Annotated in this window: 53 protein-coding genes and 3 pseudogenes (1 of these 56 only partly in view); 23 read left to right on the top strand and 33 right to left on the bottom strand. The window is 71.0% G+C overall.

Annotated elements, in window-relative coordinates; translation table 11 throughout:
• On the top strand, positions 1-1450 hold the 3' portion of the coding sequence (locus ACH0BZ_RS14050) for a PH domain-containing protein (protein WP_406899199.1). 257 nt of this gene lie to the left of the window's left edge; 1450 of the gene's 1707 nt are visible here — the last part of the coding sequence; its start codon lies beyond the left edge, outside the window; the stop codon is at positions 1448-1450.
• Here ACH0BZ_RS14050 and ACH0BZ_RS14045 read toward each other — a convergent pair.
• Genes ACH0BZ_RS14045 through typA form a run of 4 tightly spaced genes read right to left on the bottom strand, consistent with a single transcriptional unit; the run spans position 1355 to position 6424 of the window.
• The gene (locus tag ACH0BZ_RS14045; RefSeq protein WP_406899198.1) at positions 1355-1753 is read right to left on the bottom strand and encodes a hypothetical protein; all 399 of its coding nucleotides are present in this window, start codon (positions 1751-1753) and stop codon (positions 1355-1357) included. The genes ACH0BZ_RS14050 and ACH0BZ_RS14045 overlap by 96 nt on opposite strands.
• Entirely contained in the window at positions 1750-2643 is an 894-nt protein-coding gene (gene mshB / locus ACH0BZ_RS14040; RefSeq protein ID WP_406899197.1) for an N-acetyl-1-D-myo-inositol-2-amino-2-deoxy-alpha-D-glucopyranoside deacetylase, read from the bottom strand. Before mshB ends, ACH0BZ_RS14045 begins: the two co-directional genes overlap by 4 nt.
• Complete coding sequence (locus ACH0BZ_RS14035; RefSeq protein WP_406899195.1) at positions 2640-4490, bottom strand: ABC transporter substrate-binding protein; 1851 nt, start codon at positions 4488-4490, stop codon at positions 2640-2642. Before ACH0BZ_RS14035 ends, mshB begins: the two co-directional genes overlap by 4 nt.
• A gap of 11 nt (positions 4491-4501) precedes the next feature.
• Positions 4502-6424: a translational GTPase TypA gene (gene typA / locus ACH0BZ_RS14030; RefSeq protein ID WP_406899194.1), complete on the bottom strand. Its 1923-nt coding sequence runs from the start codon at positions 6422-6424 to the stop codon at positions 4502-4504.
• A gap of 343 nt (positions 6425-6767) precedes the next feature.
• On the opposite strand from typA, the gene ACH0BZ_RS14025 reads away from it, so the two are divergent.
• From ACH0BZ_RS14025 to aqpZ, 3 genes are all read left to right on the top strand, one after another.
• Positions 6768-7460 carry a hypothetical protein gene (locus ACH0BZ_RS14025; RefSeq protein ID WP_406899193.1) on the top strand — a complete coding sequence of 231 codons (693 nt, stop codon included), beginning with the start codon at positions 6768-6770 and terminating at the stop codon, positions 7458-7460.
• Positions 7457-8194, top strand: a complete 738-nt coding sequence (locus tag ACH0BZ_RS14020) for an SIR2 family NAD-dependent protein deacylase (protein ID WP_406899192.1) — start codon at positions 7457-7459, stop codon at positions 8192-8194. Before ACH0BZ_RS14025 ends, ACH0BZ_RS14020 begins: the two co-directional genes overlap by 4 nt.
• 140 nt (positions 8195-8334) lie before the next feature.
• A complete protein-coding gene (gene aqpZ / locus ACH0BZ_RS14015; protein WP_406899191.1) occupies positions 8335-9105 on the top strand; it encodes an aquaporin Z in 771 nt (256 codons plus the stop codon).
• Between the two features lie 144 nt (positions 9106-9249).
• Here the strand turns inward: aqpZ and ACH0BZ_RS14010 are convergent, their stop codons facing one another.
• The 10 genes from ACH0BZ_RS14010 to ACH0BZ_RS13965 all read right to left on the bottom strand — a co-directional run bounded on the left by ACH0BZ_RS14010 (position 9250) and on the right by ACH0BZ_RS13965 (position 18756).
• Positions 9250-10185 (bottom strand): hypothetical protein, encoded by a 936-nt coding sequence (locus ACH0BZ_RS14010; protein WP_406899190.1) that lies wholly within the window; start codon positions 10183-10185, stop codon positions 9250-9252.
• Between the two features lie 48 nt (positions 10186-10233).
• Positions 10234-10857: a DUF4126 domain-containing protein gene (locus ACH0BZ_RS14005; RefSeq protein ID WP_406899189.1), complete on the bottom strand. Its 624-nt coding sequence runs from the start codon at positions 10855-10857 to the stop codon at positions 10234-10236.
• A 28-nt stretch (positions 10858-10885) separates the two neighbouring features.
• Entirely contained in the window at positions 10886-12184 is a 1299-nt protein-coding gene (locus ACH0BZ_RS14000) for an acetyl-CoA hydrolase/transferase family protein (protein ID WP_406899187.1), read from the bottom strand.
• Between the two features lie 51 nt (positions 12185-12235).
• Positions 12236-13222: an LLM class F420-dependent oxidoreductase gene (locus ACH0BZ_RS13995; protein ID WP_406899186.1), complete on the bottom strand. Its 987-nt coding sequence runs from the start codon at positions 13220-13222 to the stop codon at positions 12236-12238.
• Between the two features lie 53 nt (positions 13223-13275).
• Positions 13276-14511, bottom strand: coding sequence for a glucose-1-phosphate adenylyltransferase family protein (locus ACH0BZ_RS13990; RefSeq protein ID WP_406899185.1), 1236 nt, complete (start codon positions 14509-14511; stop codon positions 13276-13278).
• A gap of 98 nt (positions 14512-14609) precedes the next feature.
• A complete protein-coding gene (locus tag ACH0BZ_RS13985; RefSeq protein ID WP_406899183.1) occupies positions 14610-15488 on the bottom strand; it encodes an ABC transporter ATP-binding protein in 879 nt (292 codons plus the stop codon).
• A gap of 14 nt (positions 15489-15502) precedes the next feature.
• On the bottom strand, positions 15503-16546 hold the full coding sequence (locus ACH0BZ_RS13980; protein ID WP_406899182.1) for an iron chelate uptake ABC transporter family permease subunit: 1044 nt from the start codon (positions 16544-16546) through the stop codon (positions 15503-15505).
• Positions 16539-17561 carry an iron chelate uptake ABC transporter family permease subunit gene (locus tag ACH0BZ_RS13975; protein ID WP_406899180.1) on the bottom strand — a complete coding sequence of 341 codons (1023 nt, stop codon included), beginning with the start codon at positions 17559-17561 and terminating at the stop codon, positions 16539-16541. Before ACH0BZ_RS13975 ends, ACH0BZ_RS13980 begins: the two co-directional genes overlap by 8 nt.
• A gap of 13 nt (positions 17562-17574) precedes the next feature.
• Positions 17575-18486, bottom strand: coding sequence for a siderophore ABC transporter substrate-binding protein (locus ACH0BZ_RS13970; RefSeq protein WP_406899178.1), 912 nt, complete (start codon positions 18484-18486; stop codon positions 17575-17577).
• A 123-nt stretch (positions 18487-18609) separates the two neighbouring features.
• Positions 18610-18756, bottom strand: a complete 147-nt coding sequence (locus tag ACH0BZ_RS13965) for a hypothetical protein (protein ID WP_406899177.1) — start codon at positions 18754-18756, stop codon at positions 18610-18612.
• Positions 18757-18813: 57 nt separating this feature from the next.
• Here ACH0BZ_RS13965 and ACH0BZ_RS13960 point away from each other — a divergent pair, with 57 nt between their 5' ends.
• The 3 genes from ACH0BZ_RS13960 to ACH0BZ_RS13950 all read left to right on the top strand — a co-directional run bounded on the left by ACH0BZ_RS13960 (position 18814) and on the right by ACH0BZ_RS13950 (position 22500).
• Positions 18814-20511 (top strand): fumarate hydratase, encoded by a 1698-nt coding sequence (locus ACH0BZ_RS13960; protein ID WP_406899175.1) that lies wholly within the window; start codon positions 18814-18816, stop codon positions 20509-20511.
• Between the two features lie 190 nt (positions 20512-20701).
• On the top strand, positions 20702-21229 hold the full coding sequence (locus tag ACH0BZ_RS13955) for an LGFP repeat-containing protein (protein ID WP_406899174.1): 528 nt from the start codon (positions 20702-20704) through the stop codon (positions 21227-21229).
• Positions 21230-21321: 92 nt separating this feature from the next.
• Complete coding sequence (locus tag ACH0BZ_RS13950) at positions 21322-22500, top strand: multidrug effflux MFS transporter (RefSeq protein WP_406899173.1); 1179 nt, start codon at positions 21322-21324, stop codon at positions 22498-22500.
• On the opposite strand, the gene ACH0BZ_RS13945 is transcribed toward ACH0BZ_RS13950, so the two are convergent.
• Positions 22475-23179, bottom strand: a complete 705-nt coding sequence (locus ACH0BZ_RS13945) for a lysostaphin resistance A-like protein (RefSeq protein WP_406899172.1) — start codon at positions 23177-23179, stop codon at positions 22475-22477. The two genes, ACH0BZ_RS13950 and ACH0BZ_RS13945, sit on opposite strands and share 26 nt — an antisense overlap.
• A gap of 173 nt (positions 23180-23352) precedes the next feature.
• Here ACH0BZ_RS13945 and ACH0BZ_RS13940 point away from each other — a divergent pair, with 173 nt between their 5' ends.
• Entirely contained in the window at positions 23353-24408 is a 1056-nt protein-coding gene (locus tag ACH0BZ_RS13940) for a DUF808 domain-containing protein (RefSeq protein WP_406899171.1), read from the top strand.
• On the top strand, positions 24408-24971 hold the full coding sequence (locus tag ACH0BZ_RS13935; RefSeq protein ID WP_406899169.1) for a DUF488 family protein: 564 nt from the start codon (positions 24408-24410) through the stop codon (positions 24969-24971). Before ACH0BZ_RS13940 ends, ACH0BZ_RS13935 begins: the two co-directional genes overlap by 1 nt.
• On the opposite strand, the gene ACH0BZ_RS13930 is transcribed toward ACH0BZ_RS13935, so the two are convergent.
• Positions 24914-25501 (bottom strand): hypothetical protein, encoded by a 588-nt coding sequence (locus tag ACH0BZ_RS13930; protein WP_406899168.1) that lies wholly within the window; start codon positions 25499-25501, stop codon positions 24914-24916. The two genes, ACH0BZ_RS13935 and ACH0BZ_RS13930, sit on opposite strands and share 58 nt — an antisense overlap.
• A gap of 73 nt (positions 25502-25574) precedes the next feature.
• Between ACH0BZ_RS13930 and ACH0BZ_RS13925 the strand changes: the two genes are divergently transcribed.
• The 5 genes from ACH0BZ_RS13925 (at position 25575) to ACH0BZ_RS13905 (ending at position 29021) form a co-directional block, all read left to right on the top strand.
• Complete coding sequence (locus ACH0BZ_RS13925) at positions 25575-26273, top strand: CDP-alcohol phosphatidyltransferase family protein (protein WP_406899167.1); 699 nt, start codon at positions 25575-25577, stop codon at positions 26271-26273.
• Complete coding sequence (locus tag ACH0BZ_RS13920; RefSeq protein ID WP_406899166.1) at positions 26270-26974, top strand: lysophospholipid acyltransferase family protein; 705 nt, start codon at positions 26270-26272, stop codon at positions 26972-26974. Before ACH0BZ_RS13925 ends, ACH0BZ_RS13920 begins: the two co-directional genes overlap by 4 nt.
• Positions 26971-27960 (top strand): phosphatidate cytidylyltransferase, encoded by a 990-nt coding sequence (locus ACH0BZ_RS13915; RefSeq protein WP_406899165.1) that lies wholly within the window; start codon positions 26971-26973, stop codon positions 27958-27960. The genes ACH0BZ_RS13920 and ACH0BZ_RS13915 overlap by 4 nt, the downstream gene beginning before the upstream one ends.
• A gap of 35 nt (positions 27961-27995) precedes the next feature.
• The gene (locus tag ACH0BZ_RS13910) at positions 27996-28487 is read left to right on the top strand and encodes an FABP family protein (RefSeq protein ID WP_406899164.1); all 492 of its coding nucleotides are present in this window, start codon (positions 27996-27998) and stop codon (positions 28485-28487) included.
• A 255-nt stretch (positions 28488-28742) separates the two neighbouring features.
• On the top strand, positions 28743-29021 hold the full coding sequence (locus tag ACH0BZ_RS13905) for a Rho termination factor N-terminal domain-containing protein (protein WP_406899163.1): 279 nt from the start codon (positions 28743-28745) through the stop codon (positions 29019-29021).
• A gap of 15 nt (positions 29022-29036) precedes the next feature.
• Here ACH0BZ_RS13905 and ACH0BZ_RS13900 read toward each other — a convergent pair whose 3' ends face one another.
• From ACH0BZ_RS13900 to ACH0BZ_RS13880, 5 genes are read right to left on the bottom strand one after another with little or no spacing between them, the layout of a single operon-like run.
• Positions 29037-29915, bottom strand: coding sequence for an ABC transporter permease (locus ACH0BZ_RS13900; RefSeq protein ID WP_406899162.1), 879 nt, complete (start codon positions 29913-29915; stop codon positions 29037-29039).
• Complete coding sequence (locus ACH0BZ_RS13895; RefSeq protein ID WP_406899160.1) at positions 29916-31103, bottom strand: ABC transporter substrate-binding protein; 1188 nt, start codon at positions 31101-31103, stop codon at positions 29916-29918.
• Between the two features lie 11 nt (positions 31104-31114).
• Positions 31115-31852 (bottom strand): ABC transporter ATP-binding protein, encoded by a 738-nt coding sequence (locus ACH0BZ_RS13890; protein ID WP_406899223.1) that lies wholly within the window; start codon positions 31850-31852, stop codon positions 31115-31117.
• 5 nt (positions 31853-31857) lie between these two features.
• Positions 31858-32976, bottom strand: coding sequence for an acyl-CoA dehydrogenase (locus tag ACH0BZ_RS13885; RefSeq protein ID WP_406899158.1), 1119 nt, complete (start codon positions 32974-32976; stop codon positions 31858-31860).
• Entirely contained in the window at positions 32973-33515 is a 543-nt protein-coding gene (locus ACH0BZ_RS13880; protein ID WP_406899157.1) for a DUF4242 domain-containing protein, read from the bottom strand. The genes ACH0BZ_RS13885 and ACH0BZ_RS13880 overlap by 4 nt, the downstream gene beginning before the upstream one ends.
• Before the next feature lie 198 nt (positions 33516-33713).
• Here ACH0BZ_RS13880 and ACH0BZ_RS13875 point away from each other — a divergent pair, with 198 nt between their 5' ends.
• Together ACH0BZ_RS13875 and ACH0BZ_RS13870 are read left to right on the top strand one after the other, a co-directional pair.
• Positions 33714-34400: a phosphate signaling complex PhoU family protein gene (locus ACH0BZ_RS13875; protein WP_406899156.1), complete on the top strand. Its 687-nt coding sequence runs from the start codon at positions 33714-33716 to the stop codon at positions 34398-34400.
• Positions 34401-34436: 36 nt separating this feature from the next.
• Positions 34437-34637 (top strand): hypothetical protein, encoded by a 201-nt coding sequence (locus ACH0BZ_RS13870; protein ID WP_406899155.1) that lies wholly within the window; start codon positions 34437-34439, stop codon positions 34635-34637.
• Here ACH0BZ_RS13870 and ACH0BZ_RS13865 read toward each other — a convergent pair.
• The 3 genes from ACH0BZ_RS13865 to ACH0BZ_RS13855 all read right to left on the bottom strand — a co-directional run bounded on the left by ACH0BZ_RS13865 (position 34634) and on the right by ACH0BZ_RS13855 (position 38252).
• The gene (locus ACH0BZ_RS13865; RefSeq protein ID WP_406899153.1) at positions 34634-35416 is read right to left on the bottom strand and encodes a siderophore-interacting protein; all 783 of its coding nucleotides are present in this window, start codon (positions 35414-35416) and stop codon (positions 34634-34636) included. The genes ACH0BZ_RS13870 and ACH0BZ_RS13865 overlap by 4 nt on opposite strands.
• A gap of 62 nt (positions 35417-35478) precedes the next feature.
• Positions 35479-37206, bottom strand: coding sequence for a dihydroxy-acid dehydratase (gene ilvD, locus ACH0BZ_RS13860; protein WP_406899151.1), 1728 nt, complete (start codon positions 37204-37206; stop codon positions 35479-35481).
• A gap of 56 nt (positions 37207-37262) precedes the next feature.
• A complete protein-coding gene (locus tag ACH0BZ_RS13855; protein WP_406899150.1) occupies positions 37263-38252 on the bottom strand; it encodes an LLM class oxidoreductase in 990 nt (329 codons plus the stop codon).
• A 231-nt stretch (positions 38253-38483) separates the two neighbouring features.
• On the opposite strand from ACH0BZ_RS13855, the gene ACH0BZ_RS13850 reads away from it, so the two are divergent.
• From ACH0BZ_RS13850 to ACH0BZ_RS13830, 5 genes are all read left to right on the top strand, one after another.
• Complete coding sequence (locus ACH0BZ_RS13850; RefSeq protein WP_406899149.1) at positions 38484-38912, top strand: hypothetical protein; 429 nt, start codon at positions 38484-38486, stop codon at positions 38910-38912.
• 55 nt (positions 38913-38967) lie between these two features.
• On the top strand, positions 38968-39663 hold the full coding sequence (locus ACH0BZ_RS13845) for a DNA methyltransferase (RefSeq protein WP_406899148.1): 696 nt from the start codon (positions 38968-38970) through the stop codon (positions 39661-39663).
• A 33-nt stretch (positions 39664-39696) separates the two neighbouring features.
• On the top strand, positions 39697-41289 hold the full coding sequence (locus ACH0BZ_RS13840; RefSeq protein ID WP_406899147.1) for an ABC transporter transmembrane domain-containing protein: 1593 nt from the start codon (positions 39697-39699) through the stop codon (positions 41287-41289).
• 65 nt (positions 41290-41354) lie between these two features.
• Entirely contained in the window at positions 41355-43112 is a 1758-nt protein-coding gene (locus ACH0BZ_RS13835; RefSeq protein ID WP_406899222.1) for an ABC transporter ATP-binding protein, read from the top strand.
• Between the two features lie 351 nt (positions 43113-43463).
• Positions 43464-45698: an NADP-dependent isocitrate dehydrogenase gene (locus ACH0BZ_RS13830; RefSeq protein WP_406899146.1), complete on the top strand. Its 2235-nt coding sequence runs from the start codon at positions 43464-43466 to the stop codon at positions 45696-45698.
• Between the two features lie 65 nt (positions 45699-45763).
• Here ACH0BZ_RS13830 and ACH0BZ_RS13825 read toward each other — a convergent pair whose 3' ends face one another.
• On the bottom strand, positions 45764-46135 hold the full coding sequence (locus ACH0BZ_RS13825; RefSeq protein WP_406899144.1) for a carboxymuconolactone decarboxylase family protein: 372 nt from the start codon (positions 46133-46135) through the stop codon (positions 45764-45766).
• A gap of 189 nt (positions 46136-46324) precedes the next feature.
• Between ACH0BZ_RS13825 and ACH0BZ_RS13820 the strand changes: the two genes are divergently transcribed.
• Both ACH0BZ_RS13820 and ACH0BZ_RS13815 read left to right on the top strand, forming a co-directional pair.
• Positions 46325-46582: a hypothetical protein gene (locus tag ACH0BZ_RS13820; RefSeq protein WP_406899143.1), complete on the top strand. Its 258-nt coding sequence runs from the start codon at positions 46325-46327 to the stop codon at positions 46580-46582.
• A gap of 58 nt (positions 46583-46640) precedes the next feature.
• A pseudogene (locus tag ACH0BZ_RS13815) lies at positions 46641-46853 on the top strand (aminoacyl-tRNA hydrolase); the annotation flags it as partial.
• Between the two features lie 15 nt (positions 46854-46868).
• Here the strand turns inward: ACH0BZ_RS13815 and ACH0BZ_RS13810 are convergent.
• The 8 genes and pseudogenes from ACH0BZ_RS13810 to ACH0BZ_RS13775 form a co-directional block, all read right to left on the bottom strand.
• A pseudogene (locus ACH0BZ_RS13810) lies at positions 46869-47266 on the bottom strand (YtoQ family protein).
• 314 nt (positions 47267-47580) lie between these two features.
• A pseudogene (locus ACH0BZ_RS13805) lies at positions 47581-47895 on the bottom strand (transposase); the annotation flags it as partial.
• Between the two features lie 61 nt (positions 47896-47956).
• A protein-coding gene (locus ACH0BZ_RS13800; RefSeq protein ID WP_406899142.1) for an IS3 family transposase occupies positions 47957-49122 on the bottom strand; the annotation gives its coding sequence in 2 pieces (ribosomal slippage) (positions 47957-48847 and positions 48850-49122; 1164 coding nt in all).
• Between the two features lie 111 nt (positions 49123-49233).
• Positions 49234-50145, bottom strand: coding sequence for an HIT family protein (locus ACH0BZ_RS13795; RefSeq protein ID WP_406899141.1), 912 nt, complete (start codon positions 50143-50145; stop codon positions 49234-49236).
• Positions 50126-50614, bottom strand: coding sequence for a TIR domain-containing protein (locus ACH0BZ_RS13790; protein ID WP_406899139.1), 489 nt, complete (start codon positions 50612-50614; stop codon positions 50126-50128). The genes ACH0BZ_RS13795 and ACH0BZ_RS13790 overlap by 20 nt, the downstream gene beginning before the upstream one ends.
• A gap of 66 nt (positions 50615-50680) precedes the next feature.
• Positions 50681-53269, bottom strand: a complete 2589-nt coding sequence (locus ACH0BZ_RS13785; RefSeq protein ID WP_406899138.1) for a DEAD/DEAH box helicase — start codon at positions 53267-53269, stop codon at positions 50681-50683.
• Positions 53270-54940: a site-specific DNA-methyltransferase gene (locus ACH0BZ_RS13780; protein WP_406899220.1), complete on the bottom strand. Its 1671-nt coding sequence runs from the start codon at positions 54938-54940 to the stop codon at positions 53270-53272. It abuts the gene before it with no gap.
• Between the two features lie 488 nt (positions 54941-55428).
• A partial coding sequence (locus ACH0BZ_RS13775) for an integrase core domain-containing protein (protein ID WP_406899219.1) occupies positions 55429-55566 on the bottom strand: 138 nt, incomplete at its 5' end.

Genomic DNA, 55566 nt, shown 5'->3' with positions numbered 1-55566 from the left:
CGTGCTGGCGGGTTTCCTGAGGTGGATCTCGACGAGCTACCAGATCGGCCGCACGCACATCGTGCTCCGGACCGGGTTCTTCAACCGCAAGGTCATCACGGTCAACCGCCGCCGCATCCGTAGCGTCGACACCGAGTCCGACCTCTTCCACCGGGTCATGCGGGTGTCCATCGTCGAGGTGGGCACGGGGCAGGCCGACGCGGGCAAGTCCGGTGCGGAGCGGTTCCGACTCAACGCCATCGACACCCGCGAGGTGGAGCCGCTGCGCGACGAGCTGCTCGCCCACCTCAAGGCGCTCGACCCGTCGCTGCGCGACGCCGACGAGGAGCAGTGGGGGTCGCGGTTCGGTGAGGACATCGCCCGCTGGCGGATCACGTGGGCCCGCTTCGCCCCCTTCTCCTTTATCGGTTTCGGTGTGCTGTTCTCCCTGTGGCTGCTCACGTGGCAGATGGGCGACATGCACGACCGGATCATGCACCTGCGGCTGGTCACCTCGACCCGGTCGTGGCTGGACTCGCTGGGCCAGCCGTGGACGTTCGCCGGCGAGGTCGTGGCCGTGTGGCTCGTGGCCGGCGTCCTCGCCGTCATCACCTACGCGATCCGGTACGGCAAATACGCGCTCACCGAACGCGGCAACGTCCTCTACGTGCAGAACGGCATCCTGCGCCGCAAACACCAGGCCCTCGACAAGGCCCGCCTGCGCGGCGTGGAGATCCGGCTGCCCGTCTACCTGCGGCTGTTCGGCGGTGGCCGGCTCGAGCCGATCATGACGGGCACCAAGAAGGGCGCCACGGCGTCCACGCTGCTGCCCCAGGCCCCGCTGAAGGACGTCCGCCGCGTCGCTGTGCGGATCCTCGGCGACGAGACCCCGGTGACGGTCCGCCTCCGCAGGCACCCGTGGAAGGCGGCCCGACGCCGCATCACGCGGGGGCTGCTGCCGTTCTGGATCGTGGCCACCCTGTTCGTGCTCATCCGGATCGACTCGGGCCCCGCGGGCGACGTCTGGGTGCGCTGGGGTATCCCGGCCGCCCTCGTGTTCTTCCTCGCGCTGTCCGTGGACCGCATCCGGATGCTGGGCCACGCCCTGCTCCCCGGGCTGCTCGTCACCCGGCACGGCTCGTGGACGGCCAAGCGGACGGTGCTCGAGGCGGACGGGATCATCGGCTGGACGGTCCGGCAGTCGGTGTTCCAGCGAACGGCGCGGGTGGCCTCCGTCACGGCCGCCACCCCCGCCGGGGCGCGCGGCTACTCGGTGATGGATATGGCGGCAGACGAGGCCTGGGCGCTCGCCGAGGCCCTGACGCCGGGCATCACGGACGTCTGGCACACCGAGGCCGCGCCCGACCGGCACGTCTCACCGGCGATGGGCGTCCGGCGCGAGTCGCGGGGCGAAGGTGGCCACCCACAGCGGGATGAGGCCGCCAAGGATGAGCAGGCCGAGGCCCCGTAGCCCGATCGGCACCGGCATGTCACCGCCGGGCCCCATGTCGATCGCGACCAGCGTGAGGATCCACACCAGTGCGGGGAACGCCGCCACCGCGGGCCGGTCCGACCACATCCGCGCGACGCGGACGAGCAGCAGCGACCACACGCCCGCGGTGAGGATCGTCAACGGTGCCGGCACGGGTCCGAGGTACATCGTGAGCCAGGCGGCGGCGAGCACGCAGCTCACCACCGAGCCCACGGCGAGCAACACCAGGGCCACCGCGAGCTCGAGCGTCTCGAGTGGCCTGCGGGGCGCGGTGGTGATCATGACCGGTCCGTCCCCAGCCCGTCGAGCAGGTGGGCCGCGCCGGAGGCGCAGCGCAGGTAGCCGGCCCGGTCCGGGCGCAGGTCGTGCGCCACGTACCACTCGACGTCGACCACCGGCTGCAGGACGCCGTTGGTCAGGGCGAGGAAGTCGCTGGTGCCGTCGCCCGAGCAGGTGAGCTCGAGCTGGGTGGCGTGGGCGCCGAGTGCCTGGAGCTTGGCCGCCGACGCCGCCTCGTCGAGGGGGACGCGGTGGGTGAGCCGGGTGTCGGGAACCGAGGGCAGCTCCCCCTCCTCCGGGTGGCGCAGGTGCGCGGGTGGGTCGCTGTGACGCGCCGCGAGGTGCGAGCGGGCGGTGACGGTCCACGCCAGGCGCCGCGGGAGGTGCGCGGCCTCCTCGACCGCCTCGTGAACCACCTCGTGCGCGCGGATGTGGTCGGGGTGGCCGTAGCCGCCGTCGGGGTCGTAGGTGACGACGAGGTGGGGCCGGAACTCCTCGAGGACGGACACGAGCTCGTCCACCGCGGCGGCCCCCGACCGGACGAAGGCCCGCGGGTGGTCGGCCGACGGGGTGCTCGCCATCCCCGAGTCCCGCCACCGGCCGGCGCCGCCGAGGAAGCGGGGCCGGTCCACGCCCAGGGAGCGGAGCGCCTGCCGCAGCTCGCCGATCCGGTAGCCGCCGAGCTGGTCGGCCCGGTCGGCCACGAGGCCCGCGAGCTCCGCGCCCAGGACCTCGCCCTCTTCGCCGAGGGTGCACGTGAGGACGCGGACCTCGACACCCGCGTTGACCAGGGCGGCGATCGTGCCGCCGGTGGTGATCGACTCGTCGTCGGGGTGGGCGTGCACGAACAGGGCGCGGAGACCGGCGGCGGGTGCCGGCGTGTGGGGGGTCATCCGTTCCTCCTCCATGTGGGGGCGGTGTCGAAGACGTCGGGGACGGTGCGTTCGGGCCCCGCCCCGCGGTCGGTCTGCGGCATCCGACCGGCGGCGGCGGTGACCCCGCTGCCCGCGAAGAGGTAGTCGGGCCGGACGAGCGGGACCCGCAGGGCGAGCCGGGTGACGATCCCGCCCGCCTCGTCGAGGTCCGGCGGGCGTGCGGGATCGGGAGACCCCGTCGGCGCACCGGCACCGAGGGCGGCGTCGAGGTCCGGGTCGCACACCCCGGACACGCCGCTCCCCCGCGCGGGGGCGGCCGGGGCGAGCGACCTCGACGGCGTCGTCGTGGTGGCCGGCGTCGACGTCTCCGTGCCCGTGGTGGGGCCGAGGTCGGGCGGCGGGGGGACCAGGCTCGTGACGGTGGTCGGCGGCCGGACCGGCGTCCCGGGCGCTCCCGCGTCCTCCGGCCCGGCGACGGGCGCGGGCGCGGCGCACGCGAAGCGGGAGAGCGCGGCGGTGTCTGCGTTGCCGTCGACGCGCTGCCAGCCCACGACGGCGTCCACGAGGCCGTGCGGGAGGGCGTCGGCGTGGAGGGCCACCGGGTCCAGCTCCCAGACGCGGGCCCCGATCCCCGCCGTCCGGAGCTGGTCGACGACGGTGTACGCGGCGGTTCGGGCGACGTCGTCGTCCCGTACCACGCCGAGTGTCACGCTCAGTGGGTCGCCGTCGCGCTGCCAGCGCTCCCCGCGCCGGACGAAGCCCGCGTCCGCGAGCCCGGCGCGCACCGCCTCCGGATCGCCCGTCCGCGGCGTCGGCGCGCCCGCGGGGAACGGGAACGAGGTGACCGTGGGCGCGGACTGCCCGGTGACGATGCGGCCGACGACGTCGGGATCGACCGCCGAGGTGAGGGCTCGGCGGACGGCCGGGTCCGAGGCCGCCGGGGCGACGGTGTTGAACGCCATCTCGAGCTGGACGGGGGCCCGGAGGGTCTCGGTGCCCACTCCCGGCACGGTCGCGGTGACGTCCTCGGCGACCGGGGTGCCCGCGACCACGGCGAGTGACCCCGACCCGGTGCGCAGGGCCGCACCGAGTTCGCCGGCGCCGCTGGCACGCCAGACGAGGAGCTGGTCGATCGCCGGGGCGTCCGCCCAGTACCGGTCGTTGCGGACGAACTCGATCTCGCCGCGGCCCACGTCGGACGTCCGGATCATGTACGGGCCGGCGCTCGTCACGGGCGGCCGGCGCAGGGCGCCCTGGAAGCCGTCGGGCGCCTCCCGGAGGATGTGGCCGGGCAGGAGGTGCCGGAAGAGCGAGCGCCAGTCGCGCGGCACGGTGTCGAACACCACGTCCACGACCTTGCCGCCGGCGCCGGGCCGCACGTCCACGATGCGCTCGTAGCCTGCGGGGTCCACCACGCCGGACCGGGTGGTCATCTGCAGCCAGAGGTAGCTGAAGTCCTCCGCGGCCACCGGGACGCCGTCGGACCACTGCGCCTTCTGCCGGATCGTGTAGCGCACGGTGCGCGGGTCGTCGGGCAGCGGCCCCGCGGACTCGAGGAGGTCGTCGTTGAGCTCGAGCTCACCGTCCGCGCCGGGGACGAAGGCGCTCGGCAGGACGAGCGAGGCCACCAGGTCGGTGTCGATCCCCTGGTCGGCCAGCAGGTGCGGGTTGAAGCCCTCGTCCACACGGTCCAGGGAGAGCAGGACCCCGCCCGCGGTGCGGCGCACACCCTCGCCGTCGGGCTGTTCGTCCCCCACCACGGTGGGGGGCGGCGGGTCGGCGACACAGCCGGCGAGGACGGCGAGGGAGAGCACGGCGCCGAGCGCGGCCGCACCACGCCGCCGGCACACCCCACCCGTCCGCATGGTCTCTCCCGTCAGTGGCCCGACTGCTGGTCGCGCGACTTGGAGCGACTCCGGGCCTTGGCCCGCTCGGTCGCCGTGAGCAGCACCTTACGCACCCGGATGGCCTCCGGCGCCACCTCCACGCACTCGTCGGCGGCGCAGAACTCCATGGCCTCCTCGAGGCTCAGGCTGCGGGCCTTGGACAGCGTCTCCGTGGCGTCGGCCGTGGCCGACCGCATGTTGGTGAGCTTCTTCTCCTTGGTGATGTTGACGTCCATGTCCTCGGCGCGCGGGTTCTCCCCCACCACGACGCCCTCGTACACCTCGGCGCCGGGTTCGATGAAGAAGTCGCCGCGGTCGGCGAGACCCAGCAGGGCGAACGTCGTGGCCTTGCCCGCGCGGTCCGCGACGAGCGAGCCGGTGTGACGCGCGCGGATCTCGCCGGCCCACGGTTCGTAGCCCGCGGAGACGGAGTTGGCGATGCCGGAGCCGCGGGTCTCGGTCATGAAGGTCGTGCGGAAGCCGATGAGGCCGCGCGCGGGGACGGTGAACTCCATGCGGACCCAGCCGGTGCCGTGGTTGCTCATCTGCTCCATGCGGCCCTTACGCGCGGCCATGAGTTGGGTGATGGCGCCGAGGTGCTCCTCGGGCACGTCGATCGTCATGTGCTCCATCGGCTCGTGGAGCTTGCCGTCGATGGTGCGGGTGACCACCTGCGGCTTGCCCACGGTGAGCTCGAAGCCCTCACGGCGCATGGTCTCGACGAGCACGGACAGCGCCATCTCGCCGCGGCCCTGGACCTCCCAGTCGTCGGGCCGCTCGGTGTCGAGCACCTTGAGGGAGACGTTGCCCACGAGTTCCTGGTCGAGGCGGGCCTTGACCATGCGGGCGGTGAGCTTGGTGCCGCCGTTGCGACCGGCGAGCGGAGAGGTGTTGACGCCGATGGTCATGGAGATCGCCGGCGCGTCCACGGTGATGGCGGGCAGCGCGACCGGGTTGTCCGGGTCGGCGAGGGTGTCGCCGATCATGATGTCGTCGATTCCGGCGACGGCCACGATGTCGCCGGCCACGGCCTCGTCGGTGGGGACACGGGTGACGCCGTCGGTCTTGAGCAGCTCGCTGATCTTGACCGTCTTGGTCTCCTGCTCGCCCTCGGCGGTGTGGTGGATCCACGCGACCTGCTGGCCCTTGCGCAGGCGCCCGTTGTGGATGCGGACCAGGCCGATGCGACCGAGGAAGTTGGAGGCGTCGAGGTTGGTGACGTGCGCCTGCAGCGGGGCATCCACGTCGCCGCGCGGCGCGTGGATGACGTCGTACAGCAGGGTGAACAGCTCGTCGAGGTTGTCCGCGTCCGGCTCCTCGCCGTCGGCGGGCTGGGTCGTGGACGCCTTGCCGGCGCGGCCGGAGGCGAAGACGACGGGGAGCTCGAGCGCGTGCTCGGCGGCGGCCTGGGCGTCGGGGTCCTCGAGGTCCGCGGCGAGGTCCAGCAAAAGGTCCTGGGCCTCCTCGACGACCTCGTCGATCCGCGCGTCCGGACGGTCCGTTTTGTTGACGACGATGATCACCGGCAACGACGCGGCCAGCGCCTTGCGTAGGACGAAGCGGGTCTGGGGCAGCGGCCCCTCGGAAGCGTCGATGAGCAGCACCACGCCGTCGACCATGGAGAGCCCGCGCTCGACCTCGCCGCCGAAGTCGGCGTGGCCCGGGGTGTCGATGATGTTGAGGACCAGGTCGGCGCCCCCCGCCCCGGCGCCCGGCCGCCGGACGGCCGTGTTCTTGGCGAGGATCGTGATGCCCTTCTCCCGCTCCAGGTCGCCGGAGTCCATGACGCGGTCCACGAGCTCGGCGCGGTCATCGAACGCCCCGGACTGGCGGAGCATGGCGTCGACGAGGGTCGTCTTGCCGTGGTCGACGTGCGCGACGATGGCGACGTTGCGGAACTCGGTCAGGGCCATGCGGTGGGTTCTCCCTCGGAGGCGGTCGGCGCCCGGGGCGGCTCGGTGCCGCCGGGCGCGTGGTGGGAATCAGCGGGAGCCCCCGCCGGATCCACAGGCGCGCCCGGTCGAGCGCGCATGCGGTTTCACGTTACCCGCCCGGACCCCGTGGGCCGCCATCACGGGCACCCGGGCGACACCCCGGCAGGCCCGCGTGTTATTTACATCACCGACCACATCTGTAACACTGGCCCCAACGACGTCGACAAACACGCCTCCCGGTGCCCATTGCCGCCAGCGTTATGAGAACATCTAGCGATCGACTGGTCGGCTCGCCGGCCGGCCAGCCCGCCACACCCGAAGAATGGACTCGCCCGTGATCCGCGACTCGCTCAGGACCCCGTTCAGGACCCTCGGCCTCGGTGCCGCCGCCGCCATGGCGATCTCACTGGCCGCGCCCGCCGCCGCGAGCGCCCAGTCACTCGACCACCTCGGCCGTCCGACCGAGCCCACGCTCCAGGCCCTCGAGAACCTGTCCGAGCAGCAGTTCATCCCGGAGAGCACCCGCGGCACCATCGCCCGCCTCGTGGGCTTCTTCCGGGGCAGCGGCGAGCCCGGCACCCCCCTGCCCACCGAGGGCCCGACCATCGCCCAGTTCGCGTACCCCACGATCATGCAGAACTGCATCGGCGGCGAGCAGACCGCGGTCGGCGCCGCCACCGCGATCCCCGGCCCGGCCGACCTGCCGCTGCCCGGCATCCCCGCCGGACAGCTCGGCTTCGTCTTTACCGCCCTCGGAACCGAGGGAGTGGCCGACCACCAGGTCCAGCCCATGACCGTGGACTGGTTCAACATCAACAACGGTCGGCGCGGCAGCACCACGCTCACCTACAACGGCATCAACGAGGGCGGCCCGGCCACCCTCAACGGCACCGCCGACACCGGCCCCGGCCAGGTCCTCATGCTGCTCCAGGGCGGCGTCACCACGAACCTCGAGGACGGCGGCACCGCCAACTGCGTGCCGTTCCCGACCGTGGGGACCGCGCACGTCAGGTGACCACCGGCCAGATCCGAGAGGCCCGTTCCGCCCTGGCCGGCGGCGGGCCTCTCGTCGTCCTCTCCGGCGCCGGGATGAGTGCCGAGAGCGGCGTCCCCACCTTCCGCGACGCCCAGACCGGCCTGTGGGAGCGCTACGACCCCACCGAACTGGCGACCCCCGAGGCCTGGCGGCGCGACCCCGACACCGCGTGGGCCTGGTACCGATGGCGCGCGCATCTCGTGTCCGGTGCCCGGCCCAACGCCGGGCACCTCGCGGTGGCCCGCGCAGCCGCCGCCCGCGACGTCGTGGTGGTGACGCAGAACGTCGACGACCTCCATGAACGGGCCGGTTCCCCCGTGGTCCACCACCTCCACGGAAGCCTGTTCGCGCACCGCTGCGACTCCTGCTCGACCCCGATGGAGATCGGGCCGCCACCCGAGCAGGCCGTGGGCCGCCTCGCGCCCCCGCCCTGCGCATGCGGTGGCCGGGCCCGCCCCGGGGTCGTGTGGTTCGGCGAGATGCTCCCCTCCGCCCCCTGGGAAGCCGCCGTGTCCGCCATCGAACTCGCGGCCGCCGTCCTCGTCGTCGGCACCTCCGGCCTCGTCCACCCGGCCGCCTCGCTCCCGGACCTGGCGGCCGGGGCCGGGATCCCCGTCGTCGAGGTCAACCCCGGCCCCTCCGGGCTCGGGACCACGGTCACCGTCCACGTGCGGGCCACCGCCGGCGAGGCCGTTCCGGCGCTCCTCGACTGAGGCGCGCGTGCCGCATGTGGCGCATGAATACTCGTGACACCCCGTTGACTCGCCGCTAACGTGTTGCGTCAGCGGGGACGCCGGTCGCCCCCGTGTCCCGCGCCCCCCATCCCGTGGGGCCCCGATCGGAGGTCACACCCGTGTCCGACACGTCCACCACCACACCGTCGACGACGTCCGTCATCGCCGCAGAGGTCATCGGCACTTTCTGGCTCGTCCTGGGCGGCTGCGGCAGCGCCGTCTTCGCCGCCAAGCAGGTCGCCTCCATCGGCGACGCCGACTTCCAGGTCGGCATCGGCTACCTCGGCGTCTCGCTCGCCTTCGGCCTCACCGTCCTCACCGGCGCGTACGCGCTCGGCCACATATCCGGCGGCCACTTCAACCCGGCCGTCACCGTGGGCGCCTGCACCGCAGGGCGCCTGGCGTGGGCCAAGGCGCCGCTGTACATCGTGAGCCAGGTCGTGGGCGGCCTCGTCGCCGGCGCATTGATCTTCGTGGTCGCCCGCGGCAAGGACGGATTCGACGCCACCGGCAACATGGCCGCCAACGGGTACGGGGCCAACTCCCCCGACGGCTACGGGCTGCTCTCCGCGCTGATCATCGAAATCGTGCTCACCGCGATCTTCGTGTGGGTGATCCTCGGCGCCACCGACCGTCGTGCTCCCGCCGCGGCCGCCCCTGCGGCGATCGGCCTCACGCTGACGCTCATCCACCTCATCTCGATCCCGATCACCAACACCTCGGTCAACCCGGCCCGCTCCACCGCCGTGGCGTTCTTCCACGGCGACGGCGCCGCCGGCCAGCTGTGGCTGTTCTGGCTGGCGCCCCTCGTCGGCGCGCTCATCGCGGGCGTGCTCTACGGTCCACTCTTCGGCGAGCGCAACAACACCACGGCGCTGGCCAACGCCTGACGCGCGGCGAGTCCTGCCCACGCGGTGTCCGCTGGACTCGCAGCCGAGATCGCAACGAACGACGCAGGGCCCGTGGGGATGGTCCCCACGGGCCCTGCGTCGTCGACGGCGCCTACGGTGTCGGCGCCCTCCGGCGTCGGTGCCTCAGCGCCGCGGCTCGTCGCGGCTGTCGCGGCCCAACAGCTTGTCCACGATGCCGGGCTTCTCGTCCGGATGCGTGGCGGTCCTGTCGTCCGGGCCGAGACCGCCTCGGTCGTCGGCGACCGCGTGGCGTCCGCCGGCTGCACCCTGCTGGTCGGTGAGGCCCCGGCCGTCGCGACCCACACCTCGGTCATCGCCTCCCAGGCCCCGGTCGTGGTGGCCCAGCCCGCGGTCGTCGTGGCGGTCACCGGTCACACCCCGGTCGTCTCCGCGCGAACCCGCCCCGGCACCGGCGGCACCGAGACCGGCAGCACCCGCGCCCGCGGCAGCAGATCCGGCGTGCCCACGGTCATCCCGACCCAGGCCACGGTCATCGTGACGCTGATCCGTCACGCCACGGTCATCCCGGCCAAGCCCGCGATCGTCATGCCCGAGCCCACGGTCATCGTGACCCAGCCCGCGGTCGTCGTGGCGGTCACCGGTCACACCCCGGTCGTTTCCGCGCGAACCCGCCCCGGCACCGGCGGCACCGACGCCACGATCATCGACCCCACGGTCGGTGCCGCGGCGATCACCCGTCAGATCGTCCGCACGGCGCTTGGGGTCGAGCTTGTCGGCCCGGTTCTCCATGTCCCGCACGTCACGTCGCTGGTCGTCGAGCGCCGAACGCTGCTGGTCGGCCTCCCGCCGGAGACGGTCGGCCTCGGCGGCCTTCGCCTGCGCCTCCTGCTCGGCGGCACCGGCGCGGTGCTCCTGCTCGCGGGCCGCGGACCGCTGCTGCTCGAGCTGGGCCTCCCGCTGCCGGGCGTCGCTCCGCAGCTCGGCCGCCTCGGTGAGCTTCTTCTTGTTCCCGCTCTTGACCGCCGCCGCGATGAGCGCGATGACGATGATCGCCGCGACGACCGCGACGATGATCCAGATGAGCGTGTTGTTGTCCATTGGTGCCTCCCGGTAGGGGTCACGGTCCGTGGACGAACGTTACGCGTGTCACACTGGCGCGCCACCGAACCGACCTCGGGCCCCGTCCCGCCGACGCCGACGCCTCCGGAGCCGGGCGAGCGAGAACCACGCGTAAACCACGGCCCCGAACAGCACGAGGAGCGCGAGCAGCACGATCACCGGCGCGAAGAGGGCCGCCAGGCTCAGCCCCAGCGAGGAGGCGTCCTCGACCGAGGAGAGCACGGGCGCGGCGACGCCCGCGGACCCGGCGTTGGCCACGGGCCGCGCGGCGGTCTTACCGGAGTGCACGAGCAGCGCCACCACCACACCGAGCAGGATCCCCGCCCAGGAGTTCTCGGCCATCCACGCGGACTGGTCGAGCTGCTCGGCGCCCTGCATCGCGGCAAAGGTGAGCCCGCCGGACAGAGGCCGGATCACCGTCTGGACGGCGTCGTTGACGGTGTCCACGGCGGGGACCTTGTCGACGACCACCTCGACGGCGAGGAGCACCGTCACCACGGCGATCGCCCACCAACTGGTCACCCACGCGTACTCGGGCGGCAGCGTGACCACCGGGGTGAACTTGGCGACGAGGGCCACCACCAGCAGGGGGATGTACGCGTTGAGCCCGGCGGCCGCGGACAGCCCCATGCCGGTGAGGGTGACGATCATCTGCTCATTGTGCGCCCTGCCGGGCGGCTCAGTGCAGGGTCCGGGGCAACAGTCCGGCGTCGCGGGCCTCGCGGCTCAGTCGCTCCCGGTGGTCGGGGTGGGCGATGTCGATGAGCGACGCGGCACGCTGCGCGACGGACTTGCCCTTGAGCGAGGCGATCCCGTACTCGGTGACCACGTTCTCGATGATGTTCTTGTGCGTCGTCACCGGGCTCCCCGGGGTCAGCGAGAGCGTGATCCGGCTGACGCCCTTCGAGGTCTGGGAGCGGGTGACGATGAAGCCGTGCCCACCGGGAGAGAAGGAGCAGCCGCGGGCGAAGTCGGCCTGGCCACCCGCGCCGGACCAGTACCGCCCCGCGATCGTCTCCGAGGCGGCCTGGCCGTAGAGGTCGACCTCGCTCGTGGCGTTGATGGAATACAGGTTGTGCTCGACGCCGATGACGCGGGGGTCGTTGACGATGTCCACCGGCAGCATCGCGACCGACGGGTTGTTGTGGAGCCAGTCCATGAGCTTCTGCGAACCCACGGCGAACGTCGTGACGTGCTTGTAGGGCCGCCCCGTCTTGCGGGAGCCGTCGATCACACCGGCGTTGACGAGGTCCATGACGCCGTCCGAGAGGGCCTCGGTGTGGATGCCGAGGTTCTTGTGATCCGTCAGCCGCGAGAGGAAGGCGTTGGGCAGCTTGCCCACGCCGAGCTGCAGGCACGCCCCGTCCGGCACACGGTCGGCGATGAGGTCGGCGATCGCGTTGTCGATCTCCCCCGGCTGCGGCGGATCGATCGTGACCATCGGGGCGTCGTTACGGGTGATGCCGACGACCTGGGAGATGTGGATGTGGTTGCGCCCGAAGGTCCGCGGCATGTTGGCGTTGACCTCGACGAAGAACGGGACCTGCCCGATGAACGACGCCACGTAGTCGGCGTTGGTACCCATCGAGAAGAACCCGTGCTCGTCGATCTCCGACACGGTGGCGATCGCCAGACCCGGCGGGTAGTGCTCCCGCAGCGTCGCCGGGATCTTGGCGAAGTCGACGGGGATGAGGTCGCAGTGTCCGTCGTGGAAATTCTTGCGGGACCCGGGGCCGAGGAAGTAGTCCACGTGGCGGAGCTTGCCGGGGTAGGCGCCCTCCATGTAGGGCAGCGACTCCCAGGGGTCCATGTGGTGGATCGTGACGTTCTCCAGGCTGTCGGCGCCGGAGTCGAGGGCGCGCAGCAGCGCCGGGGGCGCGGCGTTCTGGATGGGCGAGATGATGTGCATGCCCGGGGTCACGTGGTCGAGGACGGCCTCGGCGGGCAGTTCCGTGTAGTCGAGGTCGAAGGTCTTCATGCTCTGTGCCGGCTCCTGGGGCGAGGGGTGATGGGAATCGGTGTTCGGGGGTCAGGCCAGTGCCGGGACGACCTCCCTCTCGAACAGCTCGAGCCCCGAGGTGTCCTCGGCGATCTCGGGGAAGTAGAAGATGCCGTAGTCCATGCCCAGCCCCCTGAGCTCGGAGAGTTTCTCCACGACCTGCTCGGGGGTACCCACGGCGGGCAGGCCGCGGAAGGCACCGAGGTGCTTGTCGGCCTCCTCCGCCCCGACGTACCGCGTGAGACGGTCGTGGAGCCACGCCAACCGGTCCTCGACCTCGGCCTCCGTCTCGGCGATCGCGACGTTGTAGTTGGCGGTGCGGGTGATCTCGGCCGGGTCCCGTCCGATCGCCGCGCAGTGCGCCCGGAGCACCTCGGACTTGTGGGCGAAGCCCTCAGCGGTGCCGTCGAAGTTGGTGTAGTCGGCGTAGCGCGCGGCGGTGCGCAGCGTCTTGCGCTCTCCCCCACCGGCAACCCACATCGGGATGCCGCCGGGCTGCAGGGGTCGCGGCTGCACGATCGCGCCGTCGACCCGGTAGTGCTCGCCGTGGAGCGTCACAGCGCCGTCCGCCCACGCCCCGCGCATGATCCGGACGCCCTCGTCGAGCATCGCCAGGCGCTCGCCCGCCGAGGGGAACCCGTAGCCGTAGGCCCGCCACTCGTGCTCGTACCAGCCGGCGCCGATGCCCATCTCGACCCGGCCGCCCGAGATCACGTCGATCGTCGCGGCCGCCTTCGCCAGCAGCACCGGGTTGCGGTAACCCATGCACGTGCACATCTGGCCGAGCCGTACCCGCGTGGTGGCGGCGGCGAGCGCCGCCATGAGGCTCCACGCCTCGTGCGTGGCCTCGTCGCCGGTGAGCGGGAACGTGTGCATGTGGTCGTACACCCACACCGACTCCCACGGCCCGGCATCCGCCCGGGCGGCGAGGCCGCTGATCGTGGGCCAGTGGTCGGCGGGGTCGACGGCAACGAGGTCGAGCCGCCACCCCTGCGGCAGGAACAGTCCGAAACGCATGGGGTCGAGCCTAGCGGCGGCCGCCCGGACGCGAGGTCCACGTCACCCGACGTTCAGACTCGGGGGTCCTCGTCGTCGTCCTCCGGGTGGATCTGCCCCGCGGCCAGAACGAAGCCGGCCGGCCGCTCACCCTCGTCGTCGCCCCCCATCAACGCCACCCGCGCGGTGCCCTCGGTGGCGCCGATCTGACGCTCCCCGATGCGCGCATCGGTGGGCACCACGACGCCGGAGTCCACGACCGCCGTCTCCACCCGCGCCCCCGCGCGCACCACGGCTCCGGGCAGGATCACGCTGTCGCGCACCCGCGCGCCGGCCTCGACGACGGCGCCGGGCCCCACGACCGAGTGCTCGACCGCACCGAGGACCGTCGCCCCGTGCCCGAGGAGCGAGTCCGTCACCTCGGCGTCGGCGCCGGTCCGGGCGGGTCCGCTGAACGACGACGCGGTGCGCAGCGGCCACCCCTCCACGTCCAGGCGGTGGGCGGGCTCGTCGCCGAGCAGGTCCATGTGGCCGGCCCAGAACGAGTTGATCGTGCCGACGTCGCGCCAGTAGCCGTCGTGCCGCCACTCGCGGGCGTGTCCGGCCGCCGTCATCGCCGGCAGGATGTTGTCGCCGATGTCGCCGAGGTCCGTGTCCCCGCCGCGCGTCTCCACCTCCCGCGCCGCCGCCTCGAGGTGGGCGATGAGGGCGGCGGTGGTAAAGGCGAAGATCTCCGCGCAGACGAGGTCCCCCTCGGGCTCGTCGGGCTTGTAGGCGTAGTCGAGCACGGCGCCGTCGTCGGCCACCCGGACCACGCCGTAGCGTCCGGCGTCCCCGGGCGCCACTCGCGTCGTCACCATGGTGACCTCGGCGAAGGAGTTCTGGTGCGCGCGCACGAGCTCGTCGTAGTCGAGCCGGTAGACGGCGTCCGCACTCACCACCACGGTGACCTCCGGAGCGGCCTCGCGCAGGACGTGGACCTGCTTCCACAGGGCGTCGGCGGTGCCGGTGTGGAAGCCGTCGCGGTCCGTGCCCTGCGAGGGGTGGAGGACGAGCAGGCCGCCGTCGAGCCGGTCGAGGTCCCACGGGCGGCCGCTGCGCAGGTGCGTCCCCAGGGAGACCGGATGGTACTGCTGCACCACCCACACGTCGCTGAAACCGGAGTTGGCGGCGTTGCTCAGCGCCACGTCGATGAGGTGGTACCCGGCGCCATACGGCACGGCGGGCTTGGCGCGGTCCCGGGTGAGGGCGCTGAGCCGGGAGCCGGCGCCCCCTGCCAGGATGATGGTGACGACGGAGACGGGTGCCATGACGCTCCTCGGAGAAGCGGACGGTCGGGAAACGAGAAGGCCACACTAACGGTGACCCGTCACCGACCGCGACCGATACGCGAGACGGTCGGCAGGTCTCAGGCGGAGAAGGCCACGGGCCCGGAGTCCGCGAGCTCGTCCTCGCCGTCGAAGTACAGAGCCACGTACCGGCCGGCGACTTCGGTGACCTGCATCTCCATGTCGTAGATCTCGCGCAGGACCTCAGTGCACATGATGTCGGCGGGCGCGCCGTCCGCCACGATCTCCCCGTGCTTCATCGCGAGGATCCGGTCCGAGTAGGCCGCTGCGATGTTGATGTCGTGGATCACCAGCACGATGGTCTTGCCGCGCTCGGCAGCGGTGCGGCGGAGCATCCGCATGATGGCGGTGGCGTGACGCAGGTCGAGGTTGTTGAGCGGCTCGTCGAGCAGGACATAGTCGGTGTCCTGGGCCAGGACCATGGCGATGTGGGCGCGCTGGCGCTGGCCGCCGGAGAGCTCGTCGAGGTGCCGCTCCGCGAGATCCTCGAGCTCCATTGCGGCCAGGGCGGCCTCCACGTGCTCGTGGTCCTCCGGCGTCGGGTAGCCGCCGTTGTGCGGGAAGCGGCCGAAGCCCACGAGCTCGCGCACGGTGAGGCGGATCGAGACCGCGTTGTCCTGCCGCAGCACGGCGAGCCGCCGGGCCAGCTCACGCCCGCCGCTGACGGCCACGTCCACGCCGTCGACGAGGACGCGCCCCGAGTCGGCCGACTGCAGGCGGCTCATCACGCCCAGCAGCGTGGACTTGCCGGCCCCGTTGGGGCCGATGAGCGAGGTGACGCCGCCCTGGGCGAAGCACGCGGTGACCTCGTCGAGCACCCGGGTGTCGCCGTAGGAGGCGCACACCTCCTGCGCCTCGATGCCGCAGCCGCGTGACCACTCCGCGCGGTCGGTGTCCGCGGCGCGGAGCGCGCGGCGGCGGAACGGGATGAGGGTCATGATGTGCCTCCCGGTCATCGGGTTCGGTTGGTCAGGAGCAGGAACAGAAAGAGCAGGCCACCGACGAACTCGATGACGATGCTCAGAGCGGACTCGACGCCGAGGGCGCGCAGGACCATCTCGCCGCCGGCGAGGGCGATCACGCCGAGCAGCGAGGCCACGGGCAGCGTGAAGCGGTGCAGGTTGGTGCCGAGCAGCGCATAGGCGGCGTTGGCCACGATGAGCCCGAAGAACATGACGGGGCCGATGAGCGCGGTCGAGGCCGAGACGAGGAAGGACACCACCACGAGCACGACGATGGTCATTCGCCGGTGGTCCACACCGAGCGCCACCGCCGGGTCGCGGCCCAGCAGCATCACGTCCAGACGCCGACCGAGGACGGCCACCACGACCAGTCCCCCGACGAGGACGACCGCGCAGGCGATGAGAACGTCGAGCTGGACGTTCCGGAAACTGGCGAACATGGCGTCCTGGACGAGCAGGTACGACGCCGGGTCGAGCAGCCGCTGGAAGAAGCTGGAGAACGAGCGGAAGAACACCCCGAACACCACGCCGACGAGCAGCAGCAGGTGGATGTCGGTCTTCCGCCCCCCGAGCAGCCACAGGTACAGCGACGTCGAGGCCACGACCATGATCGCGGTCTGCCCGAGGAAGGCGACCAGGCCCCCGCTGAGCAGGCTCGCGGCACCGGAGTCCGGCCGCGGGACGAGGAAGAACACCAACGCCGTCTGGATGAGCAGGAACATCGAGTCGAAGCCCATGAGCCCCGGCGTGAGGATCCGGTTGCCGGTGACGGTCTGGAACAGCACGGTCGACACACCCACGGCGGCCGAGACCAGCACGAGCGCCGCGGCGTGCCGCAGCATGCGCTCGAGCGAGTAGGTCCACGCCTTGGAGCCGACGCTGCCGGGAAGGCCGCTGAAGACGAGCAGGGCGACGGCCGCGACGGCGAGGACGGCGCACACGCCCAGCACGAGCATCCGGCGCCGGCGGTCGGATTCCGGGGGCGTGCTGGTGCTCCGGGGCGGGGATGTGGGAGCGACGGAGACGTCAGCCACGGCGCACCCCCCTGAGCATCATGGCGAGGAAGACCGCGCCTCCGAGGATTCCGACGATGGTGCCGACGGGAACCTCTCCCGCGCCGGGCCCGCCCGCGAGCAGGCCGGGCAACGAGCGGCCGACGATGTCGCAGACCAGCACTGTGACCGAGCCGAGGAGCGCGACCAACGGCAGGCCGCGGCGCGCGTCGTCGCCGACCAGGCGGGAGACGATGTTGGGCACGACGAGGCCGAGCAACGGCAGCGCCCCGACGGTGACGACGACGACGGCGGCAACCGCGGCGACGATGGCCATCCCGGCCGCGACCACCGTGCGGTGATCCAGGCCGAGGCCGGTCGCCACATCCTCTCCCAGTCCGGCGACGGTGAAGCGGTTCGCGGCGAGGTACGCCAGGACGCCGAGGACGGCGACCAGCCAGAGCAGCTCGTAGCGCCCCGCGAGCACGGCCGAGAAGTCGGCGAGCAACCAGGTGTTGAGCATCTGCAGCAGGTCCCGGGACAGCGCGAGGAAGGCGGCGACGGCGCCGATGACCGAACCGAGCATGATGCCGACGAGCGGCACGACGAACGAGTCGGAGACCGCGACGCGGCGGACGCAGGCGAGGAACAGCGCGGTCCCGGCGAGCGCGAACACCATCGCGACGAGCATCTTGACGACCAGCGGAGCACCCGGGGCCAGGATCGCGACCACGACCAGACCGAGTCCCGCGGACTCCACCGTGCCGGCCGTGGACGGTTCGACGAAGCGGTTGCGGGTGAGCAGCTGCATGAGCAGACCTGCAATGGCGAGTGAGGCCCCCGCGAGCGCCGCCGCCGCCGTACGGGGCAGGCGGGCCTCGACGAGGTACACCCGATGGGCCTCTGTGAGGCCGCCCGTGAGCACGTCCCAGGGCGTGATGTCGGCGGCGCCGACGAAGACGCTGGCGACCAGCGAGACGACGAGCGCGACCACGCCGAGGAGCGGCCACAGCGCGTGCTGCTGTGCCCGCTCCTCGCGCGTGATCGTGATGGTCACGGGTGACGTGTGGTCAGGAGATGGCGGAGTCGATCTCGTCGACCATGTCGCCGAGCACACCCAGTCCGCTACCGACGAGGTACCAGTTCTGGCCGTCGAGCATGTGGACGTTGCCGTTCGTGGCGGCCGCGGTCCGGTTGAAGACCGGGTTGTCGAGCAGCGCGGCCGCGGCCTCACCCTCGCTGCCGATCGCCGCGTCGCGGTCGATCACGAAGACGTGCTCGGGGTCGAGTTCAGCGATCTGCTCCCAGCTCATGGGCGCACCGTGTCGTCCCTCGGTGGGCACCTCGCCGGCAGGCTTCATGCCGAGTTCGTTGAAGATCAGGTCGAAGCGCGAGCCCGCACCGTAGACGGAGACCTTGCCTCCCGAGGTCATGATCACCAGGGCGGTGCCGGCATCAGCGGCCTTCTCCCTCGTCGCGGCGACCTTCTCGTCGATCTCCGCGAGCTCCTCCTCGGCCTTGTCCTGCGCCCCGAACAGCTCGGCGAGCTCCTCGACCTTGGCCCGGTTCGAGGCGACGGTGCCCGTGGTGGCGGCGTCGCCGGCGAGCACTGTCTCAGCGAGCTTGGCGAACTCGGACTCCATCTCCTGGGTCCGCGCGCCGTAGATGATCGCGTCGGGTCCCAGTTCGGCGATGACGTCCATCTTCGGCTCCTTGAGAGTCCCGACGTCCGTGTACTTCTCGTCGGCGTACGTCTCGAGCGCGGCCGGGAAGACACCCGACTTGGTCAGGCCGACAACCCGGTCCTCGAGGTCGAGCTCGTCGAGGGTGGCCGCCGCCGCGTGGCTGGTGAGCACGATCTTCGTCGGGCCCTCACCCTCGGCTCCGCCGGTCTGGGCGTCGGAGCCGCCGCACGCGGTGAGCGTGCCGGCGGCGAGAGTCAGGGCGCCGACGGCGGCGACGATCTTCGGGAAGCGGTTCACACGGACTCCTGTTGTTCTCGCAAGGTTAGGCTCACCTTAATTCGGCGGAACCCGTAAAGGCAAGCCGAGGCAAGCCTCCCCTAAGTGTGATCCGTCACATCGCGTGGTCGTGCGATCGTTCGCTCACGCGAGCAGGCCCACGGCGACGCACGTCAGGGCGAGCCACCGCCCGGAGAAGACGAGCCAGATCACGGTGAGCGGCGTGCGCAGCCCCACATCCTGCGCTCGCTCCCGCTCGACCGCGGGTGGTGCCCGGGCCCGACGACCCACGCGGTCGTACTAACCTGGGGGAACACCCGCCGGCGTACCCGTACAAGGAGCGACCCCATGCCCGAGTTCCGCTACGAGGACCTCCTCCCCCTCGGGGAGGACACCACCGAGTACCGACTGCTCACCAGGGAGGGCGTCTCCACGGTCGAGGGTCCGGGCGGCCGGACGTTCCTCTCGGTGGAGCCCGAGGCGATCCGCCTGCTCACCGAGACGGCGATGCACGACATCTCCCACTATCTCCGTAGAGATCACCTCGCGCAGGTCGCCAAGATCCTCGACGACCCGGAGGCCAGCGAGAACGACAAGTTCGTGGCGCTGGACCTGCTCAAGAACGCCAACATCGCCTCGGCCGGTGTCCTACCCATGTGCCAGGACACCGGCACCGCGATCATCAAGGGTTCGCGCGGCCAGCACGTGCTCACCGAGGGCCCGGACGAGGAGACGGTCTCGCGCGGCGTCTACGACGCGTTCACCAAGCTCAACCTGCGCTACTCGCAGAACGCGCCCATAACGATGTGGGAAGAGAAGAACACGGGTAACAACCTGCCCGCCCAGATCGAGATCGGTGCCGACACCACCCCCGGCAACGAGACCACCTACGAGTTCCTCTTCATGGCCAAGGGCGGCGGGTCGGCCAACAAGTCGTTCCTGTACCAGGAGACCAAGGCCATCCTCAATCCCGAGCGGATGATGCAGTTCATCGAGGAGAAGATCCGCTCGATCGGCACGGCCGCCTGCCCGCCGTACCACCTGGCGATCGTCGTGGGCGGCACCTCGGCCGAGCACTGCCTCAAGACCGCCAAGCTCGCCAGCGCCCACTACCTCGACGAGCTCCCCCGCGAGGGCGCGATCACCGGCCGCGGCTTCCGCGACGTCGAGCTCGAGGAGAAGGTCTTCGAGCTCACCCAGAAGATCGGCATCGGCGCCCAGTTCGGCGGCAAGTACTTCTGCCACGACGTTCGCGTGGTCCGCCTGCCCCGCCACGGCGCCTCGCTGCCGGTCGCCCTGGCCGTCTCCTGCTCGGCCGACCGCCAGGCCAAGGCCAAGATCACCCCGGAGGGCGTGTTCCTCGAGCAGCTCGAGTTCAACCCCGGCCAGTACCTGCCCGCCACCACCGACGCCGAGCTCGACGCCGCCACCGACGGAGTCTCGGGCACCGGCAAGGGCGCGGCCGTGAAGATCGACCTCACCAGGCCGATGCCGGAGATCCTCGCCGAGCTGAGCAAGCACCCCGTCAAGACGCGGCTCTCGCTCACCGGCCCGCTGGTCGTGGCCCGCGACATCGCGCACGCCAAGATCAAGGAGCGCCTCGACGCCGGCGAGGGTATGCCGCAGTACATGAAGGACCACCCCGTGTACTACGCCGGCCCGGCCAAGACCCCCGAGGGCATGCCCTCCGGCTCGTTCGGTCCCACCACCGCCGGCCGCATGGACTCCTACGTCGAGCAGTTCCAGGCCGCCGGCGGGTCCATGGTCATGCTCGCCAAGGGCAACCGATCCAAGCAGGTCACCGACGCGTGCGCCTCCCACGGCGGCTTCTACCTCGGCTCGATCGGCGGCCCCGCCGCGCGACTGGCCCAGGACTGCATCAAGCACGTCGAGGTGATCGAGTACGAGGAGCTCGGCATGGAGGCGGTGTGGAAGATCGATGTCGAGGACTTCCCGGCCTTCATCGTGGTGGACGACAAGGGTGAGGACTTCTTCGCCCACACCGGCGAGGTCACGCTGACCATCGGCAAGCGCCCCGGCCTCTGACCCGCCCAACCCACGCCCCGCCCGCCCACACCCCGAAATCGGCGACCCGGTCGCAGGGTCGGCGACGCCTCTGAGAGCTGCCGATCCGGCAGTGGAGTCGCCGATTTCCGGCCACGAGCTGGAGGCGGCCCGGAGGGGCGGGTCTAGAGTCGAACCACCGGATAAGCCCCGCCCGGAAGGAGCCCCGCTCATGCGCCGGAGAAGCCGGACACCACGCCCCCTCGCCTCGGCACCCGTCGCCGCGGCCGCCCTCGCCGTGGTCACGGCCGTGACCCTCACCGCCTGCGCGGCCGACGACGGGGAATCCGACCAGGGCGGGACCACGACCCCCGCGTCGTCGCCGGCCTCGGTGACCAGCTCGTCGGCGGTCCCGGGCCCCGACGGCGGCACAGTGGGACTCCCGGAGCCCGTCGCGGAGCGCTGGGCGGAGCTCGGCGGCGAGGCGGGCGATCTCGGCCGCGCCACCGGGCCCGCCACCGACGTCGCCGGCGGATCGGTGTCCGACTTCGAGCGGGGAACGATCGTCCTCACCCCGGCGGGCCGCGCGTTCGTCGTCCAGGGCGCGATCCTCGAGGCCTACCGCGAGGCCGGCGGGCCGGGGGGCGAACTGGGCTTCCCGACCTCGGACGAGACCACCACGGACGGCGGCTGGGTCTCCGCGTTCGAGAACGGCTCCATCGCCTACGTCGACGGCCGCCCAGTCGTCGAGACCCGCTGACCCCCACCTTGTCCGGCGACGGGCGGGAGCGCAGGGAAGGGTCCGCAGCCGGAGGGACGACCGGGTCCGGGACCGGGGCACCACCGGCGACGATGCTCGTGGCGCTCGCCCTCTGCGGGGCGATCGGGCCGTTCGCCACGGACACCTACCTGCCGGGCCTGCCGCTCATCGTGGGCGAGTTCGGCGTGTCCGCCTCGACCGCCCAGCTCACGCTCACCGCGTTCATGGTGGCCCTGGCCGTGGGCCAGCTCGTCATCGGTCCGCTCTCCGACCGGCTCGGGCGGCGGGGGCTGCTCGTCCTGGGGTCGGTGGGCACGGCGGCCGCGGCCGTGGTGTGCGCGCTCGCGCCGAGCATCTGGGTGCTGGTCGCCGGCCGCGTGGCCCAGGGCTTCTTCGGCGCCGCCGGGGTGGTGTTGGCCAAGGCCGTGGTCGTGGACGTGGGGCGCGGGGCCGGGGTGGCCAAGGCGTTCGCCTCGCTCATGGCCATCCAGTCGATCGCGCCGGTCGTCGCCCCGCTCGTGGGCGGCGTGGTGGTGCCCTTCGGGGGCTGGCGGACGGTGTTCTGGGTGCTCGCGGCCCTCTCGGCCGTCACGGCGGCGGCCGTGTGGGCGGCGGTTCCGGAGTCGCTCCCGGTGGACGCGCGCCGGGTTGGCGGCCTGCGCTCGACCCTGGCGGACATGCGCCACGTGGGCACGCACGCGCCATTTCTGGCCCGGCTGGCCGTCTTCGTGTTCACCTTCGGCGTCCTGTTCGCCTACATCTCGGCGAGCCCGTTCGTCTACCAGGACATGGTGGGGCTCTCCCCGTCCGCGTACGCCGTGGCGTTCACGGTCAACGCCCTCGGCATCCTCGGGGCCAACCTCGCGGGCGCCCGGCTCGTGGGTCGGTTCAGCCCGGAGCGGGTCATGGCCGCCGGCGTGGGCGGCACGGTGGTGGCGATCGCGGCGCTCGCCGTCGTCGTGGCACTATCCCCCGCCGGCACCCTGCACCTGACGCCGGTCACGGTCGTCTTTGTCCTGCTCACCTCGTCCATCGGGCTGGTCATGCCCAACTCCGCGGCGCTGGCGATGCAGCAGACCCGGGGGCGGTCCGGGTCCGGCTCGGCGTTGCTGGGGGCGGCGCAGTTCGCGCTCGCAGCGCTGGTCTCGCCGCTCACCGGCGTCTCCGGCCCGCACTCGGCACTACCGCTGCTGGTGGTGACCGCGTCGTGCGCCGCGGTCGTGGTGGTGGCGGCGAGGGCGGTGCTCAGCCGGCCAGTGCCCGCCACGTGAGGGCGGCGGCCAGCGCACCGACGGCGTTGAACGCCCAGTGCAGCCCGATGGGCGCGAGCAGGCTGCGGCTACGGCGGCGGATCCAGATGAACCCCGCGCCGGCCACCGAGGTGGCGGCCACCGCGAGCCCGATCCCCGCCAACTGGCCGCCGAGCCCCGTGCCAAGGAGCGCCGAGAGGCCGGCGTTGCCCGCGGTGAGTCCCAGCGACGAGGTGACGTGCCACAGGCCGAAGGCCAGCGAGCCCACGACGAACACCCCGACGGTGCCGAAGACCCGCTCCAGCGCGCCCTGGAGGACGCCGCGGAACGCCAGCTCCTCCGGCAGGACCGTCTGCAGCGGGATGAGCACCAGCGCGGAGAACGCGGCGAGCCGCAGGTCCGAGTAGCGCTCGGAGAGGAAGTAGTGGTTCGTGGCGGGGATGAGGCACCCGGCGGTCACCACGGCCGCCACGGCGACGGTCGCGGCGAGCCCGTAGGCGAGGCCGCGGGGCATGTGGCGCGCCGCGAGTCCGAGTTCGGACCAGTGCATACCGCGCGCCTTGACCACCACGAATTCCCGGAAGGGCAGGCCGGCGAGGTTGGCGACCAGGTTGACGGCGACGAGCGTGCCGAGCACCGCCACGACCCGCACCACTCCCCGGGTGCGGAGGCGGTGCGTGGGCGACGGGGGCGTACTCATCGCCCCGACGATACCCCGCGAGGCCTCCAAACCGGGGGTATGGTGTGGGTCGCCCCGGGGTGCCGCTGGTCCGCACCGGGGTCGCCTCGCTGCGGTGGGTCCTCGACGCCGTCGACCGCTGAGCGGCGCTACCCTGTGACGGGTCACGCCCTACTCACCCCAGTGAGGTTCCCATGGCCGGTGGTCTCGCAGCGCTCCTCGACGACGTCGCAGTACTGGCGCGGATGGCCGCGGCGAGCGCGGACGACGTGGCCGCGGCCGCGGGCCGCGCGAGCGTCAAGGCCGCCGGGGTGGTGGTCGACGACACCGCGGTGACCCCGCAGTACGTCCGCGACGTCGAACCGTCCCGCGAGTTGCCGATCATCCGCAAGATCGCGATCGGTTCCCTCGGCAACAAGGCGATCATCATCGTGTTCGCCCTGCTGCTCAGCCAGTTCATCCCCTGGCTGCTCACGCCGATCCTCATGTGCGGCGGCCTCTACCTCTGCTACGAGGGCGCCGAGAAGGTGTGGGAACGCGTCTCCGGGCACCATCACGAGGCGGACACCCCGGTCCTCCAGCAGGGCGAGGACGCAGAGCGCAAGCTCGTCCGCGGGGCGATCACCACCGACTTCATCCTCAGCGCCGAGATCATGGTGATCTCGCTCAACGAGGTCGCCACGGAGGCCCTCTGGTCCCGCGCGGCGATCCTCGTGTTGGTGGGGATCGGGATCACGATCCTCGTCTACGGCGTGGTCGCGATCATCGTGAAGATGGATGACGTCGGGATGTACCTGGCCGGCAAGGACTCCCCCGGGCTCCAGAAGTTCGGCGGCGGGCTGATCAGGGCCATGCCCACGGTGCTCGACGTGATCTCGTTCGTCGGCATGCTGGCCATGCTGTGGGTGGGCGGCCACATCCTGCTGGTGGGCCTCGACGAGCTCGGGGTGACCGGCCCGTACCACATCGTCCACGTGATCGCCGACCCCGTCGCGCAGGTCGCGGGCGTGGGTGCCGTCCTGGGCTGGCTCGTGAGCACGGTGTGCGCGCTGCTCTTCGGCCTGGCGGTGGGGGCCGTCGTGGTCGCGGTGATGCACGTGATCCCGCGGCGGAAGAAGGACGACGACGAGGCCGCGGATGCCGGGGCCGGCGAGCGCCGCGGGCACGCCCCGCGTGGCGCGGCGGGCACCCGCGACCACGGCCCGGAAGCCTCGGCCCCGCCCCGGGACGGGGCCGGGCCGGAGCGGTAGTGCTCCTCACCGTGGGGCACGGCACGCTGGGCCGGGACGAGCTGGCCCGGCTCCTCACCGACGCGGGCGTCGAGTTGCTCGTGGACATCCGGCGCTTCCCCGGCAGCCGGGCCAACCCCGCGGCCGCCAGGGGTTCCGTCCCCGACCTCACCGCCGACGCGGGCATCGACTACCGCTGGGAGGAGGAACTCGGCGGGCGACGGACGCTCACCGCCACCGACCGGGAAGCCTCCCCCGACACCTGGTGGCGCGTCGAGGCGTTCCGCGCGTACTGCGCGTGGACCCGAGACCCGCGGTTCCGGGAGGCGCTCGGGCGCGTGGTGGGCGACGCGCGGGCACGGCGCACGGCGGTGATGTGCTCCGAGTCGGTGTGGTGGCGCTGCCACCGGCGGATCGTGGCCGACGTCGTGGTGGCCGAGCACGGCCTGGCGGTGGGCCACCTCATGCACGACGGTCGGGTCACCGACCACGCCCCCAGCGAGGGGATCCGGCTCGACGACGCCGGTCACCCCGTCTGGGACGGCGACTCCTCGCGCCCGACGGTCCGGAAGAACCACAGGTAGAAGCCGGTCCACGCCAGCGCGTGCGCGGCCGGGGCGAGCCGGTCGATCGACCGCGGCACGAGCCGGCGTCCCACCGCCATCGACCCGGCCGTGCCAGCCGTGACCAGCAGGAACCGCGCCATCCGCGCCGGGACGGACCAGGCGAGAAAGCCGCCGAGCGGCATGCCGTGCAACCCCGACGAGCGGGCGTAGATCTTGTACGGCACGCCCCGGGTGGGGCCCTCCATGAGCGTGCGGTGGCCGTCGCGCGCCAGGTCCGCCTCCACCTTCCGCACCATGGTCGGGGAAATGGCCGGGAGCGCGGCCAGCGCCCGGGCGCTGCTGTCCGCGGGGATCCGCGCACCCCACCGGTGGGTGACGACTCCGCCCGCGAGCGCCCCCGCGAGGGCGCTGACGGTGGTGGCGGCGCCGCGGCGCGGCGACCGCAGCACCACGCGGCTGATCCACACGTCGGGCACCACCACGAAGAACGTCGCCTCCGCGGCACCCCAGGCCGCCGCCACCAGGTGATCGGTCCTCGCGCTCGTCACCGGGGTCACGCTACCGGCCCCGCGGCCGACCGTGTGGCCCCACCGCTGGCGCCACCGGACTACGGTCGACGGCGTGAACCAGCATGGCGCCTCCGGCACCGACCGCCGGGAGATCCCCCAGCGCACCACGACGTGGGCGACGCGGGCCGCGGACGTCCTCGAGCGGGTGGGGGCCACCCCCAACCTGATCTCGGTGGGCAGCGTGGTCGTCGCCGTCGTCGCCGCCGCGGCCCTGGTCGCCTCCGCCGACGCCTCCGACGCCGCGCGGGCGGGCCTGCTCGTGCTGGCCGCGGTGTGCCTCCCGCTGCGGCTGCTCATGAACATGCTCGACGGCATGCTCGCGGTGGAGAAGGGCATGCACTCCCCCGTCGGCGACCTCTACAACGAGGTCCCCGACAGGTTCTCCGACGTCGCGGTGCTCGCCGCCGCCGGCTACGCCACCGCCGGCGCGTGGACGGGCGCGGGGCACGACCTCGGGGTGGCCCTGGGCTGGACCGCCGCGGTGCTCGCCGTGCTCACCGCGTATGCTCGCGCCCTCGGGGCGGCCGGCGGGGTCGGCCAGGTCTTCGCCGGCCCCATGGCCAAGCCGCGACGGATGTGGGTCGTGGTGGCCGCCTGCGCGGTATCGCTCCTCGAGCCGGCCCTGGGGATGCCGCGCGGCTGGGTGTTCGTGGCCACCCTCGCCGTCGTCGCCCTGGGTTCCGCCGTCACCACCGCCGTGCGTCTCCGCGTGATCGCGCGGGACCTCACCGCCCGGGCGGCCGGATCGTGAGCGGCCCGCTCACGGCCGCGGTGCGGACGGCCCTCGCGGCCGGGTTCACCACCGTCACCGGCGCCCGGCCCGTCCTCACCTCCGGCGGCTCGGTCCGGGACCTGCCCGACCAGGCCGTCTACTACGCCAACCACTCCAGCCACCTGGACTTCGCGACCCTCTGGGCCGTCCTTCCCGGGCGCCTCCGCGACCGGGTCCGCCCCGTGGCCGCGCGCGACTACTGGTCGTCGGGGATCCGCCGGCTCCTCGCCGAGGGACTATTCAACGCCCACCTCGTGGACCGGACCGGCTCCGGCGGCGGGCGGGCGCACGCGGGCGGGGCGCCGTCGGACCAGCTCGCCGGGATGACCGCCGTACTCGACGCCGGCGACTCGCTCATCATCTTCCCCGAGGGCACCCGCGGCACCGGCGAGACTCTCGCCCCGTTCCAGAGCGGCCTGTACCACCTGGCCCGGCACGACCCGGCCATCCCGGTGATCCCGGTGACCCTGGGCAACCTGGGCCGCATCCTGCCCAAGGGCGAACTCGTCCCGGTGCCGCACCTGTCCAGCGTCACCTTCCACGAGCCGATCGCCGTGGCCCCCGGCGAATCCAAGGCCGAGTTCCTCGAGCGGGCCCGGCAGGTCCTACTCGCGGGCACGACCACCGGGGCCCCGGTCGCCGACGCCGCCGACGCCGACGACGAGGGGGACGCGACGTGATCGGCCTGCTCGATCGCGAGGCGGGACTGCTCCTCGCCGGCGTCGTGGGCGTGCTGGTCGTGGCCAGCGCGGTGACGGCGGTCCTGTTCCGCGTCCTGGACCGCGAGCGGCACGACGAGCTGCTCGTGAACCTCGCCCAGCGCGTGGCCGCCTGGTGGGCGATGATCGCTCTCGTCGTGGGTGCCCTCGCCCTCGGCGAGACGGCGGTCGTCCTGGTCTTTCTCGCCGTGGCACTGCTGGGGCTCCGCGAGTTCGTCACCATCTCCCCTACCACCCGCCGCGACCACCGGACGCTGGTCTGGCTGTTCTTCATCATCCCGCCCCTGCAGTTCTGGTTCGTGTGGGAGCACTGGTACGGGATGTTCTCGGTCTTCATCCCCGTCTATGCGTTCCTCTTCCTGCCCACCCGCAACGCGCTCACCGGCGAGACCCGCGACTTCCTGCGCCGCAGCGCCGTGATCCAGTGGTCGCTCATGGTGTGCGTGTACGCGGTGAGCCACGTGCCCGCCGTGCTCAACCTGCCCACCGCCATGGAGCACGGGCGCGAGTTCGCCGAGTACGCGCCCGCCGGCTCCGGCGGCGCCGAGGGCGCCAAGCTGCTGCTCTTCCTGGTGATCGTGGTACAGGGCTCGGACGTGCTCCAGTACATCTGGGGCAAGACCCTCGGCCGCCACCCCGTCGCCCCCACGGTGAGCCCCAACAAGACGTGGGAGGGCTTTGTCGGCGGCGTCCTGTCCGCCACCGCGCTCGGCACCGCCCTGTGGTGGGTCACCCCGTTCGCACCGTGGCAGGCCGCCGCCCTGTCGCTGGTGTCCTGCCTCATGGGCTTCGCCGGCGGGCTCGTCATGAGCTCCATCAAGCGGGACCGCGGCATCAAGGACTTCGGTGCGATCCTGCCCGGCCACGGCGGGATCATGGACCGGGTCGACTCCCTCGTCTTTGCCGCCCCCGTCTTCTTCCACCTCATCCGGTTCTTCTTCACCTGACCGCCCCCGGACCGCTCTCGCCTAGGCTCGGCGGCATGAGCCTCGCCCCGAACCTCGCCCCCGTCTCCTCCCTCCTCGGCACCTGGCGCGGAGAGGGCTCCGGCCACTACCCGACGATCGACGACTTCTCCTACACCGAGGAGGTCACCTTCACCGACGTCGGCAAACCCTTCCTGCTCTACGTCCAGCGCACCTGGGGGTCCGACGGCTCGCCCATGCACACCGAGACCGGCTACCTGCGTGTCGTGGGCCCCGACGCGGTGGAGTTCGTCCTCTCCCAGCCCACCGGGCAGGCCGAACTCGCCGAGGGCACGCTCACCGCCGAGGGCGACACCCTGGTACTCGAGCTCGAGGCCCGGGTGCTCAACACCGCCACCGCCAAGCACGTCGAGAACACCCGGCGGACCTACCGGCTCGCCGGCGACACCTTGACCACGGCGTTCGACATGGCCGCCGTCGGGCAGGAGATGACCCGGCACCTGGACTCGCGGATGCGGCGGGCCCGACGGGCCGGGGCACGGACGTGAGCGGGCCGGGCGTGCGGCAGATCGACGACGCGAGCTACCACTCCGCCGGCGCGTGGCCTGAGCTCTTCGGGCTCGAGGTGGATCCGCGCAGCGCTGCTCCGGCACGCCGACCGGGTCGGCTCACCGCCGACCGCGTTCGGCGAGTACTCGTCCGGCTGGGTGTGCGGTGGCCGGCCGGTCGATCCGCCGCCAGGATGGCCCGAGGACACCCCCTGACCGGGGAGCACACCGAACCGACCGCACCGAGGAGGACCCATGGCCGGAAAGAAGCGCGAGGATCCGGGACCCAGCGTCAAGGACGACGAGGTCTACGAGGCGCTGCGCCGCGACGGCGCGAGTAAGGAGAAGGCCGCCCGGATCGCCAACGCATCCGCCGAGCGCTCGCGCTCGGAGGTCGGTCGCGCGGGCGGCTCGTCGGGGGCCTACGAGGAGTGGACCGTGGACGAGCTCCGCGAGAGGGCGCGCGAGATCGGGATCGAGGGTCGGTCCGACATGACCAAGGACGAGCTCATCGACGCGCTGCGCGAGCACTGACGGCGCGGCTCCGGCTCAGCGGCGGGCGCCGCCCCGCAGGAGCAGTCGCGAGAGCGCGTCGAGCGCGAACCCCAGGATGCCGATGACCAGGATGACCGCCATCACCTGGTCGTAGGCGAGTTGGTCGCGGGCGTTGAGGATCTGGTAGCCGAGCCCCGAGCGGACGCCGAGCATCTCGGCGGGAACGAGCACGATCCACGCCGTGCCCAGCGCGAGCCGGATGCCGCCGAGGATCGACGGCCGGACCGCGGGGATCACCACGGAGACGAGGCGCTCCCGGCCGGTGGCCCCCATCGATCGCGCCACGTCGAGGTAGCCCGGGTCCATGGCGTGGACCCCGGCGGAGGTCGAGAGCATGACCGGCCACACCGCGGCGGCGGCCACGAGGAAGATCACCGGCTCGTGGCCGATCCCGAACACGGCCACCGCCACCGGCGCCCACGACAGAGGCGAGATCATCCGCAGGAACTGCACGAGTGGGCCGGCGACCGCTTCGGCACCGCGCCGCAGCCCGAGCCACAGCCCGAGCGGTACGCCGAGCAGGGCCGCCACGGCGAGCCCCGCGACCAGGCGATACAGGCTCACCGCGGCGTCGGGCAGGAGCACGCCGCGGTCGAGCAGCGCGAGCAGGCCCTCCCACGTCCGCAGCGGTGCCATGCCGCCGAGCACCGGGTCGTCGGTGACGAGCGGCGAGGTGAGCAGTGCCCAGATGGCGAGCCCGAGCAGCAGCCCCAGCAGGCCGGCGGCCCAGCGGCCGAGGGCCCTGGAGCCGGGGCCGCGCGCGCCGCGCCGGGCGCGCCGGCCGGACAGGTCGTCCGCGGGATCGGTCACGACCGGGTCGGCGGGGTCCGGGTGGCCGGTCTCCGGGTCCGGGGTGGCGGTGGTGCGGGTCATCTAGATCAGCCGTTCGTGTCGGGTGAGCGAGGCGGGGAGTCCGAGCGCGGCGGGCCCGCCGTGGCGGGCGATGGCGGTGCGGACGAAGCGGTCGTCGACGAGATCGGCGTGGACCGACGACGGGTCGAGCCCGTCGAGGAATCCGGCCTCGCCGTCGACCACGGTCTGCCGCATCTGCCGGACGAGTTCCGAGGTGAAACTCGGGAACGGATACGGGTGGAAGTCGATCCGCGGCCGCGGCGGCCCCCCGTCGGGGTCGTCCGCGGTGCCGGTCATGGCCACCTCGACCGCCTTGGGCGGCTGGGGCAGGTAGCCCCGGCCCGAGAGGAGCGCGGCCGCCGCTGACCGGTCGGCGCGGATCCCGAGCTGAGCGGCCACTCCGGCGTCGACGAGGGCCTGCGCCGTATCGGGCCGGCTCTCGGCCAGGTCGGCGTGCAGGACGGTGACGCAGCAGGCGTGGTCGCGCCACACCTCGTCCAAGAGCATGTGCAACCGGCCCACGCCCCGGGCCACGGCGCCGGCGTTGAAGGGGTCGGCGACGGTGAACGCCGAGATGGAGCCCGTGGCCAGTGCGGGGATCATGTCCGCCGGGCCCATGACGACGAGCTCGACGGTCCCCTCGGCCCGGCTGGGTGCACGGCGCACGACCGGGGTCAGTCCGTGGGCGCGCAGGACGCGCTGGAGCAGCATGTTGTGGATGGACCACCAACCGGGGATCGCCACCTGCGTCCCGGCGAGCTGGGCGACCTCGGTGACGTGTGGCGCGACGGTGATCGCGCCGCCGCCGGTGTGGTTCCAACTCACCACCCGGACGTCGGCGCCCACGACGTGCCGCAGCTGGATCGCCGACGGCATGAGCAGGTGGATGAGGTCCACCTGGCGGGTGAGGAACGCCTCCATGAGCGAGGCCCAGGAACGGAACAGGACGGGGCGCCCCACGAGCAGCCGTCGCTGCTCGTATAGTCCGTCGCCGTGCGCCACGAGCAGGGGCGCAGCGTCGGTGATGGGCAGGTAGCCGATCCGTAGCTCCTCGGTGGCCACGCCCCGCGGCGCGGTAGCCGCGGAGAGGAGCGACCCGAGGGCACCCGCGCCGCCCAGGGCGCCGGCCCCCACGGCCAGGGCTCCCCCGGCGCGGAGCAGGGAACGGCGGGACAGGGCGAGGCGGTGGCCCCGGAGATCATCGGTCATCGTCGGCGGACTCAGGCCGTCCGGTAGGCGTCGAGGAGGCGGGCGCGCAGCTCCGGGTCGGGGTCCGAGGTGCCGTGGGAGGGGTTCTCCCACTCGGCCTCGACCCGACCCGAGGAACCGAGCAGCGCGATCCGGGATCCCACTACGAGCGCCTCGTCCACGTCGTGCGTCACCATCACCGTGGTCACGCCGAGCTCGGCGGTCACGCCCACCAACCACCGCTGGGAATCGGCGCGGGTGACGGGGTCGAGCGCGCTGAACGGCTCGTCGAGCAGCAGGATCTCCGGCCGGGTGGCCGCCGCGCGCACCACGGCGACGCGCTGGGCCTGGCCGCCCGAGATCTCGTCCGGGCGGGCGTCGGCGAGGTCGGCGATCCCGAAGTGGGCCAGCAGCTCGTCCACGTGCGAGGTGTCGACCCGGCCCCGCAGCGAACGGAAGCGGCCGCCGAGGGCTACGTTCTCGCGCACGGTGAGCCACGGGTAGAGCAGCGGCTTCTGGAAGACCACGGCGTACGAGTGCCCGCGGTCCCCGCCGGGAGCCGCCGAGCCCACGCGCAGGCTGCCGCCCGCGGGCTCGTCGAGGCCGGCGAGGAGGCGGAGCAGCGTGGACTTGCCCACGCCGGACGGGCCGAGGAGCACCAGCGACTCCCCCGCGCGGACAGTCAGCTCGAGGTCGTCGAACAGCGGGCGCCCGCCGGGAAGCCGGTGACGCAGACCGGTGACCTCGACGGCCACTGGCCGCTCGAGCACCGCGGTCACGCCACGATCCCGAGCCGGTCGAGCTCCCACTTGAGCTGGGACTGCGAGGGCGACTGGACGGGCAGGAACGCGGCCTCGCGCATGCGGCGGTTGGCCGGGGCCCCCTGCGCGTAGCCCATGCCGCCGCAGAGGACGGCCTCCAGCCGGGTGGCTGCGGGGCCGATCTCCGCGCCGTCAAGACGCAGCAGGAGCAGGTCCGCGAGCGCCGCCCCGGTGGGGTCGGCCGCGAGGCGGTGCAGCTCGGAGTGCATGTGGTCGTGGCGGCCGACGAGCGCGGCGTGTTCGTCGGCGTAGAAGGCGCCGAGTCCCTCGAGCCGGCCGGCCGACTCGGTGAGGGACCGCGCGGCGATCCCCGAGCAGAACGAGGCCTGGAGGATGAGGAACTGCGGGCGCACGCCGGAGAGGAACTCCGGCAGGTCCTCGCCGAGCACCTGCTCGTGCGGGACCACGACGCCGTCCAGACCGACCATCGTGGACGCCGTCGCGTTGAGGGCGAGCAGGTCCGGCGCGGTGCGGATCTCCACGCCCGGCGCGGACGCGGCAAAGGTGAGGACGAGGCTGCGCCCGTCCTCGGTGTTGGCGGCGAGCACGATCTGGCTGTCCGGGTAGACGTTGGACGCCCACGCGATCGGTCCGTCGAGCCGGTACCCGCCCGCGACCGGGGTCGCCGTGATCGGGACCGGGCCGAGGCCGACGGCCTGGCGCTGGGCGGCGGCCATACCGGTCACGCCGGGACGCCGGCCGTCCGCGACCGCCCGGTAGCTCTCCATGGCGGCGTCGGAGCGGTCCGCGGCGTGCCGGAGGTAGGCGGCGGTCATGCGCTGCGCCCAGGCGCCGAAGGCCACGGACAGGCTCTCGGTGGCCACGGCCTCGAGGACCGTGGCCGCGACCGCGACGGGGGTGCGGTCCACGTCGAAGAGGCTGAGGTCGGCGAGGGCCGCGATGTCCTCGCGCAGGTCGGCGTTGCCACGGTCGATCGCGGAGGCACGACCGGCGACCGCGTCGATCACCGCGACGAGCTCGGCGGCGTCGAGCCCGCCGAGGTCGCCGGAGACGAGCCGGGCGCGGGCCGCGCCGAGGTCGGCGGTGAGGGTGGGTGCCGTGGGCGTGCTCATGCCAGCTCGTGCAGACGCGAGATGGGGGTGGACACGATCTCCCGGGCGCGGACGACGGCGTCCGTGTCGGGGGCGTTGTAGAAGCACAGGCACTTGTCCGTGTCCTCACGGACGTAGGTGCGCAGGAAGGAGACCTCCGGGATCTCGGCGTACTTGGGGGACTTCTCCTTCTTCCGCGTGAGGTAGGTGTCCATGTCGATCTCGGCGGGGATGTCCCACTCGACGAGGTAGCCGGCCTCCGGGCGGGCGGCCTTGATGGTCTCGAGGTCGGTGCCCACCAGGCGGACCTGGGCGGGCTCGGTGACCTCGGCGGCGCCGATCGACGCGGCGTCGAGCGACGGGGCCTCGGTGGCGCAGGCGCCGTTCGGGCCATCGGCGATCTCGACGATGGTGAACACGCGCGCCGCACCCTTGGTGACCTGGGTCTCGATGACCTCGGTGCCGGCGGCGGTCAGGGCCGAGGCGATGGCGTCGACGAGGGCCGAGGGGTCGGACTGCTGCTCCTGGGAGGGGGTGGTCTCGTACAGGAAGAGGGTCATCTGTGGTCCTTTCACGAGCGATAGACGGCCCCACCCTAGGCCAGAACAGACCGATCTGTCTATTCCGGGCAGTGGGAGCGCGACCCCCGCACCACCAGAGTCGTGACATGCCCCGTCCCACCCCCTCCCGGCGTCGCGGGGATGAACAGCCGGGAAACGATGGCTCAGGCGCCCCGTGGACCTGACTACGATGACGCCATGCGCACTGTGTTCCGTTCCAAGTTGGACGAATTCGCCCGTGACCTCTCCCGCTTCTGCGAGCTCGATCGCCGGATCTTCGACACGGCCACCACTGCCCTCCTCAGCGCCGACGAGGTCGCCGCGAACGAGGCGATCGACGCCCTGACCGAGGTCGAGGAGCTCCGCGAATCCTGCGAAGCCGTCGCCTTCGAGATGCTCCTGCTCGAGGCCCCCGTGGCCGGCGACCTGCGCCAGGTGGTCTCCGGCATCTACATCGTCGAGCACTTCACCCGTATGGCCACCCTCGCCGGGCACGTCGCGCGCCGCGCGCGACTTCGTCACCCCGACCCGGCCGTCCCCGAGGCCCTGGTCCCCACCGTCCGCGAGATGGCCGAGCGCGGGGCCGACCTGGCCGCGAAGCTGCAGCAGGTCCTCGCCGAGGAGGACGTCGACCTCGCCTTGTCCCTGCACCACGACGACGACGCCGTCGACGACCTCCACGCCTCCCTCATGCGGCAGCTCTCAGCCAAGGACTGGCCGCACGGGTCCGTCGCCGCCGTCGACCTGGCCCTGCTCGCCCGGTACTACGAGCGCTTCGCCGACCACACCGTGAGCGTGGCCAACCGGATCGTCTACCTCGTCACCGGCCAGAAGCCCGCCGACGGTGTCCTCCACGAGCCCGAGGACGGCAGTATCGTCGAGTAACCCCTCGCGGCACTCAAGCGCTTCGGCCATCCAGACGTGATCGCCGGACTGCTCGCCATCTGCGCGGGTGAACGGTCCGGTTACCTCAACGTCGGCCGCCTACTCCCCGCCGGGACCGCGGCACTGCTCGCCTCGCTCTACCTGTCCGGCCCCGGTTGCGCCGCGCTCGTCCTGGCCGTGGACCGGGGGGCCGGACCGGACGGAGTCCGCGCGGTGTGGCATCCCGGCGCGACCTAGGCCGCGCCGCCGGCGGCCTCCTCGGCCTCGACCTGCGCCATGAACGCGCGCTTGCTCGCCTGCCAGTCGTCCTCGGTGAGGCCCGTGCGCCAGTAGCCGGAAATCGAGACCTGCGCCCGCGGGATGCCGCGGTCCCGGAACAGGAAGCGCCGGAGATCCCTGATCATGTCGGCGTTGCCGTGGACGAACGCGCGGAGGCCGTCGGGATCCCACGGTCGCTGCTGGACCGCGTCGGCCAGTGCGAGGCCGGGGTGCCGGCCCGCCCGGTGGATCCAGTGCACCGTGGTGCGCTCGGTGACGGGAAGGGCGATCTCCGCGCCGGGGCCCTCGACCTCCACGAAGACCTCGGCTGCGGCGTCGGCGGGCAGCCGGTCGAGCGCGGCGGCGATCGCGGGCACGGCGGACTCGTCGCCCACCAGCAGGTGCAGGTCGGCATCCGGATCGGGCGCCCAGGCGCCGCCGGGGCCTCGAAAGGCGATCTCGTCGCCGGGCCGCGCGGTCGCGGCCCACGGGCCCGCGAGGCCGGTGTCGCCGTGGACCACGAAGTCCACCGTCATCTCCCCGCGCTCGCGGTCCAACGCCCGGATCGTGTACGTGCGGGTGGCGTCGCCGAAGATGATTTTGATGTAGTGGTCGGTGAACGCCAGGTCGGGCAGCGCCGCCAGGTCGTCGCCCTCGAAGACCAGTCGGACCATGGCCGACGAGAGCCACTCACTCCGCGCGACACGCGCCCGCTTCGGCGGCCCACCCCGCCGCCCCGCGGCCTGCTTCTCCGACATCGACACCCCTTCCGGTTAGGTTATGCATACCTTACCTGAATCGGTGTGGGCGCCGCGTGGCGTCACCGGCAGACCGCGCCCTCCGACGCCGACCGCACCAGCTTGGAGTACTTGCCCAGGACTCCACGGGTGTAGCGGGCCGGTAGCGGCTCCCAACCCTCGCGCCGGGACGCGAGCTCGCCTGCGTCGACGAGCAGGTCGAGCGTCCCCCGCGACACGTCGAGGCGGATCCGGTCGCCGTCGCGGACATAGGCGATGGGCCCGCCGTCGACGGCCTCGGGGGCGATGTGTCCCACGCACAGCCCGGTGGTGCCACCGGAGAACCGCCCGTCGGTCATGAGCAGGACGTCCTTGCCCAGGCCGGCGCCCTTGATGGCGCCGGTGATCGCGAGCATCTCGCGCATGCCCGGACCACCCTTGGGCCCCTCGTAGCGGATCACCACCACGTCGCCGGCGGTGATCGTGCCGTCCTCGAGGGCGTCCATCGCCGCACGCTCCCGCTCGAAGACGCGGGCGGTGCCCTCGAAGACCTCGGAGTCGAACCCGGCCGACTTGACCACTGCGCCCTCCGGAGCGAGGGAGCCGTGGAGGATCGTGATGCCGCCGGTGGGGTGGATCGGCGCGTCGAGCGCGCGCAGCACCGCGCCGTCGGGGTCCGGCGGCGCGACGTCGGCGAGGTTCTCCGCCACGGTGCGGCCGGTAACGGTGAGGCAGTCGCCGTGCAGCAGGCCGGCGTCCAGCAGCGCCTTCATGACCACCGGGACCCCGCCGATCCGGTCCACGTCGGTCATCACGTGGGCGCCGAACGGCTTGACATCGGCCAGGTGCGGGACGCGGGCGCCGATCCGGGCGAAGTCGTCCAGCGTGAGCTCCACCTCCGCCTCGTTCGCGATGGCCAGCAGGTGGAGCACGGCATTGGTGGACCCACCGAAGGCCATGACGACGGCGATGGCGTTCTCGAAGGCCTCCCGGGTCATGATGTCGCGCGCGGTGATCCCGCGACGCAGCATCTGCACCACGGCCTCGCCGCTGGCGCGGGCGTACCCGTCGCGGCGGCGGTCCGGAGCCGGCGGGGCCGCGCTCCCCGGCAGGGACATGCCCAGGGCCTCGGCGGCGCTCGCCATGGTGTTGGCGGTGTACATGCCGCCGCACGCGCCCTCGCCGGGACAGATGGCCCGCTCGATGGCGTCCACGTCCTCGCGGCTCATGAGCCCGCGCGAGCAGGCGCCCACGGCCTCGAACGCGTCGATGATCGTCACCTCGCGCTCCGAGCCGTCGGAGAGCTTCGCCTGCCCCGGCAGCGTGCTACCGGCGTAGAGGAAGACCGCCGCGAGGTCGAGCCGCGCGGCCGCCATGAGCATCCCCGGCAGCGACTTGTCGCAGCCGGCGAGCAGCACCGAGCCGTCGAGCCGCTCGGCACTCATCACGGTCTCCACGCTATCGGCGATCACCTCGCGCGAGACCAGCGAGAAGTGCATGCCCTCGTGGCCCATCGAGATGCCGTCCGAGACGGAGATCGTGCCGAACTCCAGCGGGTAACCGCCACCGGAGTGGACGCCCTCCTTGACGGCCTTGGCCAGCCGGTCCAGTGAGAGGTTGCACGGGGTGATCTCGTTCCATGAGGAGGCCACGCCGATCTGCGGCTTGACCCAGTCGTCGTCTCCCATCCCCACCGCGCGCAGCATGCCGCGCGCCGCGGCCCGCTCCAGGCCGTCGGTGACGTCGCGGCTGCGGGGCTTGATGTCGGCGCCCTCGGCGGCGGTCGGGTCCGGGTTCGTCTGCTCCGTCATGTCGCCCAGCCTAGGGCCGGAACCCGCCCGGCGCTCGCCCGCGGCCCCGCCTCACCTCACCCCGCCGGGAAATGCGGCACGACGTGCTCGGCCAGTTCGTCGATCACCTCGTCCACGGACCGCGTCCGGCTCGCCGGGCCGAGGACGACGTGGTCGACCCCGATGCCCTCGAGCTCACGCAGGTGCGCGACGAGCCTCCGGCGCCCGATCCGGAACCCGAAGGTCAGCGGCGACGCCTCCTCGTGGGGGTCCTCCGCGAGGTCGACGCGCAGGGACTGGGCGAAGGGCTTGCGGGCCTCCACAGTCCCGGACGTCTCGGCGACGAGGCCACGCCACTGCGCGACGGCGCGGCGCTGAGCCGTGAACTCCCGCGGGTAGGTGAGCCAGGCGTCGCCGTGCTCGGCGTTGTAGCGCATGCTCTGCTGGCTCGAGCCGGTGATGACCAGCGGGACGGACGACGCGGTGGGCTTGGGCACCACGTCGGCGCTGTGCATCCACCCACCGGACCAGCGCACGCCGCGCATCTCCGTGGTGAGGGCGTGGCGCAGCACCGACAGGTGTTCCCGGAACCGCTCACCACGCTCCCCCTGTTCCAGCCCAAAGGCCCGGAACTCCTCGGGCCGGTCGCCCGACGCCACGCCCAGCAGGAACCGGCCGCCGCAGATCCTGTCGAGGCTCGCCGCGGACTTGGCCACGTGCAGTGGATGACGCACCGGCAGGACGACGGCCGCCGTACCGAGGGCGATCCGGTTGGTGTGCGCGGCGACGTGGGTGAGGAACACCCACGGGTCGTACACCTGGCCCACGTCGCCGAAGGAGGGCACGCGCAGCGGGATGTCGCGCGCCCACAGCGCGGCGATCCCGCCCTCCTCGGCCGCCCGCGCGAGCGCGACCTGTCGTCCCGGGTCCACGTCCGGTGACAGCCCGCCGCCCGCCCCGAGCGGAAACGCCAGCCCGAGGGTCAGTCTCCCCTCGGCGAACGTCCGCGCGTATCCGGGCAGCAGTCGGGGGTCGGCGTCGGAGCGCTCGCACGGGCCGGGTGTCATACCGGCCAGGGTTCCACAGCGAGGACCGCCGTCACGAGTCCGAGTGACAGAGGCGCAGCCGGTCCGCGACCGACATCACCGGCGGGCCGAGGCCGACGATCCGGCCGGCCGCGACGCCCGACGCGCGCCGCCGGTTCCCGCCCGCGCCGGTTCTCCCCAGGCCGTGGGCGCCCTCCACAGATCGCCGGTTACCCCTGGTCCGGCCCCGACCGGCGACCGAGACTCGAGGACATGAGATTCGACGAACTTCCCGACGACATCAACGACCTGCCGCTGGACGACCCCGCGCTCGCCGCCGGCGTAATCGATCTCTGCCTGGGGTACGGCGACCGGCTCGCGGACTCCCTGCTCGTCCTCCCCTGCGACGAGCGCGGTGTGTCCCTGCGCATGCCGGTCGTGGTGGCGGGTGTGCCCTGGGACGCTGATGCCGCGGGACGACGACGAGGGACCGGGTTCCTCACCGAGGTCCCTCTGCCTGGAGTCGTCGTCGCCCTCTCCTCGGCCGACCGGTTGCGCCCGACGATCGTCGAGCGGTGGCGGCGCACCCTCGAGCGCCGACTCGAGGCCTGCGGCACGACGCTCGTCGCGTTAGGCGTGGCCGACGCCCGGACCGACACGGTCGAGATCGTCGGCGGCCTCGCCGGGGCCGCGGCCGCGTGAGCCGCCGGGGGGTGGATACGCTGCCGGGACGAACCACCTCGAGAACGCGGGACGGATGACCACTCCACTGGACGCGCGCCTGCGCGCGGCGCACGCGACGTTCCTCGCCGACCGCCCCCCGGGCGCGGACGAGGACGTGCACATGCTCGCGCCGGTGGTGGACCACGTCATCGAACGCTGCACGCGACCCGGCGACCTCGTGGTGGACCCCTTCGCCGGGTTCGGCACCACCCTTGCCCGCGCGGTCGCGCTGGAGCGACGCGCCCTCGGGGTGGAGCTGCTCCCCGACCGCGTCGTCTACCTCCGACGTCGGGTTCCGGCCGCACAGGTTGTCGAGGGCGACGCGCGGGACCTGCTCCGGGTGCTCGACGGCGCCTCGCCCGGGGCGACCCGGGACGGCGCCGGCCTCGTGCTCACCTCCCCGCCGTACATGACCGCCACCCACCACGATGCCGACCCGCTCACCGGCTACGAGGCCGGCGGCGGCGACTACGCCCGCTACCTACGCGAGCTCGGCCGGGTGGCGGCGCAGTGCGCGCGGGTCGTGGCGCCGGGCGGCCACGTGGTGTGGAACGTGGCCGACATCCACCACCGCGGGGTGACGACCCGGCTGATCGAGGACTGCGCGCGCGTCCTCGCCGCCCACCTCACGCCGGTCGGGGTCACGGAGATCGTCTGGGATCGGCTCCCCCACGACCTCGTGGCCGACGCCCTCCTCGTCTTCCGCCGGGGTCCGCGGCCGCGGGTTTAGGTCAGCCTAACTTCCCCAGTACGATCGGTGAGCGTGTCCGAGAATGCCATGAGCGCTGCGCCCCAGAGCGTCGTCGACCACGCCGCGCTCCCCGGCCCGGGCGGGCGCCGGTCGCGGATCCCCGCGGTCGACGCGCGGTGGTGGACTCTCAAGGTGGCGCTCTCCCAACGCCCGTGGAGCTTCGTGGCCTCCGCGGCCATGGCCGTGGTCTTTGTGAGCAACGGGGTCACGCCCGTCGTGGTGGGCCGGGCGGTCGACGATGCCGTGGCCACCTCGTCGCTCGACCGGCTGTGGTTCTGGATCGGCCTACTCGGCTGCGTGTTCGTGGTGGCGATCGCCGCCAACTGGACGGCGCGGTTCATGCTCATTCGCTCTCAACAGCTGGTGAGCCACGACCTGCGCACGCTGGTCACCGACCGGATAGGCGACCCCCGGGGCTTCGCCGGCCGGGACCGGACCGCGGGCGGTCTGCTGTCCGTGGCCTCGGCCGACACGAACCGGGTGGGCGAGGTCGTGATGATGACGGTCATGCCCGTCGCCGAGGCGGCGGCCATCACCTACGGCGCGGTGATGATGTACACGATCAACCCGTGGCTGAGCCTGGGCACCCTCCTCGGCGGGCCGCTGCTGGTGGTGGTCGCGCTGCGGGTCGCCCGGCCGCTGCAGCGGCGCTCGGTGGCCCGCCAGCGGGCCGTCGCGGAGGCCGCCGCGACCGCGACCGACGTCGTGCAGGGGCTGCGCATCCTCAAGGGACTCGGCGCCGTCGTCACCGTGCGCGGCCGCTACGACGCGGTCTCCGACGAGGCCTACCGCCGGACGGTGGACGCCACCGCGGCCGAGGCGCGCCTCAACGCCGCGACCGAGGCCGCCGGAGCGCTGTTCGTGGTGGTTCTCGGCCTCGGTGCCGGCGCCCTGGCGGTCAACGGGCGGGTGACGATCGGACAGCTCATCACGGCCGTCGGGCTCTCCCAGTTCCTCGTAATGCCCATGACCATGTTCGGCCGCAACCTCGCCTCCCGCTGGGCCTCCGCCGAGGCCTCCGGCACCCGCATCCGCGAGGTGCTCGCCGCGGACTTCGAGCGCACCGCGGACGACGACGCCGAGCGCGCCGACCGCGTCCTCGGAGCGCTGCCCGCGGGCCTGACCGTGATCGGCGGCACCGACCCGGAGATCGTCGGTCGCCTGGAGTCACTGCCGCGGACCCGCGTGATCGTGGCCCCGCACGCCGCCGACCTCTTCGACGGCACCGTGGCCGACAACGTCCACCCCGACCGCGCCACCGCCGAGCGCGCCCTGGAGGCCGCATGTTGCGGGGACATCCCGGGCGGCCCGGACACGCGCGTAGGAGAGAACGGGCGCATGCTCTCCGGCGGCCAACGCCAGCGCGTGGCCCTGGCCCGGGCGCTCGCCGCCGACCCGGAGGTCCTCGTTCTTCAGGACCCCACCACCGCCGTCGACTCCGTGACTGAGCAGCGGCTCTCCGAGAACGTGGCCCACCACCGCGGCGGCGCTCCCACGCTCGTGCTGACCGAGGCCCCCGCGTGGCGTTCCATGGCGGCGACGCTCCTCCACGTGGACGACCTGTCGGCACTCCTCGCGGCCCCCGAGGCGGAGGTGGGCCGGTGACCTCGTCGTCGTCCCCCGCCCCGGCCACCGCTCCGGTCCCCGCCCCCGACAAGCCGGACACCGCACTGCGGTTCCCGCTGGCCACTCCCGGCCAGGTCCGGCGCGAGGTGGCCCGGCAGCTGGCCCGGGTCCCCCGTGCGCGGGGGCTCCTCATGCTGGCCTTTGTGCTGCTGAGCCTCGGCGCGTACGCGAGCGTGCTGGTCCCGCAGCTCATGGGCCGGATCGTGGACCTGGTGACCGGCGAGACCACCACCCCGTTCTGGCAGCTCACGGCTGCGCTGGTCGGCGCCGCGCTCGCCGGGGCCGCCCTGAGCGCGGCCGGCTTCTACCTGGTGGCGCGGATCGCCGAGCGGGTGATCGCGAACCTACGACAGGACATGGTCGGCACCGCCCTGGGCCTGCCCACGCACCGGGTCGAGGACGCCGGCAGCGGCGACCTGGTGAGCCGCTCCACCGACGACGTCGCCGAGCTGTCCTCGGCCGTCACCGAGACCGTGCCGATCCTGTCGAGTTCGGTGTTCACGCTCGCCGCCACCGTCGTGGCGCTGTCGACCGTGGACTGGCGGTTCCTTCTCATCCCGCTGGTCGTGGCCCCCGTCTACTACCTCGCCGCGCGGAACTACCTCGGCAAGGCGCCCGAGCGGTACGCCGCGGAACGCGCCGCGATGGCCGAGCGCGCGCGCCGGGTCCTCGAGGCGATCCGCGGCCGCGCCACCGTCCGCGCGTTCTCCATGGAGGAACGCGTCCGGACGGACATCGGGAACGCCTCGTGGGACGTGGTGGTCAAGGCCGTGCGGGCACGCACCACGATGCTCGTGCTCAACGTCTGGATGCTCGTCGCCGAGTTCGCGATGCTCACGCTCGCACTGCTCGTGGGCTACCACCTCGTGAGCGGCGGCACGGTCTCGGTGGGCGCGGTGACCGGGGCGGTGCTCATGATCATCCGCCTGCGCGGCCCCCTCAACATGCTCATGCGGATCCTCGACGTGGTGCAGTCCGGGTACGCCTCGCTGGCGCGCGTCGTGGGCGTGGTCGTGGACCCCCCGGTCCCCGTCCCCGACAGCGGAGTCGCCGCCCCGCGGGGCCGCGCCGAGCTGCGCGGGGTGAGCTTCGGCTACGGCGGCTCGTGGGCGATCCGCGACGTCGACCTGGCGATCGCGCCGGGCGAGACCGTCGCGCTCGTCGGGGCGTCCGGGGCCGGCAAGACCACCGTCGCCGCGCTGCTGGCCGGCCTCCACGTCCCCGACCGCGGCGAGGTGCTGGTCGACGGCCACCCCGTCTCCGAGCTCTCCGACCGCGAGCGCATCGCGCGCCTGGCCACCGTGAGCCAGGAGGTCCACGTGTTCTCCGGGACGCTGCGCCAGGACCTCGCGCTGGCCCGGCCCGACGCCACCGACGCCGACCTGCTCGAGGCCCTGGACCGGGTGCACGCGCACCCGTGGTTCGACCGGCTCCCCGCCGGCCTGGACACCGTGGTCGGGGCACAGGGCGTGCACCTCGAGCCCGTGGCCGCCCAACAGCTCGCGCTGGCCCGGATCCTCCTGCTCGACCCGGCGATCGTCATCTTGGACGAGGCCACCGCCGAGGCCGGGTCGGCCGGTGCCGGCGCGCTCGAGGCCGCGGCCGACGAGGTGATCCGCGATCGGTCCGCGCTCGTCGTGGCCCACCGCCTGGACCAGGCCGCGCGCGCCGACCGCGTGGTGGTGATGGACACCGGCCGTGTGGTCGAGCAGGGCACCCACGACGAGCTCGTGGCCCGCGGCGGCAGCTACGCCCGGCTGTGGGGGGCGTGGAGCGCGGGGCGGACCTCGCCGGGCGGCTGAGCGCCCCCCACTCCGGCGCGAGCTCGAGCAGCCGCCCGCTCTCGCCGTCCTCGAGCATCCCCCGCAACGTCGGTGTGGATCGCGCGCCCTTCGTGCTCCGCGCAGGGCGAATCGTACTCACGCCGTGCGGGTATCTCGCCCGACCGGGGCACCCGCGGCCGCAATGCGGTACACGTGGACGCCGGATAGACCAGACTGCAGTAAGCGCCCGGGACGGCCACGAACTGAGCCGCCCGGCGGCCGAGACAACTGCAGATGCGCAGTGGTGGTGGTCACTACGTCCCGACACAGGGGATGATGGTGGCGACCGTTCCACAAGAACACGATCCGATCGAAGAAGAGTCGACACCTATGACCCAGACCAAGCAGAAGATCATCTACACCCTCACCGACGAGGCGCCCCGCCTTGCGACGGAGGCCTTCCTGCCCGTCGTGAGCGCGTTCGCCGAAGCCGCCGACATCGAGGTCACGACCAGCGACATCTCGGTCGCCGCCCGCATCCTCGCGGCCTTCCCCGACCGGCTCACCGACGAGCAGAAGGTGGAAGACAACCTCGCCGTGCTCGGCAGGTTGACCGAGGAGCCCGACACCAACATCATCAAGCTGCCCAACATCAGCGCCTCGGTGCCGCAGCTGAACCGCGCGATCGAGGAGCTCCGCTCGCAGGGGTACGACCTCCCCTACTACCCCCAGGACCCCAAGTCCGACGAGGAGATCGAGATCGCCGAGCGCTACGCCGGCGTTCTCGGCAGCGCCGTCAATCCGGTGCTGCGCCAGGGCAACTCCGACCGCCGCGCCCCGAAGGCGGTCAAGGAGTACGCCAAGGCGAACCCGCACTCGATGGGCAAGTGGTCGATGGCCTCGCAGACCCACGTCGCGCACATGACGCACGGTGATTTCTACGCGGGCGAGAAGTCGATCATCCTCGACCACGCCTGCGACGCCCGCATGGAGGTGGTGACCCCGGACGGCGAGACGCACGTGCTCAAGACCGTGCCGCTCGAGAAGGGCGAGGTCGTCGACTCGATGTTCATGAGCAAGAAGGCCCTCATGGACTTCTACGAGGAGCAGCTCAACGACGCCAAGGAGACCGGCGTCATGTTCTCGCTGCACGTCAAGGCCACCATGATGAAGGTGTCCCACCCGATCGTGTTCGGCCACGCCGTCCGCGTGTTCTACAAGGACGCCTTCGCCAAGCACGGCGAGCTCTTCGACGAGCTGGGCATCAACGTCAACAACGGCATGGTCGACCTCTACGACAAGATCGACTCCCTCCCGTCGGCCAAGAAAGAGGAGATCATCGAGGACCTCCACCGCTGCCACGAGCAGCGGCCCGAGCTCGCGATGGTCGACTCGGCCCGGGGCATCACCAACTTCCACTCCCCCTCGGACGTGATCGTCGACGCCTCGATGCCGGCGATGATCCGCATCGGCGGGAAGATGTACGGTGCCGACGGCCGCAAGAAGGACACCAAGGCCGTCATCCCCGAGTCCACGTTCGCGCGGATCTACCAGGAGATCATCAACTTCTGTAAGACCAACGGCGCGTTCGACCCCACCACCATGGGCACCGTCCCGAACGTCGGCCTCATGGCGCAGAAGGCCGAGGAGTACGGCAGCCACGACAAGACCTTCGAGGTCCAGTACGACGGCGTCGCCAACATCGTCGACGACGCCACCGGCGAGGTCCTGCTCTCCCAGGACGTCGAGGCCGGCGACATCTGGCGCATGTGCACCGTCAAGGAGCGCCCTATCCGGGATTGGGTGAAGCTCGCCGTGGACCGCGCCCGCGCTTCCGGGATGCCGGCGGTCTTCTGGCTCGACCCGTACCGGCCGCACGAGAACAACCTCATCACGCTGGTGGAGAAGTACCTCGCCGATCACGACACCGAGGGCCTGGACCTCCAGATCATGTCCCAGGTACGCGCGATGCGGTACACCCTCGAGCGCGCCATGCGCGGCCTCGACACCATCTCCGTGACCGGCAACATCCTGCGCGACTACCTCACCGACCTGTTCCCGATCCTGGAGCTGGGCACGAGCGCCAAGATGCTCTCCATCGTGCCGCTCATGGCCGGCGGAGGACTTTACGAGACCGGTGCCGGCGGGTCTGCCCCGAAGCACGTCCAGCAGCTGGTCGAGGAGAACCACCTGCGCTGGGACTCGCTCGGCGAGTTCCTCGCCCTCGGCGCGAGCCTGGACGACCTGGGGCGCAAGAACGACAACCCCAAGGCCACGATCCTGGCCGAGACGCTCGACCGGGCGACCGGCAAGCTGCTCGAGAACCGGAAGTCGCCGTCGCGCGTCACCGGGGAGCTGGACAACCGCGGCAGCCAGTTCTGGCTCACCCGGTACTGGGCCGAGGAGCTGGCCGAGCAGACCGAGGACGCCGAGCTGGCGAACCACTTCGCCCCGCTCGCCAAGACACTCGTCGATCAGAGCGATGCCATTCTCGAGGAGATGACGGTCGTACAGGGCAACGCCGTCGAGCTGGACGGGTACTACCGGCCCAGCGCTGACAAGCTCCGCGAGGCGATGCGCCCGAGCGAGACCTTCAACAAGGCCCTCGACAGCATCCGCGCCTGACGCGACAGGCTCACATCACCCGCACCCCCGGCCGGGCGGCCGGGGGTGCGGGTGATGTCGGTGGCTCAGCCCTCGAAGGCGGCCTTCATGCAGCGCATCGCCGCCAGCGTCTTGGGCACCCCGATGTACGGCATGAGGTGCACAAAGCACTCCGCGACCTGCTCCCTGGTCATTCCCGCCACGTCCACGGCCGTCCGGATGTGGCCGGTCAGCTGCGGTTCGGTGCCGCCCATCGCCGCCAGCGCCGCCATGTTGAGCATCTGGCGGTCGCGGAGCTCCAGCCCACCCCGCTGGTAGGTGCCGCCGAAGACCGCCCCGACGACCCAGTCGGACGCACCGGGCGCGTACTCGTCCAGCTGCTGCTTCCAGGCCGCGGCACCCTCGGGAGTCTGGGTTTCCTCGACGAATCGGTTGCCCTTGTCCATGCTCAGTTCCACGGAGATCCTCCTACCGCCACGTCTCATCACGCCGCAATTCACCACACGGCCACTGACTCAGCATAGGCTCCCCACCAGTCCGCCCGATCGGACGAGAAGAGCAGTGACGACGTCGACGGAACTACGGTCGGTCGCGGCCGAGTTCGCGCTCACCTGGCCCTCGATTGCCTGAGGCTGTGCGACGACGGCATGCTGGACCAGTCCACGCACGACGCGCAGCCGCATGTCCCACTGCTCCACTTCAGCACCGCCGTCGAACTGCTCAACGCTGAGGAGGTCGGCCGCCGGCTGCGGACACACGAGCCCTACCTGGAACCGGGCCAGATCACGGTGCTCCGCGGCGTTTTCGGCCGGCCGCTGGTCCACCGGGACGCCGAGCATCTCATTGACGCGGTGCTCGAGTACCCGGAGCGGCACGAGCCGCTCCCCCTGTGGGAGCGGCGGTGACGATACTGTGCCACGGGACCTCGTCGCGGGAGAGCCCCATGACTCGGCCGTCATGAGGGGCGAGGGGGTGAACACGACCAACAGCTAGGTGCAGCTGTCTGTCGACCTCGCCACCGTATCGACGATGTCCGTCTCCACGCGACGGTTGCAGATGCGTTACCGCGCGGAGGCCCGGGAACGCCTTGCCGCGTTGCTGCGGGAAACGCTCGCCCCACCGCCGCTTCCTCGCAGGGGAACGAAGCCGACCCAGGGTTCCGTCCGTCGACGGCTGCCGAAGGACGAAGAACTACGCCTCGAGCACGTAGCGCACGATCTCCACCACCTGGTCGGTGGTCGTGCACCAGGCGCGCGCCTCGGCGTCGACCTCCTTGAGGGGTGGACGATGTCGGCGTCATGGAGGGTCACATAAGGCTTGCCCAGGGCGGCGCAGTAGCCGACGTCGAAGGCGGCGTTCCACTGCTTGTACTGGTCGCCGAGCCGCACCACCACCATGTCGGCCTGCGCGATCAGCGTGCGGGTGCGGATCGAGTTGACCTTGGAGGACTGGTGGTCGCGCCAGAACTGGCCGGGCGTCTCCCCCAGGTGGTCTCCCGCGGCGTCGCTCGCGGGGTGATCGGTCACCGGCGCGGTGAACACCACGTCGAGCCGGCGGCCTCGGCACCCCGCTCGATCTCCTCGCGCCAGTCGGTGTGGATCTCACCGGAGAGGTACACATGGAAACTCATCGCTCGTTGCTCCTGTCCCGGCCACAGCCACGATCTGCCAGCCCCAGGCGCACCCTACCCGGACCGAGGTGCGCGAGTGTCGGGCGAGCCGCGCGAATGGCGCTGGACGTCAAACCGGAACTCCACCACGTTCCGTAACCGAATAACCTTTGGATCCGCTCTGTCAATCAGTGGCAACGTGCCCACGTAGTGCCTCGGCAAGAGGCGGCAGATGAGTCTCGACTACATCGCGGACCACCTGGGCGTGAGGAACGAACTGGTGACAGTTTCGGTTTAGGCCGCGAGGGTGAGCGGCTCGGTTAGTTTGGCTTCGACCTCGATGGGCGTCAATCCGCCGAGAGTGTCTAGGGATCGCTGGCGGTGGTACTTCCGCTCGATCCAGACCACGATGGCCAGGCGCAGCTCCTGCTTGGTCGCCCACCGCTGCTGGTTGAGCACGTTCGTTTGAAGAAGCGACCAGAAGCTCTCCATGGCGGCGTTATCTCCGGCCGCGCCGACTCGGCCCATCGATCCGACCATGTCGTGACGGCGCAGCTCGCGGGCCATCGCCCTGCTGCGGAACTGGCTACCGCGGTCAACATGCAGGATGCATCCGGCAACGTCACCCCGTCGCGCGAGGGTCTGGTGCACGGATTGGTGACACGGTTAGTCACGCGGCCTGAGCGGCCTCGTGGGTCATGATTGTCTCGTATTCGATGGGGGTCAATCTGCCGAGGCGGTCTTGCCGTCTGCGGCGGTGGTAGGTGCGTTCGATCCAGTGCACGGTGGCCGCGCGGAGCTCGTCTCTGGTGGCCCAGGATCGTCGGTCGAGGACGCCTGTCTGCAGAAGCGAGAAGAAGCTCTCCATGGCGGCGTTGTCCCCGCAGGCACCGACCCTGCCCATGGATCCGATCAGCCCGTGACGGGTGATCGCGATCTGCATCTTCTTCGAGCGAAATTGCGACCCTCTATCGCTGTGTAGGACGCATCCGGTCACGTCGCCTCGTCTCTCGACGGCGCTGTTCAGGGCGGCCACGGCCAAGCGGGACTTCATCCTCGAGTCGATCGAATACCCGACTATTCGCCCCGAGTAGACGTCTTTGATCGCGCACAGGTAGAGCTTGCCCTCGGCTGTCCAGTGCTCGGTGATGTCTGTCAGCCACAACTCGTTCGGGCCCTGGGCGGTGAAGTCCCGCTCGACGAGATCGTCGTGAACCGGCGGGCCAGCTTTGCGGTGCCGGCCGCGGCCCTTCTTGCTGATGGTGCTGTTCCAGCCGCCGACTGAGCAGATCCGCCACGCGGTCCGCCGGCACATCTTCTCGCCCGCGGCCCCGGCTTCGTCGGCGAGGTAGCGGTAGCCGAACTCCGGGTCCTCGCGGTGGGCATCGAACAGAGCGTTGGCCCGGTACGCCTCGGCGAGCTCGGCGTCGGTGACCGGGTTCTGGAGCCACCGGTAGTAAGGCTGGCGAGCGATCCCAAGTACCCGGCACGCCACCGCGACGGGGATTCCGTCAGCGGCGAGCTCGCTCACGAGCGGGTACCACCTTTTCCCGGCAAGTTCGCCTGGGACAGGTACGCAGCAGCGCGGCGCAGGACCTCGTTCTCCTGCTCCAACAGCCGAACGCGGCGTTTGGCCTCGCGCAGTTCCTGGGATTCCGCGGAGGTCGTACCAGGCTTGATCCCGGCCTCCACGTCGGCCTTGCGAATCCACTTCTGCAATGTCATGGGGTGGATACCGAAGTCGGCGGCGATCTGCTCGAGAGTCACACCCTCTTCGCGGGCCTGGGCGACGCGGACAACGTCGTCACGGAACTCCTGAGGATAGGGCTTGGGCACAACAACATCCTTCCAGGCCCGCCCCGCAGGACAAGCCAGATCAGATGTCACCTACTCATGCACCATCCCCCATGTTCCACGGGGCAGCTGAACGATTCACGAGGCGCACGATTAGACCGCCACAACGATCACGACACCCACACCGATGACCGCGAGCGCCGAGTAGAACGGCAGGATGGACCAGGACTTCCAGATGCCCCATTCAGGGAGATAATCTCGAACGAACTCGCGCCACTTGGTCTCTGCCGACCTCCCGTCCTCAGGAGGATCATCGGCATCGGAGGGGTCGAGGGTGAAGTCCGGGACCATCCGGTGCGACCGCGCGACGGTGTTGTATAGCTTCCGGAATCTCTTCTCACTCCGGAGGTAGTTCGCGTCCAGATACGCGAACAACACGACCGAGACAAGCCCGAGCGCTGCGAGCGGCCATGAATCTTGCGTCAGGGCGAATCCGAACGTAGCGGTCGCAATCGGCAACAGCCAGCTCTTTGCCGACGCGGATGCGGCGGACTGTCGAGTGACGACAGCCTGAATGTAATCCAAGTGCTTGCGCCGGTCATCGGGACTGAGAGCAGGCGCCTCGACAGCCAGGTTCGCGACAGCACCGCGCACCCGCTGAAGCACCTTGTCCTTCGCCGCCTCAGTGAAGTCGGTCTCGTCGGGCCAGATCGACCCCATGGCGTCGTTCTCCCAGCGCGGGACCAGGTGGATGTGCAGGTGCGGTACGGACTGGGTGGCGGCTTCTCCGTTGGACTGGATGACGTTCAAGCCGTCGGGGACGAGAGCATCGCGAATCGCCGACGAGATGCGAAGCGAGGTACGCGAGAGTCGTGCCGCTTCGTCAGGTTTCAAGCTCCAGATGTCGGGAACGTGTCGTCGCGGCACGAGCAGGACATGACCGAGGACCGCGGGGTCAGTCGGGAAAAAGGCGACCACGTGATCGTCCCGGTAGACCTCACGGGCGGCGGGATCATCCTGCTGGACGATCTCGCAAAACGGACACTCAGGACGGCCTGTAGGCACGGTGATTCACCCAGCCCTCCAGGTTGTTCTCGATGTCCCGGTAGACCGCCTTGCTGTCTCCGCCGACCGGGTCGATAAGCTCCACATAGTTGGCCATCGTCCCGCCGCCTGTCATGGAGATACTCGCGAAAGGGTCGGCGCCTCGGGATGCTGTGAAGCCGTCCTTATCGCGGAGACCGTGAATTCGCACGCCGAGCAACGGACGCTTGTCGTTCCACGCCTTGATGATCTCGTGCCTGACCCATCGGCTCTTCGAAGTTGTCGCGCCGACGAGCACGATCACAGCCTTGGTGTAGTTCATCTGCTCGTGAATCCACTTTTCGATGGCGGCGTCGGTCTTGTACCGCACGGCTTCCCAGTCCTGCGGAGAGAACGCGGACCCGCCGGAGACCGCGCCCATGTTCATCACCTGCTGGACGCGCCAATTGTCGGGGTCGTACTGAAAACTGAAGAACACGGACTGGGTCATTGCTCTGCTCCTTCGGGCGCTGTCTTCTCGCCGTCGGCTCGTCTCGCGGCGCGCATCGCCATCGTGTTAGTAGTCACTGGCCAGCTCCGATTCGTAGAGCACCCTGGCGCTCTTGGCTGCGCGGATCGACTCGCGGACACGCGGCTTCGTGATGTCCAGGACCCGGAGCACGCCGCCGGTCTCAGCCACCGACTCGATGCGACGGAAGTCGTCTGCGAAGCGCTCGGCGAAGTCGCCAAGACCACGGAGCTTCGGCAATGCGTCTGAGAGGTGGTGGCCGTGCGGATCCACGATGTCCACCGCGACGCTGCCGTCATGGTTGGTGCCGAAGAACAGGAAGTCCGGACGCAGCCCCTTCCAGTCGCGCACCTCGTCCTTGTAGGCCACGGCAAGGGATTCCTTCGTGGCGCGGTCGGGGTTGCGGTACCAGCCCTGGAAGCCGGGCTGTGCTGCTTCGGAGTCGAGGACCTTGCGCTCCCACTCATTCAGCGTGATCGGGACCGTGCCATCTTCCGCAGCGAGCAGGTGCATCTCGCGGGTGGGCAGGTCTTCCTCGGTGCCGTCGGGATGACGCACCTTGGTATCGGTCTGACCGTTCTTCGGGACGGTGAGTGTGATCGGCTCGGGCGCCGTCGACATCGACTCCAGCCCGTCGTACTCGGCCTGGCGTTCGTCGCTCAGTCCTTTGCGTGCGACGCGGGTCTGCGTGAGCCACTCGCGGGACAGTCCATCGGCCTCATGTTCGACCGCCTGGGCGATTTCGTGCACTCGGCTGAGTGAGGCGACGGTGATGTGCGCTTCGAGGAGATCGTCCTCGTCTCCGTCCGGCCCGACGAGATGATCGACATAGGACGAGCACAGCGCCGGGCTCAGGATCCGGGTGGCTGTGCGATAGTAGTCCTCGATGGCGCGGGGGTCGGCGCTGACGGAGAACGCACGGTAGGAGAATCCGCCGCCGACTCTTCCGCGGACCTCTTCACCCTCCATGGTGAGCACGTCCTCACGCGCCTTCTCGAGTTTCTCCTTGTATTGGACGGCGCGACCGTCGAGCACGGCGTGGAGGTGCTTGTGCGCCTTCTCCACAGCCTCGTCCACGAGGTGGTCCTTCGAAAGCGCCGTCGCCAGGGCGGTGAGCCGACGGATGGGTTTGACGTTCTTCTTCGGGATCGTCACCGACGGGATTGCCGCGAAGCGCTCCCACACTGCCTGGGCGATCGCTGGGTTCGGGTACAGCGGGATTGGGTCGAACAGCACTCGGCGCCCGAGGCCTCCGCCGCCGTCCTCGCCTTCGTCGGCGTCCTTGCTCGTCGCGCCCTTCATCAGCAGTTCCGCGACTCCGGTGGCGGTCTTGCGATCGAAGAGCGGCAGCAGGCAGTCCACCGAGTTGAGCAGTTCGTTACCGGGGATGCGCCGGGCGAGCGGTGTGCGCATCATCCGTCCGAGCAGCTGTGTGATGTGCGTGCGGTCCTTGGCGGGACGGAATGAGACGAGCACCTCGGCGCGCGGGCAGTCCCAGCCCGTGGAGATCGCGCTCTTGGCCAGCAGCACCCGCACGTGCGTGGCGTCCTGGACTCGCTGCGGCTCGATGTACGGCACAATCTGCTGGCCGACGGTCAGGTCCATGTGCTCGCCGAAGACGTTCGCCACAGCGTCATAGGGCAGATCCGGCCAGGCCTCGTAGATCGTGTCCAGCGTCCGGGTAAGGGTCTCCTGCGAGGGCTTGTCCCCAACCTGGACCACCAGCAGTGGACGAACGGCTTCAGACTCGCCCTGCTCGCACGCATAGTCCTGCCACGCGCTCTCGGAGGCCTTGATCTTCTCGACGGACTTGGTCAGGAGCACGGTCTCGAACGCGCCGTCCTCGGCGGGAATCGACAGTGCGATGTCGTCCTTCAACAGACCGGAGGCCTGCACGAGCGCGGAGTCCACCTGCACCGACGGCAGCGCGTCCCGGCCCTTGGCATCTTTCATTGCCGCCTCGAAGCGCTCGACCGTGGCCGAGATGCCGAACACCACCGGCATGGGAGGCACCGGGCTCTGGCCATTGATGAGCCGCTGCACGATGGTGGACCGCTCACTCGCCCGGGTCCCCATGCCTCGGTGTGCTTCGTCCAGCACGAGGTAGAGGGTCAGGTCCTCGTTGGCGATGGTGTTAGTGATCGTGTCGTAGATCGAGGACTGTGCGTTGTCAGGGCGGCTCAAAGGTTCGAACAAACCTGCTTCGGACGACTCGGTTCGACCTGTAGCGCCGCGGACCAGTTTCGAGTTCTTGCTCAACTTCTGTGTGTTGAGGAAGTAGACCATTCGCGGGCGGAAGTGGATATCGGCAAAGTCAGCAGACACAGGTTGAAGCCGGTAATCCAGTTCGCTCGCAGCCGCCTGGATGCGGGCACGCGATTGCTCGTTCAGCGCTGGATCATCTGAAAACCACAGGACTACAGCACCCGGGTCGGGCTCGAAATCAAACTCGTCGTTCCCGAAAAACAGAGCCTCGATCACTGCTGCAGCCATGACGGTCTTGCCCGCGCCCGTAGTCGCCGTGAGCGAGAACTGCGAGAGCGCACCGTAGCGGCGGTAGGAGTCGCGGGCACGGTCCAGGTTCCGCAGAACGTCGCGGACTGCCTCTGTCTGGTAGTCCTTCAGCGTGTAACGCATCTAAAGGCTCCGTCCCGTGTTGATCTCGAAGTTCTGGAGGTACGACTCGTACAGGCGAACCGAGACGACACCGCTCGGCAGTTCCCGGCACACCATCTGGAACGCGCTGTCGTCGTCCGTAACGACGAACGCGATCTCGACGCCCTCACTAGCACTCATTGCCGCGACGAACTCGTTCGCCTGGTCGAGGTTCTCCAGGACACCGTAGGAGTTGGCTACGTCCCAGCCGTCTTCGCCCAGGTCGTAGATGATGCGACCACGGGACCCGGCGCGCAGCCACAGCATGGGCGCGACGCGCTCGAACGCCCGGTTGTGACGCACCGACAACGGTGCCTCATAGGTGAGCGTGAAGAATGCCGCGTTCTCCTGCAAGCCCTCCGACATCGGGAACTCATCGGTGAACTTGTAGTCGCCCTTGATCGGCTGTCCCTGTGGCGTCTGGCCCGTGATCGCAGCGGTGAGACGTGGTTTGGTGATGTAGTCACAGATGCCCAGCGCTTCCCATTCAGAATCGCCAGGGCGCAGACCCCGTCGACGAAGCCTTGTTTGCTCCTCTGCGGAGACCTCGTTGTTCGTCACCGAGATGCACTGACGGCGACCATCATCCTGCCGGTTCAACCGCATCACCGCTTGCGCCGTCGTGCCGGACCCGGAGAAGAAGTCCAAGACGACCGCCTCGGGCTTGTCCTTCACGAAGAAGCGCAGGGTGTCTTCGACGGCATACAGCGACTTGGGGAACGGAAAGGTCCGCCCTGGGAGGATACTCGCGAGCACCTTACTGCCGTGCTCAGTAGCGGAATGGCTTACCTGTCGCCAAATCGTCTTTGGAATCTGGTTTGACCCGCTCACCGGATCGAGGACGAGAGCGCCATTCTCATCCTTTCCGGAGACCGTCATCCGCCCCTCCTGGATCGCTTTCACCTGTCCAGACGACAGATACTCGATCACTACTCGTTCTCCGTCGCGCGCAAGACGAGAGCGAAGGTACCCCGCATTTTTCAAGGCACGAGCAGACTCAGGCTTCTGCTGCCATCTCGCCTCCGACCCGTCAGGCTTGATCGGCCAAACCGTCTGAAGTCCTTCCCTGTCTGGGATCATGGAACGCTCAGCGTCAGCCGGTATGGGGCTCCCAAACTCCTCGATCTGTCCAGAACCAGGGTCAACGTAGATCGGATAAAACAATCCAGGCCTATCACGACGACGCCAATTTGAGCCCTCGCGCTTTAAGTTGACGTACCTGACAGGCTTCGGCGCAGTAGCACCATCCGTCATCATGTCCGTCATCCAACGACCAGGTGATGCGTCCCCAAGCATCACGAAGAACAGCCACTCGTCGACGCGCGAAAAGTCTCGCGCTTTGGGAACACCCTTCGGATTGATGACCGACGACACCATCTGCACCCTGGCCTCGGGGAACGTCTGCTCTAGGAGCAGTGCCAGCCGATGTCCCTCGCGTTCGTCGATCGTGACAATGAGCACTGAGTCATCGGGGTTGAGCAGCTCACGGGCGATCTTCAGGCGCCGCTCCATGAACGCCAGCCACTTCGAGTGCCGGTAGTCGTCGTCACCCTCGACGTAGTTGTTGTTGTACTTCCAGTCCTTGGCACCCGTGTTGTACGGCGGGTCGACGTAGATGGCGTCGATGGAGTGCCGGTGGGTGTAGGTCAGCATCTCCAGCGCGTGGTAGTTCTCCGCGTTGATGACCGAGTGGAACGGCTTGTCTCCGCCCCGCTCGACGCGGCCCGTCTCCACGAGTCCGGGGTAGATTCGATCCCGGAACTCTGCGACGACCACCACGTCGTCGGCGGGCATGATCTGAGTCTCGGGCTCCTCGACGTCCAACTCCGCGAGATGGGCCAGGCGTTGCCCGTCAGCTCGTTCGATCCGCGTGACGCGCCACAGACGCTGGTCGTCAGTCTTCGTCTCCCCACGAGGTGGAAGCGCGCGCACTTTGTCGCCGCGTCGCACCTGCCTTCCGGGCAACTCGACGGCCTCGGGCTGATGCGGCTCGAAGACGAGCCCGAAGGTGCGACGCTTAGTGAGCGCGGCGATCTCTGCTTCCAGATCAGCGCCGAGTTGCGGATCAGCCTTGCGCGCCTGCCGCAGCAGCTCCGTCAGTCTCGACAATGGTGTGCCCTCCTCGCCCGCACCGATGCGAACTAGCTGTACTGCCCAGCCAGGTTGTTTGAGATCCGGCTGATGGGTGGGAGCTTCCCGATCGCGGTGTGGGGCCTGTGGTGATTGTAGTAGTGCAGCCAGGCCGGCAGGGCTGCGCGGCGGGCTGATTCGCTGTTGTA

The sequence above is a fragment of the Dietzia sp. 179-F 9C3 NHS genome (assembly GCF_045369825.1).
In the GTDB taxonomy this organism is placed as follows: Bacteria; Actinomycetota; Actinomycetes; order Mycobacteriales; family Mycobacteriaceae; genus Dietzia.
The sequence above is the reverse complement of the archived record's forward strand: the minus strand, read 5'-3'. Positions and strand labels throughout refer to the sequence as shown.

Excerpts from the sequence above, each read along its gene's own strand:
- ACH0BZ_RS13985 (WP_406899183.1), bottom strand. The coding sequence starts at position 15,488 with ATGACCCTCATCCCGTTCCGCCGCCGCGCGCTCCGCGCCGCGGACACC.
- ACH0BZ_RS13945 (WP_406899172.1), bottom strand. The coding sequence starts at position 23,179 with ATGAGTACGCCCCCGTCGCCCACGCACCGCCTCCGCACCCGGGGAGTG.
- ACH0BZ_RS13785 (WP_406899138.1), bottom strand. The coding sequence starts at position 53,269 with ATGCGTTACACGCTGAAGGACTACCAGACAGAGGCAGTCCGCGACGTT.
- ACH0BZ_RS13940 (WP_406899171.1), top strand. The coding sequence starts at position 23,353 with ATGGCCGGTGGTCTCGCAGCGCTCCTCGACGACGTCGCAGTACTGGCG.
- ACH0BZ_RS13885 (WP_406899158.1), bottom strand. The coding sequence starts at position 32,976 with ATGAGCACGCCCACGGCACCCACCCTCACCGCCGACCTCGGCGCGGCC.
- ACH0BZ_RS13880 (WP_406899157.1), bottom strand. The coding sequence starts at position 33,515 with ATGACCCTCTTCCTGTACGAGACCACCCCCTCCCAGGAGCAGCAGTCC.
- mshB (WP_406899197.1), bottom strand. The coding sequence starts at position 2,643 with ATGACCCCCCACACGCCGGCACCCGCCGCCGGTCTCCGCGCCCTGTTC.
- ACH0BZ_RS14000 (WP_406899187.1), bottom strand. The coding sequence starts at position 12,184 with ATGAAGACCTTCGACCTCGACTACACGGAACTGCCCGCCGAGGCCGTC.
- typA (WP_406899194.1), bottom strand. The coding sequence starts at position 6,424 with ATGGCCCTGACCGAGTTCCGCAACGTCGCCATCGTCGCGCACGTCGAC.
- ilvD (WP_406899151.1), bottom strand. The coding sequence starts at position 37,206 with ATGACGGAGCAGACGAACCCGGACCCGACCGCCGCCGAGGGCGCCGAC.
- ACH0BZ_RS13865 (WP_406899153.1), bottom strand. The coding sequence starts at position 35,416 with ATGTCGGAGAAGCAGGCCGCGGGGCGGCGGGGTGGGCCGCCGAAGCGG.
- ACH0BZ_RS13895 (WP_406899160.1), bottom strand. The coding sequence starts at position 31,103 with ATGACCGATGATCTCCGGGGCCACCGCCTCGCCCTGTCCCGCCGTTCC.
- ACH0BZ_RS13845 (WP_406899148.1), top strand. The coding sequence starts at position 38,968 with ATGACCACTCCACTGGACGCGCGCCTGCGCGCGGCGCACGCGACGTTC.
- ACH0BZ_RS14005 (WP_406899189.1), bottom strand. The coding sequence starts at position 10,857 with ATGATCGTCACCCTCACCGGCATGGGGCTGTCCGCGGCCGCCGGGCTC.
- ACH0BZ_RS14045 (WP_406899198.1), bottom strand. The coding sequence starts at position 1,753 with ATGATCACCACCGCGCCCCGCAGGCCACTCGAGACGCTCGAGCTCGCG.
- ACH0BZ_RS13855 (WP_406899150.1), bottom strand. The coding sequence starts at position 38,252 with ATGACACCCGGCCCGTGCGAGCGCTCCGACGCCGACCCCCGACTGCTG.
- ACH0BZ_RS13780 (WP_406899220.1), bottom strand. The coding sequence starts at position 54,940 with ATGCTGACCTACACCCACCGGCACTCCATCGACGCCATCTACGTCGAC.
- ACH0BZ_RS13905 (WP_406899163.1), top strand. The coding sequence starts at position 28,743 with ATGGCCGGAAAGAAGCGCGAGGATCCGGGACCCAGCGTCAAGGACGAC.
- ACH0BZ_RS14025 (WP_406899193.1), top strand. The coding sequence starts at position 6,768 with ATGGACTCGCCCGTGATCCGCGACTCGCTCAGGACCCCGTTCAGGACC.
- ACH0BZ_RS13850 (WP_406899149.1), top strand. The coding sequence starts at position 38,484 with ATGAGATTCGACGAACTTCCCGACGACATCAACGACCTGCCGCTGGAC.
- ACH0BZ_RS13790 (WP_406899139.1), bottom strand. The coding sequence starts at position 50,614 with ATGACCCAGTCCGTGTTCTTCAGTTTTCAGTACGACCCCGACAATTGG.
- ACH0BZ_RS13960 (WP_406899175.1), top strand. The coding sequence starts at position 18,814 with ATGCCCGAGTTCCGCTACGAGGACCTCCTCCCCCTCGGGGAGGACACC.
- ACH0BZ_RS13950 (WP_406899173.1), top strand. The coding sequence starts at position 21,322 with ATGCTCGTGGCGCTCGCCCTCTGCGGGGCGATCGGGCCGTTCGCCACG.
- ACH0BZ_RS13995 (WP_406899186.1), bottom strand. The coding sequence starts at position 13,222 with ATGCGTTTCGGACTGTTCCTGCCGCAGGGGTGGCGGCTCGACCTCGTT.
- ACH0BZ_RS14010 (WP_406899190.1), bottom strand. The coding sequence starts at position 10,185 with ATGGACAACAACACGCTCATCTGGATCATCGTCGCGGTCGTCGCGGCG.
- ACH0BZ_RS13830 (WP_406899146.1), top strand. The coding sequence starts at position 43,464 with ATGACCCAGACCAAGCAGAAGATCATCTACACCCTCACCGACGAGGCG.
- ACH0BZ_RS13910 (WP_406899164.1), top strand. The coding sequence starts at position 27,996 with ATGAGCCTCGCCCCGAACCTCGCCCCCGTCTCCTCCCTCCTCGGCACC.
- ACH0BZ_RS13820 (WP_406899143.1), top strand. The coding sequence starts at position 46,325 with ATGCTGGACCAGTCCACGCACGACGCGCAGCCGCATGTCCCACTGCTC.
- ACH0BZ_RS13955 (WP_406899174.1), top strand. The coding sequence starts at position 20,702 with ATGCGCCGGAGAAGCCGGACACCACGCCCCCTCGCCTCGGCACCCGTC.
- ACH0BZ_RS14035 (WP_406899195.1), bottom strand. The coding sequence starts at position 4,490 with ATGCGGACGGGTGGGGTGTGCCGGCGGCGTGGTGCGGCCGCGCTCGGC.
- ACH0BZ_RS13990 (WP_406899185.1), bottom strand. The coding sequence starts at position 14,511 with ATGGCACCCGTCTCCGTCGTCACCATCATCCTGGCAGGGGGCGCCGGC.
- ACH0BZ_RS13875 (WP_406899156.1), top strand. The coding sequence starts at position 33,714 with ATGCGCACTGTGTTCCGTTCCAAGTTGGACGAATTCGCCCGTGACCTC.
- ACH0BZ_RS13900 (WP_406899162.1), bottom strand. The coding sequence starts at position 29,915 with ATGACCCGCACCACCGCCACCCCGGACCCGGAGACCGGCCACCCGGAC.